Genomic DNA, 57,671 nt, shown 5'->3' on the forward strand with positions numbered 1-57,671 from the left:
CGCGGTGGCCACGATCGGCTTTGCGGCATCCTTCAAGGTAGAGCGCCTGATCCCGTGGCGCAGAGAGCTGGGTTGCCTGGTGCTGTCCATGGCGCTTTCAACCGCCTTCGTTACCCCGGTGAAAGTGGTGACGTCAGTGCAATGCCCCTGGAGCCTGAAGGAATTCGGTGGTCAGGAAACCTACAGCGAACTGCTGAGCCCACGCCCTGCGACCGATAAACCGGGACGCTGCTGGCCGGGCGGTCATGCGGCGACCGGCTTTACCCTGTTCGCGCTGTTCTTCGCCCTTCGCGACCGCCGTCCACGGATGGCGAAAATGGGCCTGGCTCTGGCGTTTGGCTTGGGAACGGTGTTCTCTGTCGGGCGGATGCTGCAAGGTGCGCACTTCTTTTCCCATAACATCTGGACGGCGGTGTTCTGCTGGCTGATCTGTCTGGGGGTTTATTATTTCGTGCTTTACCGCCCCGAACCCAAGGGTCTCGAGAACAGCAAGGTACAACCGACGCATTGATTGATCCGGCACACAAAGACCATAAAAAAACCCCGCACAAGGCGGGGTTCTTTATGGGTGTAACGCTGGGGGTAAAGCTGACTTACATCATGCCGCCCATACCACCCATGCCGCCCATGTCCGGCATGCCGCCGCCTGCTGGCTTGTCTTCAGGCACGTCAGCGATCATCGCTTCGGTGGTGATCATCAAGCTGGCGATGGAGGACGCCGCCTGCAGAGCAGAGCGCGTCACTTTGGCCGGGTCAAGGATACCCATTTCGATCATGTCGCCGTATTCGCCGGAAGCAGCGTTGTAACCGTAGTTACCCGAACCCTGCTTGACCTTGTCGACAACAACACTTGGCTCGTCACCGGAGTTGGCAACGATCTGGCGCAGAGGCGCTTCGACTGCACGACGCAGCAGAGCGATACCGACGTCCTGATCAGCGTTGTCGCCTTTCAGACCTTCGATAGCCTGCAGCGAGCGAACCAGTGCCACGCCACCGCCAGGTACCACGCCTTCTTCAACGGCTGCGCGGGTTGCGTGCAGGGCGTCTTCAACGCGGGCTTTCTTCTCTTTCATCTCGACTTCGGAACCGGCACCGACCTTGATCACTGCAACGCCGCCAGACAGCTTGGCCAGACGCTCTTGCAGTTTTTCCTTGTCGTAGTCCGAGCTGGTGTCACCGATTTGCTGGCGGATCTGGGAGATACGCGAGTCGATATCGGTTTTCACGCCAGCACCATCGATGATGGTGGTGTTTTCTTTGTTCAGGATGACGCGCTTGGCATTACCCAGGTGTTCCAGGGTAGTGGTTTCCAGGCTCAGGCCGATCTCTTCGGAGATAACGGTACCGCCAGTCAGAACAGCGATGTCCTGCAGCATGGCCTTGCGACGATCGCCGAAACCTGGAGCCTTGACGGCTGCAACTTTCACGATACCGCGCATGTTGTTGACTACCAGAGTCGCCAGCGCTTCGCCTTCAACGTCTTCGGCAACGATCAGCAGAGGACGGCCAGCCTTGGCGACTGCTTCCAGAACCGGCAGCATTTCGCGAATGTTGGAGATCTTCTTGTCGACCAGCAACAGCAGCGGGCTGTCCAGCTCGGCAACCATGGTGTCCGGCTTGTTGATGAAGTAAGGGGACAGGTAACCACGGTCAAACTGCATGCCTTCTACAACAGACAGCTCGTTTTCCAGGCCGGAACCTTCTTCAACGGTGATAACGCCGTCTTTGGTCACTTTTTCCATGGCTTCGGCAATGATGTCGCCGATGGAGTGATCAGAGTTGGCCGAGATGGTGCCGACCTGGGCGATTGCCTTGGTGTCGGTGCATGGCTTGGACAGCTTCTTCAGCTCGGCAACAATGGCGATGGTCGCCTTGTCGATGCCGCGCTTGAGGTCCATCGGGTTCATGCCGGCAGCGACAGCCTTCAGGCCTTCGTTGACGATGGCCTGAGCCAGAACGGTAGCGGTAGTGGTACCGTCGCCTGCATCATCGTTGGCACGGGACGCAACGTCTTTGACCAGCTGCGCGCCCATGTTTTCGAAACGGTCTTTAAGCTCGATTTCCTTGGCAACCGAAACACCGTCTTTGGTGATCAGCGGAGCGCCAAAGCTTTTCTCGATGATAACGTTGCGGCCTTTAGGGCCCAGGGTCGCTTTAACTGCGTCAGCCAGGACGTTCACACCGGCGAGCATTTTTTTGCGGCCAGAATCGCCGAATTTAACTTCTTTAGCAGCCATGATCATTATTCCTTGAATACTTAGTAGTAACGGAAGTCAGCGGGAGCACTCAGCCTTCGACGACAGCAAGAATCTCGTTCTCGCTCATCACCAGCAGGTCTTCGCCGTCTACTTTCACTGTGTTGCTGCCGGAATAAGGGCCGAACACAACCTTGTCACCCACTTTCACAGCCAGCGCACGTACTTCGCCGTTGTCCAGCACGCGGCCGGTACCCACAGCAACGATCTCGCCGCGGTTAGGCTTTTCAGCAGCCGAACCTGGCAGAACGATACCGCCGGCAGTTTTCGTTTCTTCTTCACTGCGACGGATGACGACGCGGTCATGCAGAGGACGAAGCTTCATTGTCGATCTCCTGATTATGTTTGTTTGATCGTCCGGTGAGTGCACCGGCCGGTTTAAATCCGGACTTGCCGGTTACGGTTCGACGCGCGAACCGCAGAATACGGTCTGGCCTTCAGGCCAGAAACCTTGCGGTGACCCATACATAAGGGCGAGCAAAGTGATTACAAGTCTTGGATAGAAATTTTTTACACCCGAACCGGCTGGTCAAAACGAACGCGGCACCCTGAGGTGCCGCGCTGCCGGGGGGTGTGGAAGATTACTTGTCGCGATGCTCGAACTCGCCTTCGATGACGTCGGGCTCGCGGGTAGGCTGGTGAATCGCCGTCGGGCGATGACTGGACGTTCCCTGATTGGCAGGCGTCTGCAAATCATCGGCGAAGGCCCGCTGACGCATGGCCTGATCCTCGGCGCGCTGGCGGACCTTGTTGATCAGCAGACGACGGGTGATCGGCAGCAGGCAGATCACACCCAGAATGTCGCTGATGAAACCGGGCAACAGCAGCAGGCCGCCGCCCACGGCAACCATCAGGCCTTCGAGCATTTCCTGCGCAGGCAGCTCGCCACGCGCCAGGCTTTCGCGTGCACGCAGCGCCGTCGCAAAACCGGCCACGCGCATCACGAACAAGCCGAGCATCGACGTCGCGACGACCAGCAGAAAAGTCCAGAGAAAGCCGATGGACATCCCGACACGAACCAGCAGAAACAGCTCAAGTACCGGGAACAATAGAAACAGCAGCAAAAAAACACGCATCAAATGAGTTCCTCAAGGGAAGAATGCCTTCCGAGTAGACCGTATGTGATGTCAGAAGGTCGTTAATTCAAGCTCCCTGCATCTGGCTTACTACTAAATTATGCGCACAAGTGAGCTGAACCAGGCCTTCACAAACGTGTATCGGTGTATTTCAGGGCTGGCGGCCCACCCGAGACGAACGCGCAAAAACAGCCTATAACGTGCTCTGGCTATGGCATAAGCACTCGCAACCCGCCAGTGATGCCATGGAAACGATCAACTGTGATTGGGCACGCATATGGAATTGAAAGACAAGCTGATAATCATCACCGGCGGCTGCCAGGGGTTGGGCAGAGCCATGGCCGAATACCTGGCCGGCAAAGGCGCCAACCTGGCGCTATTGGACCTCAATCAGGAGAAACTCGATCAGGCTGTCGCCGCCTGTGAGGCACTCGGGGTCAAGGCTCGCGCTTATCTGTGCAATGTCGCCAATGAAGAACAGGTCGTCGACACGGTCAGCAAGGTCGCCGAGGATTTCGGCGCCATTCATGGCCTGGTCAACAACGCTGGCATTCTGCGTGACGGCCTGCTGGTCAAGGTCAAGGATGGCGAGATGACCAAACTGAGCCTTGCGCAATGGCAGGCGGTGATTGACGTCAACCTGACCGGCGTATTCCTTTGCACTCGTGAAGTGGCGGCGAAAATGATCGAGCAGAAGAGTCAGGGCGCGATCATCAATATCTCGTCGATTTCACGTGCGGGCAATATCGGACAGACCAACTACTCGGCAGCCAAGGCCGGTGTGGCGGCTGCGACGGTTACCTGGGCAAGGGAACTGGCCCGCTACGGCATTCGTGTGGCAGGTGTGGCGCCGGGGTTTATTGAAACCGAAATGACCGGCAGCATGCGCCCCGAAGCCCTCGAGAAGATGACCTCGGCGATCCCGCTCAAGCGCATGGGCAGGCCGGACGAGATTGCACACTCGGTGGCCTATATTCTGGAGAATGATTATTTCAGCGGACGCATCCTTGAGCTGGATGGCGCGATGCGAATCTAGTCAGCCCGTAAAAGCAGCAGGCGACGCACAGGGTGTGCGTCGCCTGCCCTTCGCTTACCAGCTTACGCCGAAGCCAGCGGTATAGCGTGTCTTGTCGACATCGCCATTGCTCGAACCACTGATGACGTTCTTCTCGGCTTTCAGGTTAAGCGACGCCCAGTCGGTCACCTTGTAGCGCAGCCCCGCTTCGACATCCAGCGAGTAGTCGGCGACGGCGCTCAGCGGCTTGCCCAGCTCGCCGTTGGTGAAGAATTCGACCTTCTTGCCAATCAGGTAGCGGTTGTAATCCCAGGTGCCGGCAACGGAATAGAAGTTTTCCTTCTCGTCGTTGGAGAACTCGAAATCGGTACGGTTAAGCAGCGCACCAACCTTGAATGCACCCAGTTCGTCATCCCACAGCTGGTAACCCGGACCGGTACCGACTACGCGCTGACGAGACAGATCCTCGACCTTGTCGCGTTTGTAGCTGACGCGACCGTCCCAGAAGAATTTCTCGGTCAGGAAGCGGTCCAGCGAGTACTCGGCGCTCCAGTTGTCGGTGCCGACCACGTCGTCGGTGGTCTCGCGGTTGTAATCGCCCTTGGCGTTGTGACGCCAGTCGCCATGGCGAGCCGAGGTCTTGAAGGCGACGTTGTAATCATTGGTATCGTTTTCGGCCTGCTGGAAATCCAGCGCCGCATCGATGTTGCCTTTCCAGACAAGATCAGTGATAACCGGCTTGGGCTTGATGATCTGATGGATACTTGCCAGATCGACGGTCTTGGGTGCATCGCCATTGGCCAGCACGACCTTGCCGTCATCCGCAGCCTGCAGCGAATTGGAGACTTCGCCGCCATGCTCATCCTGCTTGACCAGCAATGGCTGATCGCTTTTCAGGGTCTTGACCTGCTTCCAGTCCAGCGCGATAGCGCCCCCGTATTCGGTCTGCAGCAGCAACTTGCCGCCGTCGAACACTTTGATTGTGCCGGTCAGGCGGTCGCCATTCTTCAACCAGACGGTATCGGCAAGCAATGGAGTGGAAACAGCGGTGATTGCAAGGCACAACAGGGTTCTGGACAACATAAGCGATAACTAGGCTCTGTAAGGCGGGAATCGGGCATTTTCCTGCGGGGAGGTGTCGGGGCGATCCATGTACCACCAAGCACGGTGGTAACAGACAGCCCGGACCATCGAAAGTTCAGCGAACGACAATCAATAGCGTTTTATACAGGATTATCGCGTGACAGATCCGGACTTAACATTACCTTACCCAGCGGGACAATCGCCAAACGAGGCGCGACGCACCGCCCTTTACCTGACGATGGCGCAGATACCCGAAGGCAAAGTGGTCGCCTACGGGCAACTTGCCGAACTAGCAGGCCTGGGCCGAGCGGCACGCTGGGTGGGGCGTACCTTGAGCCAGTTGCCGGACGGTTCTTCCCTGCCGTGGCACCGGGTTCTGGGGGCTGGCGGTCGGCTCAGTCTGCCGCCTGGCAGCGTTTCCGGTGACGAACAACGGGCACGTTTACGCGCCGAGGGCGTGACCATTGTGAATAATCGGGTTGATATGCAGCGCCATGGCTGGCGTCCCCTATAGCACAGCGGTTAGAGTGCGCCCTTTGTTTTCGTAACCTGAGGCAGATTCCAGCCCATGCCCCGTAAAACCTGGCGCGCCGCGCTCGCCGCATATGCCAGCCCGTCGACATTAGTATTACTGCTGCTCGGATTCGCTGCGGGCATGCCCTATATGCTGGTCTTTTCGACATTGTCCGTGTGGTTGCGCGAAGCCGGTGTCGCGCGCGAGACCATCGGCTATGCGAGCCTGATCGGCCTTGCCTATGCCTTTAAATGGGTCTGGTCGCCATTGCTCGACCAATGGCGTCTGCCTCTGCTCGGCAAGCTGGGACGTCGTCGCTCCTGGCTGGTGCTGTCCCAGAGCCTGGTGATTCTGGGCCTGATCGGCATGGGCTTCTGCGACCCGCAAAAGCATCTCTCGTGGCTGATCGCGATTGCCGTGGTGGTCGCCTTCTCGTCCGCCACGCAAGACATCGCCATTGATGCCTATCGCCTGGAAATTGCCCAGGACACCCAACAGGCTGCCCTGGCCGCCAGCTATATGTCCGGCTACCGGGTCGCTGCACTGCTGGCGACTGCGGGTGCGCTGTATTTCGCCGAGGGCTTCGGCTCTACAGGCTTTGCCTACAAGCATTCGGCGTGGACCGGCACTTATGTGCTGTTCGGACTGCTGATGCTGCCCGCCCTGGTCACCACACTGATCATGCGCGAGCCGCCGGTGCCGCTGCGCACCCAGCTGTCGGCAGCGCGCTATGGCTTTACGCACCAGCTGGCCTCGGTGTTCGTGCTGATTGTGCTGCTGGTCTCCGTACCGGCGATGTTTACCCAGCTTTACAATACCGACTTCGCCAGCGTGCTGTTCAACGGCACCAGCTGGATGGACCTGTTGCTGGAAGACCGGGCGTTTTTACGCGCGATTCTCTACACGCTCCTGACCATCGCCTGCCTGTCCTCAATGGGTCGTCGCGGACTGGCACCGGTTCTCACCCCGATCAACGATTTCATCATGCGCTACCGCTGGCAGGCGCTGCTGTTACTGGGCCTGATCGCGACCTACCGGATGTCCGACACGGTGATGGGGGTCATGGCCAACGTGTTCTACATCGACCAGGGCTTTACCAAGGACCAGATCGCCAGCGTCAGCAAAATCTTCGGCCTGATCATGACCCTGCTGGGGGCCGGTATCGGCGGGCTGCTGATTGTGCGCTTCGGCATCATGCCGATCCTGTTCATCGGCGGACTGGCCTCGGCTTCGACCAATATCCTGTTCCTGTTGCTGGCGGACATGGGCCCGAACGTGAAGATGCTGATCGTCACCATCTCGCTGGACAACCTCAGCTCCGGGCTGGCGACATCAGCGTTCGTCGCCTACCTGTCGAGCCTCACCAACCTGAAATTCTCTGCCACGCAATATGCCTTGCTCAGCTCCATCATGCTGCTGCTACCGCGCCTGCTGGGCGGCTATTCCGGTGTGGTGGTGGAAAAGTACGGCTACCACAACTTCTTCCTGATCACCGCGCTGCTGGGCATTCCGACGCTGGTGATGATCATCCTGCAATGGAACCGAGAGATACTCACGGCGAAGACCGAGCCGCCTCAAGAGGCTTCCGTTATCGACAAGCCCTGATCTCTGGCTACCTCATCAAGGAACAACATTGGACACCGAAAACAAAGCACGCGCTTTCAACCCCGTTCCCCTGATCCTTATCAGCCTGGGGATCTGGCTGCCGATCATCGGCACCCTGCTGAGCTCCTACCTGTCACAGGATCCCGCGACCCCTTCCGGGCCAATGGCCTTCGGTGGCGCGGTGGTTCTGCTCGCACAGGTGGAGATCTTCGCCATCATCTTTCTGCTGGTTTATGCGTTCGCCGTAAAACCGTGGAGACTCTCCACAACCCTACGTACGGTGTTCTCGATCAACGCAGTCGCCGCCGTCGTCGCGGCAATCGGCATTATCGTTACGCTGGCCAATATAAGCCTGCAGTAATCGCCGACTAAAAAAGCCCTGACGCTCAAGCGCCAGGGCTTTTTTCATATCGCGCACCCTCCCCTTAAAGTCTTTCCTCTTGGCGTCTCTCATTACGCCGTAAGAAACGCACTACAGCTTCTTGTGAATTGGCCGACGATATCGTTAGCCATTCCTCACTTTCTCACCGCGCCATCAATAGTAATGTCGCTCGGTGACGGACCCTTGCAATTTAAATGTGTGCCCCCGGAAAGAAGTCTATAGACTCACGCACCTCTCTATATCAGCACTCTCGCCCGGAACGAGCGGCTGGCGTTATATAACGGAGCAACAATGTTAAAGGATCTAACGGCGCTGTTTGCGCCACAAAACCGTCGCCTGATCAAGCTGACGACCGTTGCCCGTGACGAACAGGAACTCCTGCTGGAACGTTTTTCCGGCACTGAAAGCCTGTCCGAGCTGTTCAGTTTCGAGTTGTCGATGATCAGCCGCGATGCCGGCCTGGAGCTCAAATCGCAGATCGGCCAGCCTGCACAGCTGGCAATAGAGCTGGCCACCGGCGAGTCGCGCTTCATCAATGGCTATATCAGCACCTTCAGCCTGGAAGGCAGCGACGGCGGTCTGGCACGTTACAGCGCCACACTGAGCCCCTGGCTGTGGATGCTCTCGCGGCGCGTCGACTCGCGCATATTTCAGGAACAGACCATCGAAGCCGTTATCCGAACGGTATTTGCGGCCTATGGTGCGTTGCCCGATTTCGAGTTTCAACTCAGCCAGCCACTCAAGACGCACAGTTACATCACCCAGTACCGCGAAAGCGATCTGACCTTTGTATTGCGCTTGCTGGAACACGAAGGGCTATTCTTCTATTTCGATCACAATCAGGAAAAGCACACGCTGATCATTCTTGATCACTCGCGTGACCTCTCGCCCCTGCCGCAACAGCCGAGCATTCGTTATCACAGTGCATCCGTTACCGAGACAGCGGATTCGATTACCGAATGGCGCAGCCATCGACGCCTGCAGTCGGGGCGCATGTCCATTCAGACTTTCGATTACAAGCAGCCGCGCAATTCGCTGCCGGTGGGCATGCCGAGCCTCAATGAGCAGGGCAACGTCGATTCGTATGAAGTGTATGACGTGCTCGATCACTACAGCCATGGCACCTTCAATGACGGTGAACGCCTGGTACGTCAGCGTCTGGAGGCCATTGAGGTTCAGGGCAAGACATTCACCGGCAACAGTAACTGCCGCGCCATGTACCCTGGCCACACCTTTGAACTGACTCAGCATTTTGATCATGACCGCGGCTCTGCTGAAGATCGCAGTTTTCTGCTGATAACGGTCAAGCATGAGGGCAGCAACAATTACCTGTCGGACGAAGGCGCGGGCTACACAAACGAGTTCGTGTGCATTCGCCACAAGATTCCCTACCGTCATCCGATCACCGTCCCGCGCCCAAGCATTAACGGCCCGCTGAGCGCCATCGTGGTCGGGCCGGAAGGTGAGGAAGTGTTCACTGATGAGCTGGCGCGGATACAGGTCAGGTTCCATTGGCAGCGCGGCGACAGCCTGCCGCAAGGCACCACCTGGTTAAGGGTGGCGATGCCCAGTGCCGGTAGCGGCTTCGGGCATCAGTTCATGCCACGCATCGGCCAGGAAGTGTTGGTGACGTTTCTGGCAGGCGATATCGACCGGCCTCTGGTGACGTCGGTGCTCTATAACAACATTAATCTGCCGCCACGCTTCAGCAAGGCCTCGGGGCTGCCCGGCAACCGCACGCTGTCGGGGATCCGCACCCAGGAACACAAAGGCAGCGGCTTCAACGAACTGCTGTTCGATGACACGCCGGGCTCACTGCGCGCACGCATGGGCACGACCCATCAGGCAACCGCCCTCAACCTGGGCAAACTGACCGACCCGCGCACTGACGGCACCGCCCAGCCACGCGGCAACGGCGCAGAACTGCGCACCGATGCCGCCATCGCCCTGCGTGCCGCGCAAGGCATGTTGCTGACCACCTATGCGCGTACCGACGCAAAAGGCTCACAGCTGGATCGCGAAGAGCTGCTCAAACTGCTGGCCGAGTGCGGCGAGCTGTTCAAGTCCCTTGGCGAAACCGCAGCCGCGCGCGGCGGTCAGGCGGTGGATGTCAAAGGTATAGAAGCCTTGCGCCAGTCGCTCGATCAATGGCCCGCGCCGGACAATAACGGCCTGGGCGACCCGGTACTGGCCATGACCGCCGCTGCCGGCATCGCCAGCGCCACACCACGCTCGCAGGTTCACTACGCCGGTGAAAATCACGACACCACTGCGCAGGACAACCTGCAATTGACCAGCGGCGCGGCCATGCACCTGCAAGCGGGCAAAGGGCTGTCAGCTTTCGCCCAGGACGCAGGCATCAGCGCCATCGCCAACCGCGGCAAGGTGCTGGTGCAAGCGCAGGAAGACGACATCGCCCTCAATGCCCAGAAAAACCTGCACCTCTCGGCCGTCGAAGGCGAAGTGGTCATCACCGCGCCGACCATCCGCCTGGTCGCCGATGACGGCAGTTACATCAAGATTGGCGGCGGCGTCGAGATCGGCTCACAGGGCAAAGTCACCGTGCACGCCAGCGAACACGACTGGATCGGCCCCAAGACCGACAACGCTGCGATCCCCTCTTTCGGCCGCGACCCCGCCGCCCAGCAGGTCACCTTCCACTACCCCGGCCACAGCGAACAAAGCCCGCGGGCAGCAGCGGATCACTCGTATGAAATCAAACTGGAAGATGGCAGCCTGGTGAAAGGAATGACGAACGCAGACGGACTGACCGAGCGCGTGGAACGCGAAATGATGCATCAGGCGCAAGTATCGGCACTGCGCAGCGGCACACCGAAAGGAGGTGCACAATGAATGGCGCCGATGAATACGCCGTTGCCCAAGGCAACACACGCCTGATCCCCAACCTCAACACCACCTGCAAAATGGAAGTGCCCGGCGATTTGCCAGGCGTAGTGATTTTTCTGCACGGTGTGAATGACCCGGGGGCTTCTTATGAGCCGGTGGAGACCGGTTTGTGTCAGGGGGTGAATGAGCGGCTGGATCGGCCGGATCTGGTGGCGGGGCGGTATGGGGCTGAGTACGCGATGGTAAAAAAGCTCCCAGCTGAAGATGTGCAAGACGATCAGAAAGATATTCTGGACGATCCCGACACCTATCTTTATCAACGCGACACCAAGGATCCGAAAACCCGTAGCCTGATGATTCCCTTCTACTGGGGCTATCGTGCCGAGCCTGGAGAGGTGAAACGGGATAAAAACGACGACCCAACCAAGCTTCGCGACCAGTATCAGGACGTGCGCGGCAATCGTCTGGACAGGCACTTTGGCAAAGGTGGCGGTTTTTTTGCCAACGCCACCAACAACCTGTTGCAGATGTACGACAAGGGTTTGGATAAAAACCTGATTCACAAGGCGGTGCAGGCAAGGCTACCCAATACGCTGTACATGGGCGAAGGCCCGCATCGCCGTTATTTCGTTCTGGCGGCTACCCGGCTGGCCATGCTGGTACGAGAGATACGCCGTGTATCCCCGGACGAAACCATCACCATCATGGGCCACAGCCAAGGCACCTTGATCACGTTGCTGGCGCAAGCCTTGCTGGTGGATGAAGGGCAGCGATGCGCGGACACGCTGATCATGGTGGACTCGCCTTACAGCCTGTTTCCCAATGTCACGCCCAAAGGCCACGACACGCTGTCCACGCTGACGCGTATTGTCACTGAAGTCACTCATGCCCCTCATACCCAGCCGCCGCTGTCGGACCTGCGTAACACTGCAACCTATTGTGGACGAAGCGGCCCGCAATGGAGCCCGGCACAGGGCATACGCAAGGACAAGATCGGTAATCTGGCGATCTTTCCGGAGCGCGATAATCGCGGCAAGGTGTACTTGTATTTCTGCCCGGACGACACCACCGTTGCTCTGGATGACGTCAAGGGCATCGGCACGTATGGCGTTTGGGATACGCTGGGCAAGAAGAGCGGCCGGCAACCCATGAATGAATTGCAGCCATTGCGTTTCTACCAGCGCATGTGGACCAAGCGCCATCGTGACAACGCTCCGGTACTGGTCGGAAAACCGGCAGGCCATGAGCTGCTGCGTGCGGACAATGAGCCACGCTACCCTGGAGGCTGGACAGTGGCAGGTGTCATCTCGCAAGCCCCGGTAGAGATGGGCCAGTTGTGCCTGATAAATGCCGAACCCTTGAGCCCTCCACATGAGCCACAGATGTTTGGTGGTGAGTTTGAATCAGGCACTGCCACCAAAGCAGGCCTAGACAAGCCCGATGATGTGAGCATCAACGCCGCACTGGGCAATCCTAGCGCCAAGTTCAACTGGATTAATATCAGGACCTATTCAGGCCGGATAGATCTGGAGCAAGAGCGCGACCGCTGGAATAAAGGCAAAGCATCCGGTGATCAAACCAGTGCCATGCAAAGTCGGCGACTGACCGGAGAAGGCGCCCCCAAACCCTCGGACAGATACGCTCTGGAGCGAGAAGAGACCTCCAATGAAATTCGTGCAAGGCTGGCCGAGACTCCGGAGTTGGACCCGAACAGCTATCACTCGGCGGTGTTGCGCAGCCCGGAAAATCAGCGCTGGGTCACGGCGATGGACATTGCGATTGGGCAGGCGAAATGCCTGGACGATCCTGAGATGCGTGAGGTGTTGGTGGCGATTGCGAATTGGAGGATGGATGAAGAGCAGTTCACTAAAGTCACGGAGCTGGCAGGCTGGAATAAATTAAGTGATGAAGCTCAAGAGCTTGTTAGGGCCTGTTACCTTTACTACGACAAAGGTAAATTTCCATCTAAAAGCCTGATATCGCTGACCCCGCCTTCGCTCGTAATAGGCTCCTCGAAAAGGGAGCAACATAATGAGAGATAATCAGCCGAGCACGTCACTTCGACCGGGACTCAAACGTTATTTATGGATAACGACAACACTACTGGCATTCTGGATAGGCTTCGTCTTGCTTGTCTACGTCAAAGCACAGGAAAACAACATGGAAATTCGTGAAATAGGTTCAGTTACCCGCTGGGGTGTAGTAGCTATTCTAGGCACCATACTATTGACTTATAGCGGTCACTGGTGGGGCAAGGCTGTTGCTCATGAAAAAGCTGAACTGGCGGTTTATAAAACCAACGTGATAGCACAAGTCTCAGAGCAAAAGGCAACGCAAAAACGAACCTACGCATTGGAAATTCGAGGGGTGGGAATCGCAGTAGGTGGGTGGCATCAATCATCCGTATGGCGAAAAGTTCAAGAAAAGAAAAATAATTTTATTTCGATATACTCTCAGAACCCTAAGGACTATACCGACTCTTTGCTCTCCCGAGAGAATACCCAAAAAATTAACACCCGCGCTGCATTCAAACACTCTGCTGGGGAGTCAGTCGCGTATTGGCCAATACCCACTTTTGCGCTGGGACCTTCAAATCCATATGACAAACCCTACCGAGCCGCAGGCTTGATTAACTCTGGACGTAACAAAGCCACCTTGGGTGTTACTCAACTACTTTGGCAAGATGACGAAAGCACCACCCATGCACAAGCCATGATCGAAAGGCTTTATCAGTTTCTTGACGATAACCCGCAGGTTCCCGAAGCGTTAATTGCGAGTAGAGACGGTGATGTAACACGAGACGTTTATCGCAAACGCGGTACACCCGGCCTCCAAAACGCTCAAGTCGTACCGACTGTTTTCGAAAGCATGACTGGACTCTTGGTCACCCGTTCGGATCGCGTAGATCGCTTTATCAGACCCTACGCGGTCAATGAGGCAGAAGACAACCAAAACAAAAATACTGACTTGGGCAAGCTCTGGGCATTCTACTGGGATCGCGACAACGCGTTCATAGACTGGTACGAAAATGCCGAGAAAGCCAAAGGAGTCAAAGATCCATTAGCCCCCGGCACCATGTCCACCGCCTACTGGCAAGCTCAACTCCCCACCCTCTGGAAAACCATCAGCAACCGTGGCCCCGGCAACTTCGAGCCCTCCCCCTGGCTGCCTATCCGTTGGGGTCAGCATCAGGTCAAGGAGTTCGATGCTGCGCCGGTACTCGGCTATCTGCACCGCCCGATCAAGGCGCCCATGCAGGATGAAAACGGCAAGCGCCTGAAACCGGCCTTGCAAGCCAAAGCGCTGCAAGCCGCCTGGGTGCAGGCGCTGGATACCTTGCCAGATGGTCAGAAACCTGTGCGGGTGTTCTACGACAGCACCAACAACCCGGAAGCCGAAATTGCCCTGAACAACGCCCTGCACGACCTGAACAAGGACGGCCACGGTCTTGAACTGGGCAATGTCGAAGAGGGCTACGACATCGGTCGTCGTCTGGGCAATACCGGGGTCAGTGGTGCGCTGGTCGAGATCAATCTGGCGACCATCGCCAGTTACAAGGATGGCGGCGTCAGCGCCGTGGTCTACGCCGGCACAGATGGCAGCCTGACCGTACAAATGGTCCGTCCGCCCGATGACGCCCGTAAAGCGAAGAACAGCCAGAACCGCGGCGCAGATCCGTTCACCTTCGGCTCGCCAACCGGCGGGGCACCTGCAGAGTGAGTTATCCGGTCTGCCTGGGCGACTCCACCAGCAGTGGTGGCCGAGTGGTGTCCTGCCAACTGGCAGGCACCCACACCCTCAACGGCAAGCCTCCGGCCGTGCTGGGCGACAAAGCCACCTGCCCGCTTCACTCTGGTGAATTCGCTTTTATTGAAGGCCACCCCACCCGGAAGCTGAACGGTATCCCGGTGGTCCTGCACGGCCATCGACTGGCGTGCGGCTGTCAGGGTGTGGCCAGCCATGCCATGAATGTGCGAGTGGTTTAGGGGTTTTATTTGTGATCAGGCTATGCAATGGAAGCACAGGAAAACCATATGGGATTGCGTGACATACATTCGGTGACCCGCTGGGGCATTGCAGGGACTTTAAGTGCGGTTCTGCTTAGCTACAGCGGGCATTGGTGGGGCAAAGCTATTGCCAATGAAAAGCACGAACTGGCAGCTTATAGATCCGAGATTATTGCTAAAAATGCAGAACAACAGGCTGCGCAAGCACGAACATACTCGCTAGAAATACGAGGCGTAGGCCTTGCAGTAAATGACTGGCATCAATCTTCTGTCTGGCGAGAAATTGCTAAAAAAAGCAACAATTTCTCATCGATATTTCCGTCGGACTCTAAAGCCTATAACCCGTCCTTGAGCTCGCGAGAAACTACAGCGGATATTAATACTCGGGTGGCTTTTCAGCATTCCGCTGGAGAGTCAGTAGCCTATTGGCCAATTCCAGCCTTTGCTTTAGGCCCTCCGAACCCTTATGAAAAGCCCTACCGTGCAGCGAATCTGATCAACTCCGGCCGGAATGCAGCGACCTTAGGTGTCACCCAGCTTCTCTGGCAAAACGATGAGAGCACCAACTACGCACAAAGCATGATCGAGCGGCTGTTTCAGTTTTTTGAGGCTAATCCTAAAGTTCCGCAAGCACTGATCGCAAGCGAGGACGGGGACGTCACGCGAAACATATATCGCAAACGTGGCACTCCTGGCCTGCAGAAAAATACTCAAGTAGTACCAACGGTATTTGAAAGCATGACAGGCCTGCTGGTCACCCGTTCTGACAGGGTAGATCGCTATATTCGTCCCTATGCGACAAACGAGCCAGAGGACAACCAGAGCAAAGATACCGATCTAGGCAAGCTTTGGGCTTTCTACTGGGATCGGGACAAAGCATTTATGGACTGGTACGAAGCTGCCGAGAAAGCCAAGGGCATTGAAACACCCTACGCCCCGGGCACCATGTCAACCGCCTACTGGCAATCCCAACTCCCCACGCTCTGGAAAACCATCAGCAACCGTAGTCCCGGCAACTTCGAGCCTTCCCCTTGGCTGCCGATCCGCTAGAATCAGCATCAGGTCAAGGAGTTCGATGCTGCGCCGGTACTCGGTTATCTGCACCGCCCGATCAAGGCGCCCATGCAGGATGAAAACGGCAAGCGCCTGAAACCAGCCTTGCAAGCCAAAGCGCTGCAAGCCGCCTGGGTGCAGGCGCTGGATACCTTGCCAGATGGTCAGAAACCTGTGCGGGTGTTCTACGACAGCACCAATAACCCGGAGGCGGAAATCGCCCTGAACAACGCCCTGCACGACCTGAACAAGGACGGCCACGGTCTTGAGCTCGGCAATGTCGAAGAGGGCTACGACATCGGTCGTCGTCTGGGTAATACCGGGGTCAGTGGTGCGCTGGTCGAGATCAATCTGGCGACCATCGCCAGTTACAAGGATGGCGGCGTCAGCGCCGTTGTCTACGCCGGCACCGATGGCAGCCTGACCGTACAAATGGTCCGTCCGCCCGATGAAGCCCGTAAAGCGAAGAACAGCCAGAACCGCGGCGCAGATCCGTTTATCTTTGGTTCGCCTTAGCGGTCACTAAACACTCTCAATCGTAAACAAGGAAGAAAATATGTATGCGCATTTTTGTAGGGCCTTTGTAGGGATAAATTTAGTCGCGGCATTGATTTTAATGGGAGGCTGTACGCAGGACTCCGTATCCCCGTGTGACGAACTGATTGGCGACTACGCCGCGAAGCCTAAAAATAAACCGAAGTTTCGTATCGAGAAGAACGGCGAGAACTTCACGCTCACGCAAAGTGACGCAGGCACCCAGGTCAGTGAGCCGCTCACCCCCTTACCCAACGCCGAAATAGTGGAAATGTTTGAAGGCAAAATAGTGCCGCCTCGCTGCGTTCTCACCGCTGATGGTATGAAGATAATGAAGCTCCCCGCTGGCAGCGACGTTAATCCCACAGAGGATCCCGATCGGAAACTTTCGCATTATCCCGAGCCCACCCCATTCCTCATGGGCATATCTGCGGGAGTAGCGGCTGTACTGGGTCTTTACCCCGTACCTCACCAAGAAAAACTCAAAGATATCGACGAGGAAGATGAGGACGACGACGGTTACATTTACAGTAAATAACGTACTTTTTTTGCAGGAGAGGTGAAAGGCATGTTCGTATCAACAGACGGTAAAGCGCCTGGGCATCGCTGAAGGCAGACAATCATCAACCATGGAAATAGCCTTTTCCTGAGCCTGTAAATAAAGAAAAGCCCCGACTCTCACGAGCCAGGGCTTTGTCTTACGGCACAAACCACTATTCCTGAACCATCCGCACAATCCGCTGCGGCAGTGGGATCTCGATGCCTGCGTCCTTCAGGCGGTCGCGCGCTTCGATGTTGAACATCGACGTCACGTCGCCCATGTCGCCACTGCTGGTCCAGACACGCAGGGACAAGGTAATTGCGTTCTCCCCCAGCGCAGCCACCACAGCCTGGGGGGCCGGGTCCTTGAGGACGCGCGGGTCGTCGGCCATGTCCAGCAGGACCTGCAAGGCCTTCTTGAGATCGGCATCATGGCTGACGCCGATGTCGAAGGTGATCTTGCGGGTCGGTTGACGGTTGGTGTTGGTGATGATGCCGTTGGACAGGTTGCCGTTGGGAATGATCACGGTACGGTTGTCGCCGGTGCGCAGCACGGTGTGGAAGATCTGGATGTTGTCGACGGTTCCCGACACACCCTGGGCTTCGATCCAGTCACCGATACGGAACGGGCGGAACAACAGAATCAGCACGCCACCGGCGAAGTTCGCCAGGCTGCCTTGCAGGGCCAGACCGATCGCCAGACCGGCAGCACCGATCGCCGCCACGAACGAGGTGGTTTCCACGCCGATCATCGACGCGACGCTGACCACCAGCAGGATTTTCAGAATGACGTTGGCCAGGTTGCTGACGAAGCCCTGCAAGGCCAGATCGGCGTGTCGCAAGGCCAGCAAGGCGCCCAGTTTTCCGGTCAGCCGGTTGATCAGCCACCAGCCTACGCACAGCGTGACGACTGCCAGCAGCAAGCGGCTGCCGTACTCCATGATCATCGGAATCCAGGCCTGCGACGCTTGCCACAGATGACCGACTTCTGCGTTTAAATCCATCGTTATCTCCTTACTCGTCACGAACTGCGATCAAAACCACGGCGGCCTGCCGTCATTTCAATGCTCAGGGCGATTCGGACTGGCCGGGGAACGCAGGGTTCCCTGGCTTTCAATGCAACGATCAGTCGCGGAAGTTGTTGAATTGCAACGGCATGCCCGAATCGTAGGCACGCAACGCTGCGATGGCTTCTTGCAGGTCGTCGCGCTTCTTGCCGGTCACCCGCACCTGCTCGCCCTGAATGGCGGCCTGGACCTTGAGTTTGGCTTCCTTGATATGGGCGACGATTTTCTTCGCCAGCTCCTTGTCGATGCCTTCACGGAGGATGACTTCCTGCTTCATCAATTTGCCGGAGGCGTAGGCGTCCTTGATCTCGAGGCACTTCGCGTCGATCTTGCGTTTGACCAGCGCCAGCTTGAGGATTTCGATCATGGCCTCCAGCTGGAAGTCTGCTTCTGCGGTCAGCGTGACAGTCAGTTCCTTGAACTCGAACGTGCCTTTGCCTTTGAGGTCATAGCGACGGTCCAGCTCTTTGATAGCGTTGTCGACGGCATTCGTGACTTCGTGTTTATCCAATTCGGACACTACGTCGAACGAGGGCATGTATGTTCTCCAGATAAACGGCGTGCGCACAATTCGGGCACGCATGACTTGACGGTGTGAAAGAACGCTCATTATAACGAGACTTTTCCGGCGTTCACTGTGAGCCTTCCATGCACATCCTTGTTTTCACCTTCTGCAGACCGCTTCAGCGCCATAACGTGCCGCTGTGATGGCGGTGACATGGCATGTTCTCGGTGCGGGCAGCCTGGGCAGTCTCTGGGCGACGCGACTGGCACGCGCGAATCTGCCGGTGCGGTTGATCCTTCGCAACGCGGATCGGCTGGCCGCCTATCAAGCCAATGGCAGCTGCGTGACGCTGGTCGAGAACGATATTGCCCATGCGTACCCGGTCGAAGCACAGACCGCCGACCATCGACAGCCCATCGAACGGCTGCTGGTGGCCTGCAAGGCTTACGAGGCCGAGCAGGCTGTCGCTCAGCTGGCGCCGCGACTGACGGCGCAGGCCGACGTCATCCTGTTGCAGAACGGCCTGGGCAGCCAGGACGCAGTGGCTGCGCAAATCCCCCACGCGCGCTGCCTGTTCGCCTCCAGCACCGAAGGCGCGTTTCTGGAGTCGGACTGGCGCGTCAGGTTCGCTGGCCACGGTTTCAACTGGCTGGGTGATGCATCCAACCCGACAGCCCCCGCGCTTGTGCAGGATTTGCACGACAGTGACATTCCCCACGAATGGACGCCGGACATCCTGACCCGCCTGTGGCGCAAGCTGGCACTCAACTGTGCGATCAACCCGCTGACGGTCCTGCACGACTGCCGTAATGGTGGCCTGCTCGATCACGCCTGCGAGGTCGCCACGCTGTGCGCCGAGCTGAGCGACCTGCTGGGCCGCTGCGGCCAGCCAGCGGCTGCGCAGGAGTTGCACGCTGAAGTGCTGCGGGTCATCCAGGCGACCGCCGCCAACTACTCATCCATGTATCAGGATGTGCTTCACGGGCGACGCACCGAAATCAGCTACCTGCTGGGTTACGCGTGCGCAGCCGCAGTGCGTCATGGCTGCCCGGCACCGCACCTGCAGCATTTGCAGACGCGCCTGACCGCTCATCTGGCAAGCAAGGGTTTGCGTACCGACTAGCCCGCGCTACCCTGCTCGCATCACCCGTCACTGCGACTTGCCCAATGCCCTTGCGCCAACGCCTGGAAAACCTGCCCGTCGGCCAGAAACTGCTGGCTGCCCTGCTGGTCCTGATGACCACCGTACTGCTGGTCGCCAACCTGACCTTCATCAGCGCGGCCTATTACATCTCTCAGGAGGCGATGGCTCCGCAGGCCCTGCAGACCATCGGCCGACTGATCAGCAGCGCCAATCTCAACGAGCGGGCCTTGTACTCGCCTGATGAGGCGCGCGCGCTGCTCAAGGAGCTGAGAAGCTACGGGCCGTTGCGTGCCGCAGCCCTGTATGACAACAACGGCGAGCGGCTTGAACAGATGCATCAGGGCGAAAGCCTTGAGCTGCCCAGACGCTTTAAAGACCTGGATAGCTGGCGCCTCACCGAATTTCGCAGCACGCAAGTCATCACCGTACCCAAAGGTGACGAGCCGCCAGGGCATCTGCTGCTGGTGGCCAGCAGCGAGCTGCCACCGGCCTTCTACACCGGCACGCTGACCGCCAGCCTGGGCATTCTGGTGTTCAGCGTGTTGCTGTGGCTGGTGGTAGCGCGGCAGATTCGCCGACTGATCACCGAGCCCATTTACCAACTGGAAGAATTGTCCCGGCAGGTGACCCGCGAAGAGAACTACGCACTGCGCGCAGAACCCGGTAACGAAGATGAAATCGGCAGTCTGGCCGAGGCGTTCAACACCATGCTGTCGCGTATCGAAGCGCGTGAACAGCAACTCAAGCGCGCGCGCGACGACTCGCAGGAAGCCTACGATCAGGCCCAGGGGCTGGCCGAGGAAACCCGCCACACCAACCGCAAGCTGGAGCTGGAAGTCCAGGTGCGCAGCAAGATCGAGAAGAAGCTCACCGGCTTTCAGAATTACCTCAACAGCATCATCGACTCGATGCCCTCGGCGATGATTGCGCTGGATGAACAGTTGTACGTCACCCAGTGGAATCAGGAAGCCACAGCACTGTCCGGCACCACACTGGACGAAGCGCTGAACCAGCCGATCTTCCTGGCCTTCGAGCCGATGCGCTCGTTTCTGCCGCAGATCAAACACACCGTCGAGCGTCACAGCGTGACCAAGATCGAGCGCGTGACCTGGATCAAGAATGACGAGCCCCGCCACTACGCTCTGACGTTCTACCCGTTGACTGGCGATGCCGGGCGCGGCGTGGTGATCCGGATCGATGACATCACCCAGCGCATATCGCTGGAAGAAATGATGGTGCAGTCGGAAAAAATGCTGTCTGTCGGCGGTCTGGCAGCAGGCATGGCCCATGAGATCAACAACCCGCTGGGCGCCATACTGCACAACGTACAGAACATACGTCGGCGGCTGTCCCCGGAACTGCCGAAGAACATCGAGCAGGCTGAGGCCGACGGCATCGATCTGGCGCAGGTCAACCATTACCTGGAAAGCCGCGAAGTGCCGAAACTGCTCGACGGTATTCAACAGGCCGGTGCCAGGGCCGCAAAAATTGTCAGCCACATGCTCAATTTCAGCCGCCTGAGCAGTCGGCAGTTATCGCCCTGCGACTTGCCGGCCTTGATCGATCAGGCCGTGGAGATCGCCAGTAACGACTTCGATCTGACCATCGGCTTCGACTTCAAGGGTCAGCACATCATCCGTCAGTTCGACCCCGAACTGGGTCCGGTACCATGCATCGCCAACGAGCTGGAGCAGGTGCTGCTGAACCTGCTGAAGAACGCCGCGCAGGCCATTCACCAGCGGCCGGAGAGCGAAGAGCCAGGGCGCATTACCCTGCGCACGCGTCTCAATCCGCCGTGGGCCGAGATTCAGGTCGAGGACAACGGCATCGGCATGTCGGAGAGCATTCGCAAGCGTACGTTCGAGCCGTTTTTCACCACCAAGGAAATCGGCCAGGGCACCGGGCTGGGTCTGTCGGTGTCCTACTTCATTGTCACCAACAACCACAAAGGCCAGATGGAGGTACATTCCTCTCTCGGCACGGGCACCTGCTTTACGCTGCGTCTACCGCTGGTGGCCAACCCGGTGAGCGTTCAGCAGCAGGTCATTTCAAAATCCTGATCAGGAATCGCATCAATGGGCTTTCGTTTGTCGAAGATTTACACGCGTACCGGCGATGCCGGTGAAACCGGTCTGGGCGATGGCCGACGCGTCTCCAAGGATCATCCGCGCGTCGAGGCCATCGGTGAGGTCGATACGCTCAACAGCCAGCTGGGACTGTTGCTGGCGGGGCTGATCGATGAAGCTCAGCGCGTCCCGGCGCTCAACGAAGTGATCGAAGTACTTGCACCCTGCCAGCACCGACTGTTCGATCTGGGCGGGGAACTGGCCATGCCGACCTACAAGGCGCTGAACGAAGCCGAGGTCGAGCGGCTGGAAGCCGCCATTGATGTCTGGAATGAGGAACTGGGCCCGCTGGAGAATTTCATTTTGCCAGGCGGTTCATCGCTGATCGCCCAAGCGCACATCTGCCGTAGCCTGGCACGCAGTGCAGAACGTCGCTGTCAGCATCTGAATGCCGTCGAGCCGCTGGAAGGCGCAGGGCTGGCGTACATCAACAGGCTGTCGGACCTGCTGTTCGTCGCAGCCCGATTGATCGCCAGACGACAGGGCATTTCCGAGATCCTTTGGCAGCCCGCGCCCAAGCCGCTTTGATGGACATATCCATTAAACGGAGCATCACAGAAGACATCCTCACGCCAGCGTTCTGGCGTTAGGTATAGGTCTTGTGGGAGTGAGCGAGGCGGGCTCACGAAGACGTCGGCCCAGACGCCCCATTTTCAGGGGTTTTACTGGCCTCTTCGCGAGCAGTTGGCTCCCACGGCCTGCGGCCAGAATCAAGAGCAGACTTGTGTATAACGCTAGTTACTCTGCGTGGGCATGCCGTTCTGGACGCTCTGCGTCCTCTGCTGAGCGTCAGACGATCTCGTCAGGCCAGAACGCGCGAATCCCGGCCACGCCCTGTGCGCCGCTCTCCCAGGCCTGTTGACGCTCGGCAGGGCCCACGCCGCCCAACAGAAAGACCGGCTTGTTGAAGCCTGCGATCAGCTGCATTGCCTGCTGCCAGCCCAGCGGCTGTGCATCAGGGTGGGTCAAGGTTGGCTGAACGGGCGACAGGGTGACGAAATCCACGCCCATCTGCTCGGCCAGAGCCAGCTCTTCGGCGTTATGGCATGACGCCGCCAGCCAGCGGTTCTCCGGGAACGGACGGCCGCGACTGGCGTACTTGCGCAGTTGCTCCGCCGTCAGGTGCCAGCCGGCGGACGGAAAGTCGCCCAGCCACTCCAGAGGCCCTTTGAGCATGAGTTGCGCCTTGCCGGCACACAGGCCCGCCGCATCCACGGCCAGGTCGCGGTACTTCGGGTCGTAACCACCCGGCGCACGCAACTGGACCAGCTTGATGCCACCGGCGATGGCTTTCTGCATACCGCGCAACAGCTCGATAGTGTCCAGCCCGTCAGGCGTGATCAGATACTCGCCAGGCAAACGTGCCGCCGCGACGATCGGCTGATTGGCGGCTGGAAAGTCATAATTGGCCAGCTCGCGCGGGGTGGCCCAGACCAGCGGCTGCCCTTCGGCGCCATGCGCCTGGCCAGTGAAGGCCGAGACTTCCCAGACGTCCAGGAGCACCTGCTTGTCCGGATAGTCGTGGCAGACCTTGATCAGCGGACGCGCAGCCGTCACCAGGATACCCAGCTCTTCCTGCAGTTCACGTGCGAGCGCCGCCTGGACGGTCTCGCCCTCCTCGACCTTACCGCCGGGAAACTCCCAGAGGCCACCTTGATGCTGGGTATCGGCACGTCGGGCAATCAATACGCTGCCGTCAGCACCACGAATGACGGCGGCGGCCACATGCACTCGTTTCACGATCAGGACTCCTCCAGACCGGCCTGCTGCCAGCGTTTGAAGGCAGGCCATTGGTAGATGGTTTCGATGTAAGCCAGCGCTTCTGCGGGTAACTCGACACGATAGCTGCGCAGACGAATCGCCACCGGCGCGAAGAACGCATCGGCAATGCTCGGCTTGCCGAACAGAAACGGACCGCTTTCGGCCGCAGCAGCGCGGCATTCGGCCCACAGCTCGACGATACGGTCGATGTCGTTCTGGGTATCGACCGGAATCACTTCCAGTGCCTGATCCTGACGCAGGTCCATCGGCATGTTCGAACGCAGGCTGACAAAACCGCTGTGCATCTGCGCGCAGGCAGAACGCGCCTGGGCACGCGCGGCGGTGTCGCTCGGCCACAGGTCGGCGTCCGGAAAACGTTCGACCAGGTATTCGCAAATGGCCAGCGAATCGATGATCGTGCCGTGCTCGCACTGCAACGCAGGGACCTTGCCGGTCGGTGAATACTTGAGAATGTTCGCGCGGGTGTCAGGCTGGTTGAGGCGGATAACCTGATCGGTGAACGGAGCACCGGTCATTTCCAGCACCAGCCAGGGACGCAGCGACCAGGAGGAGTAGCGTTTGTCGCCGATAATCAGATGCAGGCTCATGGTTCAGCTCCATTGAGCCCGGCGCGAAGACAGGATGCCGGCGCGCCGGGCATTGAATCAGGTGCGGTATTCCGCATTGATCTTCACGTACTCGTGAGAAAGATCGGTGGTCCAGATCGTTTCGCTGCAATCGCCGCGGCCCAGCTCGATACGGATGGTGATTTCTTCTTCGGCCATGACCGCCGAGCCCTGCTCTTCGGTGTAGGTCGTGGCGCGGCAGCCCTGGCTGGCGATGCACACGCCCCCCAGGAATACGTCGATCTTGCTCACGTCCAGATCCGGCACACCGGCACGGCCGACCGCCGCCAGGATACGTCCCCAGTTCGGGTCGGAGGCGAACAACGCGGTCTTGATCAGCGGCGAGTGGGCCACGGCATAGCCAACGTCCAGGCATTCCTGGTGATTGCCGCCACCGTTGACTTCCACGGTCACGAACTTGGTCGCACCCTCACCGTCACGCACGATGGCCTGAGCGACCTCCATGCACACGTCGAACACGGCTTTCTTCAACGCTTCGAACAACGGGCCTTTGGCCTCGGTAATTTCCGGCAGGTCAGCCTGACCGGTGGCGATCAGCATGCAGCAATCGTTGGTCGAGGTGTCGCCATCGATGGTGATGCGGTTGAACGACTTGTTGGCGCCGTCACGAATCAGGTCCTGAAGCACGCTCTGCGCCACTTTGGCGTCGGTGGCGATGTAACCGAGCATGGTCGCCATGTTCGGGCGAATCATGCCTGCGCCCTTGCTGATGCCGGTCACAGTGACGGTCACGCCGTCATGGCTGAACTGACGGCTGGCGCCTTTGGGCAGGGTGTCGGTGGTCATGATCCCGGTCGCCGCAGCGGCCCAGTTATCCACAGACAGATCATCTATCGCGGCTTGCAGAGCGCCTTCGATCTTTTCCACCGGCAGCGGCTCGCCGATCACGCCCGTCGAGTAGGGCAGCACCGCCGAAGCATCGACGCCAGTCAGTTGCGCCAGCTTCTCGCAAGTACGACGCGCCGCAACCAGACCCGGCTCGCCGGTGCCCGCATTGGCATTGCCGGTGTTGGTCAACAGATAACGCACAGTGCCCTGGACGCGCTGTTTGGCCAGAATGACCGGCGCTGCGCAGAACGCATTCAAGGTGAATACACCGGCAACGATGGAGCCTTCGGCACAGCGCATGACCACAACATCCTTGCGCCCCGGGCGTTTGATGCCGGCAGAAGAAATGCCAAGTTCAAAACCGGGAACCGGGTGCAACGCAGGCAAAGGACCAAGACCAACAGCCATCGGGGTGCTCCTCATGGAGTGTGGCGCCGTCCGCATCGGTACGGCGCTCAATGAAAAAACGCCGCGACGGGCAAGCCGGTCGCGGCGCAGGTATTACACGGTCAAAGGCTTAGTTGATCTGGCCGTGACAGTGCTTGAATTTCTTGCCCGAACCACACCAGCACAGCTCGTTGCGACCCAGCTTCTGGTCGTTGCGAACCGGCTCGGATGCAACGGCAACAGGCGCTTCGCCACCCTCTTCGTCGAGCAGCGGTTGCTCGATGCCCGGGGCAGGCGCGTGTTCGAACTGCATGCGACTGGCCAGCTCTTCGGCGTCCTGACGCAGGCGTGCCTCTTCTTCCTCTGGATCTTCGCGACGAACCTGAACATGCGAGAGCACACGGATGGTGTCGCGCTTGATCGAGTCGAGCAGTTCCTGGAACAGCGTGAAGGACTCGCGCTTGTATTCCTGCTTCGGGTTCTTCTGAGCGTAGCCGCGCAGGTGGATACCGTGACGCAGGTGGTCCATGGTCGACAGGTGATCTTTCCACAGGTCGTCCAGCACGCGCAGGAGGATCTGCTTCTCGAAGGAGCGCAGCGCTTCGGCGCTGGCCTGGTCTTCCTTCTCGTTGTACGCCACCAGCAACTGCGCCATGATTTTTTCGCGCAGGCTGTCTTCGTGCAGCTTATCGTCTTCGTCGAGCCACTGCTGGATCGGCAGTTGAACCGCGAAGTCGGTATTGAGCGCCGATTCCAGGCCTGCAACATTCCACTGCTCCGGCAGGGACTGTGGCGGAATGTGCTGGCTGATCAGGTTGTTGAGCACTTCCTCGCGGAAGTCGGCAATGGTCTCGCCAATATTCTCGGCAGCCAGCAACGTGTTACGCATGTGATAAATCACTTTACGCTGCTCGTTGGCCACGTCATCGAATTCAAGCAACTGTTTGCGGATGTCGAAGTTGCGACCTTCCACCTTGCGCTGCGCTTTTTCGATGGCGTTGGTCACCATGCGATGCTCGATCGCTTCGCCGGACTGCATGCCCAGCGCCTTCATGAAGTTCTTCACCCGGTCAGAGGCAAAGATGCGCATCAGGCTGTCTTCGAGCGACAGGTAGAAACGGCTGGAGCCGGTGTCGCCCTGACGGCCGGCACGACCGCGCAGCTGGTTGTCGATACGACGCGATTCGTGACGCTCGGAGGCGATAACATGCAGGCCGCCCGCTTCGATCACCTGCTGATGGCGCTTCTGCCAGTCAGCCTTGATCTGCGCGATCTGCTCGGGAGTCGGGTCTTCGAGATTGGCGACCTCGACTTCCCAGTTGCCGCCCAGCAGGATGTCGGTACCACGACCGGCCATGTTGGTGGCGATGGTCAACGCACCCGGACGACCGGCCTGCGCAATGATTTCCGCTTCCTTTTCGTGGAACTTGGCGTTCAGAACCTTGTGCTCGATGCCTTCCTTGTTGAGCAGATTGGACATGTGCTCGGAAGTTTCGATGGTCGCCGTACCGACCAGTACCGGACGGTTTTCCGCGATGCAGGCCTTGATGTCGGTGACGATGGCGGCGTACTTCTCTTCCGCCGTCAGATAGACCAGGTCGTTGAAGTCCTTACGCGCCAAAGGCTTGTTCGGCGGGATGACCATGACGGCCAGGTTGTAGATCTGGTGGAATTCGAACGCTTCGGTGTCGGCGGTACCGGTCATGCCGGACAGCTTGTTGTACAGACGGAAGTAGTTCTGGAACGTGGTCGATGCCAGGGTCTGGCTTTCGGCCTGAATGTTCAGACCTTCCTTGGCTTCGATGGCCTGGTGCAGACCTTCGGACAGGCGACGGCCCGGCATGGTCCGGCCGGTGTGTTCGTCGACCAGCAGCACCTGACCGTCCGAAACGATGTATTCGACGTTGCGGTTGAACAGCTTGTGCGCACGCAGACCGGCATAGACGTGAGTCAGCAGGCCCAGGTTATGAGCCGAGTAGAGGCTCTCGCCTTCGGCCAGCAGGCCGACTTCGGTGAGCATTTCTTCGATGAACTGGTGACCGGCTTCGTTCAGTTCGACCTGACGGGTTTTCTCGTCAACGGTGAAATGCCCCGGCTTGGTGACTTCGCCTTCCACTTCCTCGATATGCTGCTCGAGCTTGGGGATCAGGCGGTTGATTTCGGTGTACAGCTTGGAGCTGTCTTCAGCCTGACCGGAGATGATCAGCGGCGTACGCGCTTCGTCGATCAGAATCGAGTCGACTTCGTCGATCACGGCAAAATTGAGTTCACGCTGGAACTTGTCGTCCATGCTGAACGCCATGTTGTCGCGCAGGTAATCGAAACCGTATTCGTTGTTGGTGCCGTACGTGATATCGGCAGCGTAGGCGGCGCGCTTCTCTTCCGGCGGCTGGAATGGCGTGACGATGCCTACGGTCAGACCGAGGAATTCGTACAGCGGACGCATCCAGTTAGCGTCGCGGCGAGCAAGGTAGTCGTTCACGGTAACCACGTGAACGCCCTTGCCGGACAATGCGTTGAGGTAGACAGCCAGCGTACCGACCAGGGTTTTACCTTCACCGGTACGCATTTCCGCGATCTGACCTTCGTGCAGGGTCATGCCGCCGATCAACTGGACGTCGAAGTGGCGCATGCCCATGACGCGCTTGCCCGCTTCACGAGCGACAGCAAAGGCTTCCGGGAGCAATTGATCGAGGGTCTCGCCTTTGGCTATGCGGGCCTTGAACTCTTCGGTCTTGGCGCGCAGTTGCTCGTCCGAAAGGGCCACCATTTGCTCTTCGAAGGCATTGACGATCTGTACCGTCTTGAGCATGCGTTTTACTTCACGCTCGTTCTTGCTTCCAAAAAGTTTTTTCAACAAAGGCGCAAACATATCGACAGGATCTTCCACACATAGGAATGGAGGGCGGCCCCGTGAGTCGCCCGTGCAGCCCAGATGGCCGCATGCGAACGAGCATTCTACCCGGAAACGATGGTGAGGAAAGTGGCGTTATTCCACGATGCTGGCACAGCGCTGTGACGGGGCAGGTTTACAATGGGGCCATTTTCAAGCACTTCAACCCGTTATCCGGGGAAGTTACTCATTGATTTGCATATGAAAGCACGGAAATGCCCTGAAAAGCAGCCGTCAGAACGCTTTCTGTTAAGATGTTCATCTTGTTACCCAGGCATCCCTCCATGGCCTTTCGTCCTCTGAACGCCCGCCCGCCCGCTGTTCTGCTGCGTGAAGCCAAGCCCCTGAAGGCTATATTTCGCCACGCCGAACGCCTCAGCCACCTGCAGCGCCTGCTCGAAAGCCAGCTGCAGCCTGCGGCTCGCGAGCATTGTCGCGTGGCCTCGTGGCGCGAGGGCACCTTGTTGCTGATCGTGACGGACGGTCACTGGGCCACGCGCCTGCGCTACCAGCAGAAACGCCTGCACCGGCAAATGATGGCCTTCGACGAATTCATCAACCTGACCCGCATTGTGTTCAAGGTGCAGCCGCCTGAAGCGCCACGCGGGGCGGCCACGCACACCATCGACCTGTCGGCAGTGGCTGCCGAAAACATTCAGGCCACCGCCGAAGGCATCACCGATCCGCGCCTGCGTGCCGCACTTGAACGGCTGGCCAGCCATGCAAAGGACAGGAAGTAACCCTGCCTGATCGCTGCAAGACCTCCACGAACACAGACTTCCCCCTGAGTAAACCCATAAAAAAAGGCCACCCGAGGGCAGCCTTTAAAGAACAAAAGGAAAGAGAGTAAAGCTTGCTTACACGGCCGCGACAGGGCGCATGTAAGAAATTGGTGCCGTACTGGCATCCTCGAAAGTCACCACTTCCCAAGCGTCTTTCTGCTCGATCAACGTGCGCAGCAGACGGTTGTTCAGTGCATGCCCCGATTTGAAACCCCGGAACTCACCTATCAGGCTGTTGCCCAGCAGGTAGAGGTCACCGATGGCGTCGAGGATTTTGTGTTTGACGAATTCGTCCTCGTAACGCAGGCCGTCTTCGTTCAGTACACCGTCCTTGTCGACCACGATGGCGTTTTCCACACTGCCGCCGAGTGCGAGGTTGTGCTTGCGCAGGTACTCGATATCACTCATGAACCCGAAGGTCCGGGCACGGCTGACTTCCTTCACGAAGGAGGTACTGGAAAAGTCCACGCTTGCACTCTGGGTGCGGTCACGGAAGACGGGGTGATCGAAATCGATCTCGAAACTGACCTTGAACCCTTCGAAAGGCACGAAGGTAGCGCGTTTACCGCCCTCCTCCACCGTGACTTCACGCAGGATACGGATGAATTTCTTCGGCGCGTCCTGTTCTTCCAGGCCTGCCGATTGAATCAGGAATACGAAAGGGCCTGCGCTGCCGTCCATGATAGGAACTTCGGAGGCAGAGAGCTCGACGTAGGCGTTATCGATGCCAAGGCCAGCCATGGCCGAGAGCAAGTGTTCTACCGTGTCGACTTTGACATCACCATTGACCAGAGTGGTCGACAGAGTGGTGTCACCGACGTTTTCCGCACGCGCAGGGATCTGCACGACGGGGTCAAGGTCAGCTCGGCAAAACACAATGCCGGTATTCACAGGTGCGGGCTTGAGGGTCAGGTAAACCTTCTCCCCGGAGTGCAGGCCTACACCTGTGGCACGGATAATATTTTTCAGGGTGCGTTGTTTAATCATGGCATGGGCCGCTTCAGCGCAAGTTGCGAACTGGTATCAACAAAGGCTGGCGATGATAGCAGACCATGCCTTTGCTGAACACCAATCACCCTAATACCCCTGATACATTTCATCAATCGGCCTGACGACGCAGGAAAGCCGGGATGTCCAGGTAATCAAGATCATCGTTAGGATTCATCTTCGCCGCGGCTGTAGCGCCTGCGTGTGCCTGATTGCGCATCACGGTAGGACGATCCAGGTCACGGTAGTTGACCGACGGTGCTTCCTGGCGGGACGCCTGCTGTGCAGGAGCCTGCTGGGTGGTCTGCAACGTGTTGTCGATGACCTTGATAGGTTTCTCGATTTTCGCGCCCAGGCCGGTGGCGACCACGGTCACGTGCAACTCGTCACGCATGTCCGGATCGATAACAGTACCGACCTTGACCATCGCGTGCTCGGAAGCGAACGCTTCGATGATGCTACCCACGTCCGAGTACTCACCCAGAGACAGGTCAGGACCGGCAGTGATGTTGACCAGGATGCCGCGAGCGCCCTGCAGGTTGACGTCTTCGAGCAACGGGTTGCGGATGGCCGCTTCAGTCGCTTCACGTGCACGGTTAGGACCGCTGGCGCAGCCAGTGCCCATCATCGCCATGCCCATTTCGCTCATCACGGTACGCACGTCGGCGAAGTCGACGTTGATCATGCCCGGACGCTTGATGATGTCGGAGATACCGCGAACGGCACCGGCCAGTACATCGTCAGCCTTGGCGAAAGCCGACAGCAGGCTGGCGTCTTTACCGAGGATGGTCAGCAGCTTCTCGTTGGGAATGGTGATCAACGAGTCGACGCTTTCGGACAGCATGCGGATGCCTTCATCGGCGATCTGCATACGCTTGCGACCTTCGAACGGGAACGGACGGGTCACGACTGCGACCGTCAGAATGCCCATTTCCTTGGCCACTTCAGCAATGATTGGTGCTGCACCGGTACCGGTACCGCCGCCCATGCCAGTGGTGATGAAAACCATGTTGGTGCCCTGCAGAACTTCTGCAATGCGCTCACGATCTTCAAGTGCGGCCTGACGACCGACTTCAGGGTTGGCGCCAGCGCCAAGGCCCTTGGTCACGCCGGTGCCCAGTTGCAGAATAGTCCGCGCGCCGATGTTTTTCAGCGCTTGAGCATCAGTGTTGGCGCAGATGAATTCCACGCCTTCGATGTTGCTCTTGACCATGTGATTGACAGCGTTGCCGCCACCACCGCCTACGCCGATAACCTTGATAACCGGGCTTTGCGGGACGTTGTCTACGAGTTCGAACATTTTCTCTCTCCTTCCGCTTTCTAGTTAGTTTTGCCTACTGCCTGCCGATACTGCTGGTGAAGCCCTGAATCTGAAGCTGTGAAACCGTTGAACGTTGAAACCTAGAAATTTCCCTGCACCCAACGCTTGATACGCTCAAGCACCGGTGCCTTGGTTTCGTCGCTGTAACTGCTGTTGCCGACAATCCCGGACAGCGAAATGCCATCCGATTGTTTTTGCAGCCCGTACATCAACAGGCCTACGCCGGTTGAGTAGATCGGGTTGCGCACGACATCAGCGAGCCCTTTGACGCTGTGCGGTACGCCCAGGCGGACCGGCATGTGGAAGATTTCCTCGGCCAGTTCGACCGCACCTTCCATTTTCGCTGTGCCCCCGGTCAGCACGATGCCGGCCGGGATCAGGTCTTCGTAGCCGCTGCGGCGCAGTTCGGCCTGGATCAGGGTGAACAGCTCGTCGTAACGAGGCTCTACCACTTCGGCCAGGGCCTGACGCGACAGCTCGCGAGGTGGACGGTCGCCCACGCTCGGCACTTTGATGGTTTCGCCTGCACCGGCCAGCTTGGCCAGCGCACAGGCATAACGAATCTTGATTTCTTCGGCGTACTGGGTCGGAGTGCGCAACGCCATGGCGATGTCGTTGGTCACCTGATCACCCGCAATCGGAATGACCGCCGTGTGGCGAATGGCGCCTTCGGTGAAGATCGCGATGTCGGTGGTGCCGCCACCGATGTCCACCAGGCAGACACCCAGTTCTTTCTCGTCATCGGTCAGCACGGAATACGCCGAGGCAAGCTGCTCGAGAATGATGTCGTCGACTTCCAGACCGCAGCGACGTACGCACTTCTCGATGTTCTGCGCCGCGTTCACTGCACAGGTCACCACGTGGACCTTGGCTTCCAGACGTACGCCGGACATGCCCAGGGGCTCACGCACGCCTTCCTGGTTATCGATCACGTAATCCTGAGGCAGGGTGTGCAACACGCGCTGGTCGGCAGGAATGGCCACCGCCTGAGCAGCATCGAGCACACGCTCCAGGTCCGCAGAGCTGACTTCGCGATCACGAATCGCCACGATGCCGTGCGAGTTCAGGCTGCGAATGTGGCTGCCTGCAACGCCCACGAATGCCGAGTGGATACGGCAGCCGGCCATCAGCTGAGCTTCTTCGATTGCGCGCTGGATCGACTGCACGGTCGATTCGATATTCACCACCACGCCCTTTTTCAGGCCGCGGGAGGGATGGGTACCGATACCCACGATTTCCAGCGAGCCATCGGCCGCGACTTCGCCTACCAGTGCCACCACCTTGGAGGTACCGATATCCAGCCCGACGATCATTTTGCCGCTTTGCACATTTGCCATGGTCCTGCCTCTTATCAATTCTTCGCGACGGCGGGTTTTTCCGTCGCCGGCGCTGCCTGTTCGCGCCAACCGACCGCAAGGCCGTTGGAGTAACGCAAGTCGACGCGCGCGATATTCGTTATTTGGTCTTTCAGCGTTTTGTCGTAAATCGCGATGAAGCGGCGCATTTTTTCGACAAGGTGGTCGCGTCCAAGCAACAATTCGATACCCGGGCCAGCACTACCGGCACCTGTTGTCAGGAACCAGCTGCCACGCTCGCGCAGTTCCAGGCGCACGATGGAGAAGCCCAGCGGGCGCAACATCTGACTCAACACCTGATACTGCTGCATCACCTGCTGCTGGGCCCGCTGCGGGCCGAACAACTGGGGAAGATGTTCGTAATTGGACAGTTCACGCGGTGTGAAAGCCTGCCCCTGGTTATTCAACAGCGCTTCATCGCCCCAACGGGCAACCGGCAATTGCTCTTCAAGACGAATCACTACCTGATCCGGCCATACACGACGGACCTCGGCGTGCGCGATCCATGGCATCTGCTCAAGCTCGGTGCGCATGGCCGCCAGATCGATCTTGAAAAAGCTCGACGCCACATAAGGCGCAATCCGCTGCTGCACAGCCTGCTGGCTGATGTAACTCAAATCGCCCTGCACGTTGATGCGGGTGATCGGGCGGTCGGCGTACGGCAGCAGACGCTGTGCTGCCTCATAAGTACCGAAGCCCAGAACCACCAACAGCACGGGCCAGAGCAGACGCTTCAGAAAACTGAAGTTGGCCTTGGGCAGGCGCGCCGACAAGGGCTCCTTGGCCACCATACGGCTGGCGCCGCGCGGCACCGGCTTGTTGCGGCCGGGTGCAGGTGGCTGAGGACGTGTCGACGGGCCGTACATGCCTTAACCCCTCGCCTGAACGCTGTCGGCCAGGATCGCCAACACCAGTTGTTGAAAATCCAGACCTGCCGCACGGGCCGCCATAGGCACCAGACTGTGATCGGTCATGCCCGGTACAGTATTGACTTCCAGTAACCAGAACTTGCCTTGTGCGTCCTGCATGACATCCGTGCGCGCCCACCCTGCAATGCCGATGGCTTCGCAAGCACGTGCTGCAAGTTGTTTGAGTTCCTGTTCCTGCGCATCGCCAAGTCCGCACGGAATCCGATACTGGGTATCGGACGCCAGGTACTTGGCATCGTAATCATAAAAACTGTGAGGAGTGCCCAGGCCGATGGGAGGCAACACCTGGCCACGCAGAGACGCCACAGTGAACTCAGGTCCCTGAATCCATTGTTCGACTAATACTTGCGAATCGTAGGTACTGGCGGCTTTCCAGGCGGCGATCAATTCATCGACGCTGTTCACCTTTGCCATACCGATACTTGAACCTTCATGGGCCGGTTTGACGATCAAAGGCAAGCCCAGTTCCGTCGCCGCGCAAATACAATCACTCTCGTTTTCAAGAACGGCATGCGCCGGTGTAGCAAGGCCGAGACTCTGCCAGACCTGCTTGGTGCGCAACTTGTCCATCGCCAGCGCAGAAGCCAGTACGCCACTGCCGGTATAAGGGATTTCCAGGCATTCCAGCAGGCCTTGCATGGTGCCGTCTTCACCGCCGCGTCCGTGCAGAACAATAAAGGCACGGTCGATTTTCTCGCTGACCAGTCGCTGCAGGAAGTCATCGCCCACATCGATGCCGAACGCATCCACACCAGCCTCGAGCAACGCGCCGAGCACGGCATTACCCGAGTTCAGCGAGACCGCACGCTCGGCACTCTTGCCACCGAAGAGCACGGCGACACGGCCGAAGCTTTTCGGCTCGAGTGTCGAGCGCAGGGACGACTGGGCAACGGCTGTCATTTCAGCTTCCCTTCGGTGGAGGCCACTTTGGCACCGGCGAACAGCGGGCTTTTGAGTAACTGCGGTGCGAGACCAGCGATGTCACCGGCGCCCTGACACAACAGGATGTCGCCGGCACGCAGCAACGGCTTGACCAACGGCGCCAGCTCGACACCGCGCTCGATGTAGATCGGGTCCAGTTGGCCGCGCTGACGAATGCTGTGGCACAGGTTGCGGCTGTCCGCACCGGGAACAGGCTCTTCACCGGCCGGGTAGACCTCCATCAACAACAGAACATTGGCTTCGGCCAGGACCTGCACGAAGTCGTCGTACAGGTCACGGGTGCGGCTGAAACGGTGTGGCTGGTAAACCATCACCAGACGACGATCAGGCCAGCCGCCGCGCACAGCGTTGATAACCGCAGCGACTTCGCGCGGGTGGTGACCGTAGTCATCGACCAGCATCACGTGACCACCATCGACCGGCAGCTCGCCGTAAACCTGGAAGCGCCGACCGACGCCCTGGAACCCGGAAAGGCCCTGAACGATGGCCTCGTCGCTGACGCCCTCATCGGTGGCAATGGCGATGGTCGCCAGCGAGTTGAGTACGTTGTGATTGCCGGGCATGTTCACCGACACATCCAGCGGCTCGCGGTCGCGGCGCAGTACGGTGAAGAAGGTCAGCATGCCGTCCTGACGCACATTGATTGCGCGTATATCGGCAGACTCGCTGAAGCCGTAGGTCAGAGTCGGACGCTTGACCAGCGGCAGAATTTCACGCACCACCGGATCGTCGATGCACATCACCGCCAGCCCGTAGAACGGCAGGTTGTGCAGGAACTCGACAAAGGTCTTCTTCAGTTTGTTGAAGTCGCCTTCGTAGGTCGCCATGTGATCGGCGTCGATATTGGTGACCACTGCGACCAGAGGCTGCAGGTGCAGGAAGCTGGCGTCGCTTTCATCAGCTTCGGCAATCAGGTAACGGCTGGTGCCCAGCTGCGCATTGGTGCCTGCGGCGTTGAGACGGCCGCCAATCACGAAGGTCGGGTCCAGGCCGCCAGCAGCGAACACCGAGGCGATCAGGCTGGTGGTGGTGGTCTTGCCGTGCGTACCGGCAACGGCGATGCCGTGGCGATAACGCATCAGCTCGGCGAGCATCTCGGCACGCGGTACGACCGGGATGCGACGCTCCAGGGCAGTGGCCACTTCCGGGTTGGAGGTGTTGACGGCGCTGGACACCACCAGCACGTCGGCACCGATGGTGTTCTCGGCACGATGGCCGACAAAAATCTGCGCGCCGAACGATTCCAGGCGTTCGGTCACGGCCGAGCCCTTCAGGTCGGAGCCCGAGACTTCGTAGCCCAGGTTCAACAACACCTCGGCGATCCCGCACATGCCTACGCCGCCGATACCGACGAAGTGGATACGACGGATACGGCGCATTTCAGGTTGTGGCATGGCGCGTTGATTCTCAACCATGGGCCACCTCCACGCAGACGTTGACGACGGTGCGGGTTGCATCAGGCTTGGCCAGGCTGCGTGCAGTGCGGGCCATGCTGTTCAATTGTTCGGGTTGCATCAAAACCTCTTTCAGGCGTGCTGCCATCTCGGCGGCGCCAGTTGTCGCTTGCGGCATGACGAAGGCTGCGCCTTCGCGAGCCAGATAGTCAGCGTTACGTGACTGATGGTCATCAATCGCGTGGGGCAGCGGTATCAGCAACGACGGCAGGCCGGCGGCGGCCAGTTCGCTGATGGTCAATGCGCCTGCGCGGCAGACCACCAGATCGGCCCAGCCATAGGCTTGGGCCATGTTCTGGATGAACGGCGCAACCTGCGCCTCGACGCCCACGTTGCGATAGCGCTCGGCGGTGACTGCGTCATGATTCTTGCCCGACTGATGAAAGACTTCGGGCTGGATGTCCTGAGGCAGCTGAGATAGCGCCTCGGGCAGTAATTTGTTCAACGGCTCCGCGCCCAGGCTGCCGCCCAGTACCAGCAGACGAGCCTTGCGTCCGGCCAGTGCCTGACGCGGTGTTTCCAGAAACAGCTCGACACGCACCGGGTTGCCGGTGGTGCGACGCTTGGACGAATCCGCAAAAGTGTTCGGGAACGCTTCGCACACCCGGCTGGCGAACGACGCCAGACTGCGGTTGGCGGTACCGGCCACGGCGTTCTGCTCGTGAATGATCAACGGTACGCCGGCCAGCTTCGCCGCCAGACCGCCGGGGCCGGTGACGTAGCCACCAAAGCCGACCACGCAGACCGGTTTCACCTGACGCACGACCTTGCGTGCCTGCATCAGGGCCTTGAGCAACATCAAAGGCGCCTTGAGCAGCGACAAGCGGCCCTTGCCACGCAGACCGGTGACGTTGATCAGGTGCAGCGTCAGACCGGCTTGCGGTACCAGTTCGTTTTCGATACCGCGCGGCGTGCCCAGCCAATGGACCTTGTAGCCGCGTGCCTGAAACTCGCGGGCACAGGCCAGCGCCGGGAATACATGCCCGCCGGTCCCGCCCGCCATGATCAGCACATTAGCGTCCATGGGGCGTCTCCTCGGCGAAGTCGCTTTCCTTGAACTCGGCTTCTTCACTGCCCATGTTGTTGCGCGATTCCCACTCGATGCGCAGCAGCAGCCCGAGGCTCGCGCAGCAGATCACCAGCGAGCTGCCGCCGTAGCTGAGGAACGGCAGGGTCAGGCCCTTGGTGGGCAGCAAGCCGACGTTCACACCGATGTTGATCAGGAACTGACCGATCCACAGGAACGACAGACCGTAGGCCACGTAGGCACCGAAGAACTGCTTGGCGCGCTCGGCCCACATGCCGATGTACATGCCGCGAATACTGACGAACAGAAACAGCGCGACGGTGATCAGCGAACCCACGACGCCCAGCTCTTCTGCAAGGACCGAGAACACGAAGTCGGTGTGCGCTTCCGGCAGGTAGAACTGCTTCTGCACGCTGTTGCCCAGCCCGACGCCGAACCACTCGCCGCGACCGAAGGCGATCAGCGCCTGGGTCAACTGATAGCCGGAACCGAACTGGTCGGCCCACGGGTCGGTAAAGTTGGTCAGACGCGCCATCCGGTAAGGTTGGGCCTGAACCAGCACCACCACAGAAGCGACCGCCAGTACCACCATCAGCGAGAAGCGGAACAGGCCGACCCCGCCAAGAAACAGCATGGCCGCCGCCGCGCCCATCATGACCACGGTGGCACCGAAGTCAGGCTCCATGAGCAGCAGACCGGCCATCGGCAGCAGCACGATGAACGGCTTGAAAAAGCCCATCCAGCTTTCGCGAACTTCCTGCTGCTGACGGATCAGGTAGCCGGCAAGGAAGATCACCACAAACACCTTGGCGATTTCCGACGGCTGCACGTTGAACGCGCCGAAGCCGATCCAGCGCATCGAACCGTTCACCTCGCGCCCGATTCCCGGCACCAGTACCAGCAGCAACAGGCCGAACGCACCGAGCAGCATCATCCAGCCCAGGCGCTGCCAGGTGGCTACCGGAATCATCATGGTCACGCCGCAGGCACCCAGGCCGATCAGCAGATAAACCAGGTGACGGGTCATCATGTACAGCGTGTTGCCCGACTGCACTGCGGCCACTTCCGAAGAAGCCGAGGTAATCATTACCAGGCCAAGGCCGAGCAGCGCCAGGCAGCCGACCAGCATCGGGAAATCGAGGTCGATGCCGCGCCCGCTGATCAGTGGCGATGGATAAGGCTTGATCACACCGAAGATCATGACAAGCACTCCACTGCCTGCGCGAACACACGTCCGCGCTCTTCATAATTCTTGAACATGTCCAGACTGGCGCATGCAGGAGAAAGCAATACGGCGTCGCCACGTTGCGCCAGTTTGGCGCTGTGCTCGACAGCCGCCTGGATGGTATCGACACGCAGCAGCGGAACGGCGTCGCCCAATGCCCGGGCAATCAGCTCGGCATCACGCCCAAGCAGTACCGCTGCGCGGCAATGCCTGGCGACTGGCGCACGCAAACCGCTGAAGTCAGCGCCTTTGCCATCGCCGCCGGCGATCAGCACCAGCTTGCCATCGATATCCGAGCCCAGCCCTTCGATGGCAGCCAGTGCGGCACCGACATTGGTGGCTTTGGAATCGTTGTAGTAATGAACGCCATCGTGCTCGCGCAGCCACTGGCAGCGATGCTCCAGGCCGGTGAATTCACGCAGGCTGGCGAGCATGGCGTCGAACGGCAGGCCGACCGCATGCCCCAGGGCCAGGGCGGCAAGCGCGTTGGACTGATTGTGCGCACCGCGCACTTTCAGCTCACGCACCGGCATGAGGTTTTCAAACTGGAACGCCAGGTACTTTTCGCCGTTCTCTTCACGCAGGCCGAAACCATGGAAGTCGGGCTTGTTGAGGCCGAATGTCCAGCACGGCAGGCCTTCGCCAATCAGCGGACGGGACAGCGCATCCTGACGATTGACCACCACTTGCCGCGCGCCACGGAAAATCCGGTGCTTGGCCAGGTGGTAGGCAGGCAGGCCGCTGTAGCGGTCCATGTGGTCTTCGCTGATATTCAGCACGGTCGCCACTTCAGCATTGAGCTGATCGGTGGTTTCGAGCTGAAAGCTGGAGAGCTCCATCACGTACAGCTCGACCTCATCGCTGAGCAGGTCCAGCGCCGGAGTGCCAAGATTGCCGCCCACTGCCACACGCTTTCCAGCGGCAGCGGCCATTTCGCCGACCAGCGTGGTCACGGTGCTTTTCGCATTCGAGCCGGTAATGGCAATCACCGGCGCCTTCGCGTAACGCGCGAACAGTTCGATGTCACCCGACAGTTTGACGCCGCGTGCGTGCGCCTGCTGCAGGGCCGGGGTGGCCAGGGCCAGACCGGGGCTGACATACAGCTCATCGGCACGGCAGAGGAAATCCACGTCCAGCTCGCCACAACGCACTTCCACCTGCGGATAGTCGCGACGCAAGGTCGCCAGCTCAGGAGGATTCTCCCGCGTGTCGGCCACGGCAAAGGACACGCCCTGGTTCGCCAGGAAGCGAACCAGGGACATGCCGCTTTTGCCTAGTCCCACGACAATGCGGAAGCGGTCGGAAACGATCAGGGACACTCGTTCTACCTCAGTTTCAGCGTGGCAAGGCCAATGAGCACCAGAATCACGGTGATGATCCAGAAACGGACGATCACACGTGGCTCGGGCCAGCCTTTGAGTTCAAAGTGGTGGTGGATCGGCGCCATGCGGAATACGCGGCGGCCGGTAAGTTTGAAAGACGCAACCTGAATGACCACTGAAAGGGTTTCCATCACGAACACGCCGCCCATGATGAACAGGACCATTTCCTGACGAACGATCACCGCCATGGTGCCCAGCGCCGCGCCGAGTGCCAGCGCACCGACGTCGCCCATGAACACCTGCGCCGGATACGTGTTGAACCAGAGGAACCCCAGCCCGGCGCCAATCAGCGCGCCAGAAAACACAATCAGCTCGCCCGCCCCCGGCACGTAGGGAATCAGCAGGTATTCAGCAAATTTAACGTTACCCGACAGGTAGCAGAAAATGCCCAAAGCACCGCCCACCATCACCGTTGGCATGATCGCCAGACCGTCCAGCCCGTCAGTCAGGTTGACTGCGTTGCTGGAGCCGACGATCACGAAATAGGTCAGTACGATGAAACCGATACCCAGCGGGATGCGCACATCCTTGAGCATCGGCACGATCAGCGTGGTTTCGGTTGCCGACGGCGCAGTCGTGTAAAGGAAGATCGCGGCACAGAGGCCGAATACCGACTGCCAGAAATACTTCCAGCGGCTCGGCAGGCCCCGCGAATTCTTTTCGATCACCTTGCGGTAGTCATCGACCCAACCGATCGCGCCGAACAGGAAGGTCACCAGCAACACGACCCACACGTAACGGTTGCTCAGGTCAGCCCACAGCAACGTACTGATACCAATGGACGACAGGATCAGCGCCCCGCCCATGGTCGGCGTGCCGGACTTGGACAGGTGCGACTGCGGACCGTCGTTACGCACCGACTGACCGATCTGACGCATCTGCAGGGTGCGGATCATCCACGGCCCCAGGCACAGCGACAGCGTCAGTGCAGTGAGCACGCCAAGAATCCCGCGCAATGACAGGTACTGAAAGACCGCGAAGCCTTTGTAGAACTGTTGTAAAAACTCGGCCAACAGCAGCAGCATTAATGTTTCTCCAGGCTAGAACCGCACAAGGCAGCCACGACGTGTTCCATCGCAGCGCTACGCGAGCCCTTGATCAGTAAAGTGGTATCGGGGTCCTGCTCGGCGCCCAGCGCCGCAATCAGTTCAGCCTGACTGGCAAAGTGGTAAGCGTGCTCGCCAAAGGCGCTGACGGCGTGAGTCATCAACGGGCCGACGGCATACAGCGCCGACACCTTGCCAGCGGCATAGGCACCGACTTCGCGATGGCCCTGCTCGGCCCAGTCGCCCAGCTCGCCGATATCGCCCAGCACCAGTACGGTACGACCGGTGAAGCCGGTGAGGATGTCGACGGCCGCGTTGATCGAGGCAGGGTTGGCGTTGTAGGTATCATCAATGACGCGCGTGCCATTGCTGGCGATTTGCGCCACGGCACGGCCCTTGACCGGCTGCACGTTGTTCAGCCCGGTAACGATCCCTTCCAGCGGCACACCCATTGCGCAGCCGGCAGCCGCAGCGGCCAGGGCGTTGGAAACGTTGTGCGTGCCGAGCAGGTTCAGCTGAACCCGGGCGGTGCCGAGCGGGCTGTTGATGGTGAAAGCCGGGCAGCCCCGAGCATCACGACTGAGCTCGCTGGCGTACACATCCGCTGCAGAGTCGGTCAGTGCGAAGGTCAGGACATTGCGATTGCCGGCGCGCTTGCGCCAGATCGGGAACGCTTTGTCTTCCAGATTCAAGACTGCAGTGCCACCCGCGTCGAGACCTTCCAGAATCTCGCCCTTGGCTTCGACAATCCTGTCCGGGCCGCCAAACTCGCCAACATGGGCGGTGCCGGCGTTGGTAATCATCGCAACGTGCGGCTTGGCAAGGCTCACGGTGTAGGCAATCTCGCCAACCCGCGATGCACCCAGTTCGATCACAGCGGACGTGAATTCGGGAGCCAGTTCCAGCAGCGTCAGTGGAACGCCCAATTCGTTGTTCAGGTTGCCTCGGGTCGCCAGCACAGGGCCGCGCGTGCGCAGGATGCTCGCGAGCATCTCCTTGACCGTGGTTTTGCCACTCGACCCGGTGACGGCAGCAACCGGCCGGTCGACGAACGCATTGCGATTCATGGCACCCAGCTGGGCAAGTGCCTTGCGGGTATCCAGCACGAGCAGTTGCGGCAAGGCGGTGCCCTGCACTTCGCGCTCGACCAGAGCCCCGACCGCACCTTTGGCAGCCACTTGGTCGAGGTATTCATGACCGTCGAAACGCGGGCCGGTCAGGGCCACGAACAGTTGCCCAGGCTGGATGCCACGACTGTCGGTGCTCACGCCGGCAAAGCTGCAGTCGCCGCCGACCAGACGGGCGTCGAGTGGTACAACCAGTTCGCGGAAGGTCATTGGCTTAAGCATTCGCAGGCTCCCATACGGCAAGCGCACTGGCGGCTTCTTGCAAATCGGAGAACGGCTGCCGCTGACCGTTGATTTCCTGGTAGTCCTCGTGGCCCTTGCCAGCAAGCACCACCACGTCATCAGCATTGGCGCTGGCAATCAGCTCGGCAATGGCCTGACCGCGACCTTCGATGAAACGCACCTTGTCCGCAGCAACGAAGCCAGGGCGTATATCGTCAAAAATACTGACAGGCGATTCGGAGCGCGGATTGTCATCAGTGACCCATACGCCGTCGGCCAGACGCTCGACCACTCCAGCCATCAACGGACGCTTGCCACGGTCACGATCACCGCCGCAGCCGAACAGGCACAACAAGCGGCCCTTGGCGTGCGGGCGCAGTGCTTCAAGTACTTTTTCCAGCGCGTCCGGGGTGTGCGCGTAATCCACGACCACCAGAGGCTTGTCGGCACCACCCAGACGCTGCATGCGTCCGACCGGGCCTTCGAGTTTCGGCAGCGCCTTGAGAATTTCATCCAGCGCGTAATCCAGGCCCAGCAGCGCGCCGACCGCAGCCAGCACATTGCTCAGGTTGAAACGACCCAGCAGGCTGCTGCGCAGGAAATGCTCGCCCTGCGGCGTGACCAGCGTGGCACGCACGCCATCGTCATCGAACTTCGCATCGCGGCAATACAGGTAGGCCGAACTGTCCAGCTGGCTGTAGGTGATCAACCGCGACTCTTGTTTGACCGCGGCCAGTTCACGACCGAAGTCGTCATCCAGGTTGATCACCCGGCATTTCAGATCGGACCATGCGAACAGCTTCGCCTTGGCGGCAGCGTAGGCCTCCATGGTGCCGTGATAATCCAGATGGTCACGGGACAGATTGGTCAGCACCGCCACATCAAAGGCCAGCGCCGTAGCGCGTCCCTGATCAAGACCGTGGGACGAGACTTCCATCGCCACTGCGCGCGCACCGGCCTTTCTCAGGTCGGTCAGCGTCGCCTGCACGGCAATCGGGTCGGGCGTGGTGTGGCGACCGCTTTGCAGCGAGCCGTAGAAACCGGTGCCCAAGGTACCGACGATCCCGCAACGCTGGCCGAGGACATCAAGCGCCTGGGCCACCAGTTGGGTCACGCTGGTCTTGCCGTTGGTGCCGGTAACACCGACCAGATTCAGACTGCGGCTCGGATCGCCATAGAAGCGACCGGCGATGGCGGACAACTGCCCGGCGAGCCCCTTGACCGGGATCAGCGGCACGTCGGTGATCGGCAGCACGGTCGACCCTTCGACTTCATAGGCTACGGCAGCTGCGCCACGCTTGAGCGCGTCGGCGATATGCGCGCGGCCATCGACCTTGATGCCCGGCACTGCCAGAAACAGGTCGCCCGGGCGCACATTGCGGCTGTCGAGGGTCAACTCGCGAATCAGCGCATCGCGGTCGGTGTGAGCGAAAATCTTGCTCAGATTAAAGGCCATCAACCACGCCCTCCTTTGGCTGCCGGTGCGGCGTTGACTTGTTCAGGTGGCGCAAGGTTGTCCGGCGTCACGTTCATCAGACGCAACGTGCCGGACATGACCTTGCTGAATACCGGGGCCGAAACCAGACCACCGTAGTAACCACCCTTGCTCGGCTCGTCGATGACAACCACGATGGCGTAACGCGGGTTACTCATCGGGCCGAAACCGGCGAACAGCGAGCGATAGGAATTTTCCGCATAGCCCTTGGTGCCAATGGACGTCTTGCGCGCCGTACCACTCTTGCCGCCAACGTGGTAGGACGGCACACGGGCGCGATAGACGCCGCGTGGGTCCTCGATAACCTGCTGCAACATGCCTTGCAGGGTCTTCGCGGTTTTCTCAGGAATGGCCTGGGTCGACTCCGGCTCTTTATCTGTTTTCAGGATGGTCAACGGCACGATGCGGCCATTGTTGGCCAGCGCGCCGTAGGCATGCACCAGCTGCAAGGCCGTGACCGACAGACCGTAGCCATAGGACAGCGTGGCGGTTTCGGCCTTGCGCCATTCGCGGTAGTTGGGCAGGTTGCCGACGCGCTCGCCAGGGAAGCCGAGGCCGGTGTACTGACCGAAACCGACGCGCTGCATGGCACGGAAGATCGCCTCACCGCCCACATCAAACGCAACCTTGCTCATGCCGACGTTACTGGAGTTGATCAGAATGCCGGTCAGATCGAGGATCGGGCCTTCGGTCTTGGTCACGTCACGAATCGTGTATTTGCCGATCTGCAGGGTGCCCGGATAAACCTCGACCTTGTCGGTCGGCTTCCAGCGGCCACTGTCCAGCGCTGCGGTCATGGAGATCGGCTTCATGGTCGAACCGGGTTCGAACACGTCGATGATGGCCCGGTTGCGCATGGCGGCAGGCACCATGGTGCGACGGTTGTTCGGGTTATAGGTGGGCTGGTTGACCATCGCCAGAACCTCACCGGTCTTGACGTCCATGATCACCATGCTGCCGGCCTTGGCCTCGTTCTCGACGATGGCATTGCGCAGTTCACGGGTCGCCAGGTACTGCAGGCGCAGGTCAATAGACAAAGCCAAGGTCTTTCCGGCCTTGGCATTCTTGGTGACCTGAACATCCTTGATCAGTCGACCGCGCCGGTCCTTGATGACCTGACGCTTGCCGGGCACACCAGCGAGCCAGTCGTCATACGCCAGCTCGACGCCTTCCCGGCCATGGTCGTCAAGGTCGGTAAAGCCGACCATGTGTGCAGTGACATCGCCGGCCGGATAAAAGCGGCGGAACTCTTCGATGCCGTAAACGCCGGGCACTTTCAGATCGATGACCGACTGGCCCTGTTCCGGCGTGAGGCCACGGACCAGGTAGATGAATTCCTTGTTCGCCTGCGAGTCCAGACGCTCGGTCAATGCCTTGAGATCCTGGCCCAGCGCTGCGGCCAGCATCGGCCACTTGGACTTGTCCTGCTGCATTTCACGCGGGTTGGCCCACAGCGTGGTCACCGGCGTACTGACCGCCAGCGGCTCGCCGTTACGGTCGGTGATCAGACCACGGTGCGCCGGAATAGGGATATGCCGAAGGCTGCGTGCATCGCCCTGCTCCTTGAGAAAGGTATGGTCGATGACCTGCAGGTCGACAATGCGCCAGCAAATGGCGAGCACGAGGGACACCAGCAGCCCCACGACTACGCGAAAACGCCACGGATAAAGAGCGCCATCAAGTTTCATCATGGCGCCACCATCCGCACTTCGGCAGCGCTCGGGATGCGCATCTTCAGCTGTTCGGTGGCCAGAGTTTCGATACGGCTATGCGCAGTCCAGGTGCTCTGCTCAAGAATCAGCCGGCCCCACTCTGCCTGCGCCTTGTCGCGCACGCTCATTTCCGAATACAGCGAGTTGAGCAGTTGACGATTCCAATGTGCACTATAGGAAACGCCAATCGCCGAAATCAGGACAGCAATGAACAGCAGCAGCATAATGAAACTGCCGCCGGGCAGAGGCTTCAGAAACAGACGGCTCACCTGAGCTTCTCCGCTACACGCATGACAGCACTGCGCGAGCGCGGGTTGGCTTTGGTTTCGGCATCCGAGGCGAATTGAGCCTTGCCGTGAATTTTGATTTTCGGTTCGAACGGTTTGAACTGGATCGGCAGATTGCGCGGCATGTTGTCGGCTTCGCCCTTGGCGAGCTTGCGCATGAACAGCTTGACGATGCGGTCTTCCAGCGAGTGAAAGCTGATGACGACCAGGCGGCCACCCACTTCCAGCGCATCCAGTGCCGCTTCAAGGCCGGCTTCCAGATCGCCCAGTTCATTGTTTACGTGAATACGCAGGCCCTGAAAGGCACGCGTTGCCGGATTCTTGCCCTTTTCCCAGGCAGGGTTGGCGACCTTGAGCACTTCTGCCAGATCGGCTGTGCGCTCGAAAGGCTGGACTTCGCGACGCGCAACGACCGCATTGGCCATCCGCTTGGCAAACCGCTCTTCGCCGTACTCCTTGAAGACGCGGGCAATTTCTTCAGCCGGTGCAGTCGCGATGAACTCGGCGGCGCTTACGCCACGGGCGGGGTCCATGCGCATGTCCAGAGGACCGTCGTTCATGAAGCTGAAACCGCGCTCGGGATCATCCAGCTGCGGGGACGACACACCCAGATCCAGCAGGATGCCACTGACCTTGCCGGCCAAACCGCGTTCCTGAGTTTCGGATCCCAATTCGGCAAAGCTGCGCTGCACAATGACAAAGCGGCCGTCTTCGGCCGCTAGCGCTTGCCCGGTGGCAATCGCTTGAGGGTCCTTGTCGAATCCCAGAAGCCGACCATCGGGGCCCAGCTGGCTGAGTATCAGACGACTATGCCCGCCACGTCCGAACGTGCCGTCCAGATAGCAGCCATCGGCGCGCACCGCGAGAGCCTCCACGGCTTCTTCAAGCAGCACGGTGATGTGGGTAAAGCCGCTATTCATAGTCACAGGATCAAATCACGTAATTCGTCGGGCATCGCGCCAGGTTTTTGAATGGCAGCCAGGTCAGCATCAGCAAGAGCGTTCCAGGCGTCCTCGTCCCACAGTTGAAACTTGTTGAGCTGGCCCACCAACATCACGCGCTTGTCGAGCTTCGCGTATTCGCGAAGACGTGGCGGCACCAGAAAACGCCCGCTGCCATCGAGCTCCAGATCGACAGCATTACCAATCAGAAGCCTTTGCAGACGACGGTTCTCTTCACGAAACGTCGCCAGATCACGAAGTTTCGCCTCTATCAGCTCCCATTCGGAAAGCGGGTAAAGGCAAAGGCATGGATCAACGGCATCAATGGTCACGATAAGTTGGCCGGCGCTACGCGAATCCAACTCGTCACGGTACCGGCTCGGCATAGCGAGACGACCCTTGGCATCGAGATTGATCGCATTGGCACCACGGAACACAGGCGCATTCTCCGAATATTAGCTTTTTGCGCTAAAAAAACCCACTTCGTGCCACTTTCTGCCACTTGCGCACACTATAGGAACGCGCCCACCACACCGTCAAGGCACGGTCTTAAGGAAAACCCTTACATTTCGGAGATTTAGGAGAGGTATTGGGGATAAAAGGGTAATTCTGCGAAGGATCCGACAGATAAATCCCACGCAACTCAAATCGTTGCGATTCGAAGTTAATGTAATTTATGAGCTGTAAGATTTTTTTGGTATTACGGAGGGGTTTTGCTGCTTGAAACGAAGGGGAAGAAAAAAGGTGGAGAGTCGATCTGTAAGCCGGGTTCTGTCGAGAACAGTCATTCCTCTACGACGGCCATCACTGGACGTCTTTAGCAACCTACCCGGTTCCAGCGCGGGCCACGCCTAGGAACCCTATTTGGTCTTGCTCCGAGTGGGGTTTACCTTGCCACGAACTGTTACCAGACGTGCGGTGCGCTCTTACCGCACCTTTTCACCCTTACCGGCACCGAAGTGCTTAGGCGGTTATTTTCTGTGGCACTTTCCGTAGGCTCACGCCTCCCAGGCGTTACCTGGCACTCCGCCCTATGGAGCCCGGACTTTCCTCCCCCCCTTGTTGCGGAACAACAAGAGGCAGCGACTGTCCAATCGACTCTCCGCCGACAAGGTTAGCGGCACACGCCATCAAGAACAAGCTTTAATAGCATGCGTGTCCCGGTTGCCCCTTTCAAACGCAGCGTGTTACTCCTTCTGTTTCTCCAGCGCCACCTGATACAGCAGGTTCTTGCGCACGCCGGTTATTTCGGCAGCCAGCGCTGCGGCGCGCTTGAGCGGCATCTCGGCAAGCAGCAAATCCAGCACCCTGCGGGCCTCATCACCGATGACGTCCTCGTCATCCGGCGGCGTCCAGCCAGCCACCAGCACGACGCACTCGCCACGCTGCTGATTACTGTCGGATTCGACGAACGCCCGCAGCTCACCCAAAGGCAGACCCTTGAGGGTTTCGAAAGTTTTGGTTATTTCACGCGCCAGCAATGCCTGACGGTCAGCACCGAAGACCAGTTCCATATCCTGCAGACACTCCAGGATGCGGTGCGGCGCCTCATAATAGATCAGCGTGCGCGGCTCTTCCCTGACACGCTCAAGCCTGGCCTTGCGACCGGCAGACTTGGCCGGAAGAAAGCCTTCGAAAATGAATCGATCCGACGGCAGCCCGGCCGCAGACAGCGCTGCGATCAAGGCGCACGCGCCCGGCACCGGTACGACCGGCACACCCGCGGCGCGCGCCTGGCGCACCAGGTGGTAACCGGGATCGGAGATCAGTGGCGTGCCCGCATCGGAAATCAGTGCGACGTCATCACCGGCCAGCAGACGCGTGATGAACCGACTACCCTCATCACGTTCATTATGTTCGTGACAGGCCGCCAATGGCGTAGAGATGCCGAAATGCTGCATCAGCCGTGCGGAATGACGCGTGTCTTCAGCCGCAATCAGCGCGACCTCACGCAACACCTTCAGGGCTCGCACGCTCATGTCGTCCAGATTGCCGATAGGAGTCGCCACTACATAAAGCGAACCCGAAGTGGAATTCGAAACAACCGGAACAGTCAAAACGCAAACCTCGCAGGTTAAAACAGGCACTTGGAAAAAATGCATTGTACAGACTGCGGCCCGGCGGAACGGTTCGCGCGTCAGGATGCCGACAAAAAAGGAATGAAAACATGTTCAGACCCGAGCAAGAAGCGCGGCGCACCTCTCGAATTGAACGATTTGGCCGCCAGATGACCTTAACGCGACTGATATCACGGCTTTAAATACCTTCGACATCGCACCCCGGCCAGCGCTTGGGTACAATCCCCCGTTAATTCGCTCGAGTTTCAGGAACATACCAATGATCGCTTGTCTGCGGCTGCTCTCTGCCCTCTGCCTCGCTGCCCTCCTCGCAGCCTGTGCCAGCTCGCCCTCGTCCAGCCTTGGCGAGCTGCCTCGAACCCCTGATGCCAGTATCGAGCAATTGCTCGAGCAGGCCGCCAGCGCCAAAACACCCGAGCAGGCCGCAACGCTGCGCTTGAGTGCTGCCGATCTGGCCAGCCGCCAGAATGACGCGGGGCGCGCCGCGCAAATCCTCGGACAGGTGCAAATCGATCAACTCAAGCCCGGCTTGCAGGTTTTCGCCAGCACACTGTCCGCTGAGCTGGCGATGGGCCGCAATCAACCCAAGGCAGCGCTGACCGCCCTGAATCATCCAAGCATGCAGCGCCTTGGCGAACTGTCGGTCGAGCAGCAGATTCGCACTCACATGGTCAAGGCACGCGCTCTGGAAGCCGATGGTCAGGCTCTGGCAGCCGCCAACGAGCGGGTTTACGCCGGCCCGCTGCTGCAAGGCACAGACGCCAGCGCCAACAATGACGCGATCTGGACCCTGGTCTCCGCCCTGCCTGCCGAGCAACTGCAGAGCACAGCCACCGACGATATGGGCGGCTGGCTGAACCTGGCTCGTTCGATCAAGGGCGCAGGCACGCTTGAGCAGCAACAGGCTGCCATCGACAACTGGAAAGCGCAGAATCCGAAACACCCTGCTGCACTGCAATTGCCTACTGCCCTCGCGCAGCTGCGTGCACTGACCAGCGAACCGATTACCAAAATCGCCCTGCTGCTGCCGCAGGACGGTCAGTTGGCCGCAGTTGCCAAGGCATTGCGCGAAGGCTTCATGGCCGCGCACTTCCAGGCTCAGCAAGCAGGCGAGAATCCGCCGGCCATTCAGGTCTTCGACAGCTCGCGAATCACCTCGATGGACGAGTTTTACCGTCAGGCTCAAGCCGCTGGCGTGCAACTGGTCGTCGGTCCGCTGGAAAAGAACCTCGTCAAACAGCTGAACAGCCGTCAGCAGCTGCCTATCACCACCCTGGCGCTGAACTACAGCGATACCAGCAATGAAGGCCCTGCCCAGCTGTATCAGTTCGGCCTGGCCGCCGAAGACGAAGCCCGCGAGGTCGCACGTCGCGCCTGGGCGGACGGCAAGCGCAGCGCCGTAGCGATGGTTCCGAAAGGCGAATGGGGCGACCGCGTGCTGGATGCCTTCCGCAAGAGCTGGCAGGCCAAGGGCGGCACGCTGATCGCTGCAGAGCACGTTGATCAGCCCGTAGAACTGGCACAGCAGGTCGCCGACCTGTTCCAGCTGCGCAACAGCGAAGGCCGCGCGCAACGCCTGCAAAGCACGGCCGGCACTCAGATCGCCGCTCAGCCAAGCCGTCGCCAGGACATCGACTTCATGTTTCTCGCCGCAACCCCGCAACAAGCGCAGCAGATCAAACCCACCATGGTCTTTCAGTACGCAGGTGACGTTCCGGTCTACGCCACTTCGCACCTGTTCACCAACAGCAACGATCACGCGCAATACATGGACCTGAATGGCGTGCGCTTCTGCGAAACGCCATGGCTGCTGAACGCCGAAGACCCGCTGCGCCAGCAAGTGACCGCGCAATGGCCACAGGCTGCAGGCAGCCTGGGTCGTCTGTATGCGATGGGTATCGACGCCTATCGCCTGGCACCGCGCCTCGCCCAGCTCAAGGCAATGCCTGACAGCCGCATTGACGGGCTGTCCGGCAGCCTCAGCCTGAACCCTGGCCGTCGCGTCGAACGCCAGCTGCCATGGGCTGAATTCGTCGACGGCAAGGTCCAGCGCCTGCCGGACACGGCTCCTTGATGCAACGCAGCACCCGCCAGCAAGCAGGGCGCGAGGCTGAAGCCTTCGCCCTGCAGTTTTTGCAACGACAGGGGCTGCGCCTTATTGAACAAAACTGGTTATGCAAACGCGGCGAGCTTGATCTAGTCATGCTTGACGGCGATACAGTAGTATTCGTCGAAGTTCGCTACCGGCGCCATTCAGGCTGGGGCGGCGCCATGGAAAGCGTCGATTTTCGCAAGCAGGAGAAACTCGTCACGGCCGCACAGCTTTTTCTGCAGCACGCAACGGCCTGGGCCAATCACCCGTGCCGTTTCGACGTGATCGCCATTGAAGGCGAGCCTGGCAATGCCGCACCGCTGAACTGGATCAAGAGCGCTTTTGACAGCTGAGCTGGCGCAGCGGCCCAGCCTGAGCCAGGAATGCAATACGCTACAGCCCTCACCGATTTCGCTATTTGTTTTGCCGGCTGCACACCTTGTGTGCCGGATAGCTTCCGGGAGAACCCGGCGCATCCGCCTCGCCGCCGTACGCTCTAATTAAGGTCACATTGATGGACATGCAATCCCGAATTCGCCGGCTGTTCCAGGCCAGCATCGAAACCAAGCAACAGGCGATGGAAGTCCTAGCACCCTTTATCGAGCAAGCCAGTCAGGTCATGGTCAATGCCCTGCTCAACGAGGGCAAGATGCTCGCGTGCGGCAACGGCGGATCAGCAGGCGATGCACAGCACTTTTCCTCGGAACTGCTCAACCGCTTCGAGCGTGAGCGGCCGAGCCTGCCGGCGATTGCACTGACCACCGACAGCTCGACGATCACCTCGATCGCCAACGATTACAGCTACAACGAAATCTTCTCCAAACAGATCCGCGCGCTGGGGCAGCCAGGCGATGTGTTGCTGGCCATTTCCACCAGCGGCAACTCGGCGAATATTATTCAGGCCATCCAGGCCGCACATGATCGCGAAATGATTGTCGTAGCATTGACGGGACGCGACGGTGGCGGCATGGCCTCGCTGCTATTGCCCGAGGATGTGGAGATCCGCGTACCCGCCAATGTCACGGCACGCATACAAGAAGTCCATCTGCTGGCGATCCATTGCCTTTGCGATTTGATCGACAGCCAACTGTTCGGGAGTGAAGAATGACCCCTAATCGTCTCAGCCTACTGGTTCTGACACTGTGCCTCAGCGTCACCGGATGCAGTTCGGTGATCACGGCCACTCGCGAAAAACCGATCGAAGATGATCGCGGCACGCGCACCTTCGGCAGCAAGATCGATGACTCGCTGATCGAGACCAAGGCAGCCGTCAACATCTCCAAGGCCAGCCCTGACCTCGCAGACGGTTCCCACATCGTTGTGACCAGCTTCAACGGCATCGTGCTGCTGGCGGGCCAGACACCGCGTGCCGACCTCAAGGCCATGGCCGAACAGGCCGCCAGCGCGGTTCAGCGCGTCAAGAAGGTCAACAACGAACTGCAGGTGATGGCACCCTCCTCGCTGCTGGCGCGCAACAACGACGCCTGGCTGACGACCAAGATCAAAAGCCAGATGATCGCTGACGCGTCCATCCCCGGCTCGCGCATCAAGGTAGTGACCGAGAACGGCATCGTGTTCCTGCTGGGCCTGGTGACCCAGGACGAAGCCAATCGCGCCACCAACCTGGTACAGGGCGTCTCCGGTGTGCAGAAGATCGTCAAACTCTTCGAGTACATCGACTGACGGGTGACCGACAGGCATGAAAAAGGCGATCCGAAGATCGCCTTTTTTATTGCCCGTTTTTACTTCACGACCTTCAGACTCGGCCTGCCACTCGGACGTGGCGGTTCGCTGTCTGGCGGAGGCGTATCGTCTTCGATCTCGATCTCGATTTCTTCACCCTCTTCCATGGAAGGCTCCAGATCGAAAACCATGCCCTGGCCGTTCTCGCGGGCATAAATACCCAGGATGGCAGCGACAGGTACATAAAGCGTGTGCGGCACACCGCCGAAGCGGCCTTCGAAACTGACCGCTTCGTTATCCATATGCAGATGACGCACGGCACTGGGCGAAACATTCAGGACAATCTGCCCGTCATTGGCAAACCCTTGCGGGACCTGCACCGACGGGTAATCCGCATTGACCAGCACATGCGGGGTGCAATCGTTATCGACGATCCACTCATAGAGAGCACGAACAAGATAAGGGCGACTGGAGTTCATCAACGGCTCCTTAAGCCTTAGCGCATTTCACGTTCGGCAGCAGACAGACTCGTCTGAAAAGCCTCACGCGCAAATTGGCGCTCCATGTAATCAAGCAACGGCTTGGCAGGCCGCGGCAATTCAATACCCAAAATTGGCAAACGCCAGAGTATGGGGAGTAGACAGCAGTCAACGAGACTTAGCTCGTCGCTCATGAAAAAAGCTTTTTCCGCGAACAACGGGGAAACCCCGGCCAGACTCTCGCGAAGCTCCTTGCGCGCCTGAACACGAGCAGGCTCTTTGCTGCGCGTGTCCAGAATCAGGTCGACAAGGCCGCACCAGTCTCTCTGGATACGATGGATCAGCAAACGGCTATTGGCACGGGCAACCGGATAGACGGGCAGCAGAGGCGGATGTGGATAGCGCTCATCCAGATACTCCATCACCACGGTCGACTCGTACAACGCCAGGTCACGATCGACGAGGGTCGGCACGCTGCCGTACGGATTTACTTCAATCAGTTGCGGCGGATGACGACCTGCCACCACTTCAATGATTTCGGCGCTGACACCCTTCTCGGCGAGCACAATGCGTACGCGATGAGAATAGTGGTCGGCGGGGTCGGAGTAGCAGGCCAACCGGTTGGTCACGCCCATGGCGATCCTCCTCGCTTGTTAAAATTTATCGGACAGACGAACGAACGCGCTTCAAGGGCGCATCCGATAATGAACGCAACAGGACAGGTGTTCGTCGCGGGCCACAAGATAGCTCATTTACGCGATGTAAATTCCGTAATCTTCGTCGACAGGCGGATAAATTTCACAATATCGACGTAAAACGAGCAGCCCAAAAACACCTTAACCGTAAAACACACGCCCATAAAAAAACGCCCAGCCCCGCGAGGGGATGGACGTTCTTTCTTTGAACGAAGAGCGTATTAACGCTTCGAGTACTGCGGACGCTTACGCGCTTTACGCAGACCGACTTTCTTACGTTCAACTTCACGAGCATCGCGAGTCACGAAGCCTGCTTTACGCAGAGCGCCACGCAGTGTCTCGTCGTACTGCATCAGAGCGCGAGTGATACCGTGGCGGATTGCGCCAGCCTGACCACTTACACCGCCACCGATAACGGTGACGTAGATGTCGAACTTTTCAACTGTCTCGGTCAGTTCCAGCGGCTGACGAACTACCATGCGGGCAGTTTCGCGACCGAAGAAATTGTCCAGGGAGCGGTTGTTGATCGAGATGTTACCAGTACCCGGACGCAGGAAAACGCGAGCGGTTGCGGTCTTGCGACGGCCAGTGCCGTAATTTTGAGTCGCCGACATAATGAACTATTCCGTTAAAACTTCAGTTCTTGGGGCTGCTGAGCAGTATGAGGGTGTACAGCGCCCGCATAGACTTTCAGCTTACGATACATGTCGCGACCCAGCGGGTTCTTAGGCAGCATGCCTTTGACCGCGGTCTCGATCACGCGCTCAGGAGCTTTGGCGATCAGCTTTTCGAAGTTGATCGACTTGATCCCGCCCGGAAAACCGGAGTGTGAGTAGTAGATCTTGTCGGTGGTCTTGGCACCAGTAACGCGGATCTGCTCGGCATTGATCACGACGATGTAGTCGCCGGTATCAACGTGCGGAGTGTATTCCGGTTTGTGCTTGCCACGCAGACGGCTCGCGATTTCGGTGGCCAGACGACCCAGGGTCTGACCAGCAGCGTCGACGACGAACCAGTCGCGCTTAACTGTTTCCGGTTTAGCAGTAAAAGTTTTCATTCTTTATAGCCTCAGGGGCCGCCCTGAAAATTAGACGGCGGATCTTACTGAATAGTGCGTACTTTGACAAGTCAAAGGCAGCCGGAAACAGACGCTATCGGGGGCTCGGGTCAGCGCGTCCGTTATACGGCAAGATTCTTCGGCAGACGGCGCATCACTTCCACTGCAAAGAGCTGGCGGATTATACAGACTGTAAAAATAACCTCAACCGGATTTTTTGTTCACATTCTGTTTATTGCCTGCGGGGCGTGGATTGGCGGATATTTACCCCCCTTAGCACAAAGCCATCATGGGTACCCTGCCAAGGAGCCCCACGTAACGAGGCTGGACAGTTTTGGCAAAAAATAAGACGATCCAGCCGTTGCTTGACCATTTACCCATATAAGAATAACGACTATGCCGATCCGACACGCCACTCTTCTGCGCCGCGTAAGCATCCTGACCACGGACAAGATGTTTGCCTCGACCGTCATGCAGGCCAAGGACTTCTTCCATCTGGCGAGCCTGCGCTACAGCAAGCAATTGGGCCACGGCCTGGTGCCCGCCTTCGAAACGCGCCTGGTCAGCCCGGACGGGCTTTCGGTCAGCAGCTTCAGCGACGTCACCCTGCCGGTCGACGGCGCGCTGTGCCAGAGCGACATCATCGTCATCCCGGCCTTTTGGGACGATTTTGAAACCCTCTGCCAGCGTTACCCACAGATCCTGCCGTGGTTGCGCGAGCAGCACGCCAACGGTGCCGTACTCTGCGCCGAAGCCACCGGTGTCTACTGGCTTGCCGAAGCCGGCTTGCTGGACGGCAAGGAAGCGACGACCTACTGGCGCTTTTTCAGCGCATTCGCCGAGCGCTATCCCAAGGTCCTGCTCAATCAGGAAAAGCACCTGACCGACGCCGACAACGTGTATTGCGCGGGCGGCACGACCTCAGCCTGCGATCTGTACATTTATCTGATCGAGCGCTTCTGCGGCGCCAATGTCGCCCAGGCCGTCGCCCGCGACATCCTCTATGAAGTGCGGCGCACGTACTCGCCGGGGCGAATCGGCTTTGGCGGTCAGAAGCTTCATCAGGACGTGGTCATTCTGCAGATTCAGCACTGGCTGGAAGAGCACTTTGCCGACAAGTTCCGTTTTGAAGACGTGGCCCGCGAGCACGGCATGAGCATTCGCAATTTCATGCGCCGCTTTCAGACCGCCACAGGCGACAAGCCGCTGCATTACCTGCAACGGCTGCGGATCGAAACGGCAAAGGGATTGCTCTCGGGGACGCGCAAGAGCATCAAGACCATCAGCTACGAAGTGGGCTACGACGACGCCAGCTTCTTTGCCCGACTGTTCCGCCAGCACACCGAGCTGTCACCCAATCAGTACCGGCAACAGTTCGAGAGTCAGAGGGAGAAGCTATAAGCTGCAAGCTGCAAGCTGCAAGCTGCAAGCTGCAAGCTGCAAGCTGCAAGCTGCAAGCTGCAAGAGCCTGGGCTTTTAGCTTGCGGCTTGCAGCTTGAAACTTGCCGCAGCGACTAGGCCCTGTGCGCCCGCGAGAGGAACTCGTGGGACTGCATTTCCAGCAGACGGCTCAAGGTGCGCTGGAACTCGAACATCAAGCGGCCACCGGTGTACAGGTCCTTCAATTCAACCTCGGCCGAGATGATCAGCTTGACGTTGCGATCGTAGAACTCGTCGACCATATTGATAAAGCGTCGGGCGATGTCGTCAGTGGCAACGTCCATCTGCTCGACACCGCTGATCAGCACGGCATGGAAGATCTTGCCCAGCTCGATGTAGTCGTTCTGACTGCGCGGGCCGTCGCACAACTCACGGAAGTCGAACCATGCCACATCGTCACATGTGCGCAGCGCACGGATCTCGCGGTTTTCGATCATCAACACATCGTTTTCGATGGTTTCTGCGCAATCCGGCGTCAGTGCCTTGAAGCTTTTACGCAGACTTTCCTGTGCAACTTCGTTGAGCGGGAAGTGGAACAGTTCGGCCTGCTCCAGATGCCGCAGACGGTAATCGACGCCACTGTCGACGTTGACGATGTCGGTGTTCTGCTTGATCAGCGCGATGGCCGGCAGGAAACGCGCCCGCTGCAGGCCGTCCTTGTACAGACCGTCCGGAACGATGTTGGAAGTCGCCACCAGCGTCACGCCGTTCTTGAACAGCTCTTCCATCAGCGTGCCGAGGATCATGGCATCAGTGATATCGGAGACGAAAAATTCGTCGAAACAGATGACCCGCGCCTCGTCGGAAAAACGCCTGGCGATGATCGTCAGCGGGTTTTTCTCGCCCTTGAGGGTCTTCATCTCTTCGTGCACGCGCTTCATGAAGCGGTGGAAGTGCGTACGGACCTTGTCCTGGAACGGCAGCGCGTCGAAGAACGTATCGACCAGATACGTCTTGCCGCGGCCTACGCCACCCCAGAAGTACAGCCCCTTGACCAGCGTCTGCTCTTTCTTGCCGAACAGTTTGCCGAACAGGCCGGGCTTGCTGTCGTGAGCGGCGATCAGATCGTCGTACAGGCGCTGCAAATGACGCACAGCGTTTTCCTGAGCGGCATCGTGAAAGAAGTCCGGGCGTTTCAGATCAGCTTGATATCGTTCTAGGGGCGTCATAATTCGTTAGCAAGGCAACAAAAACGGGTCGTCACTGTAGCGACGACCCCGGGGATTGGCAATCAGTCCTGTTGGGGAGCGAGCGCCAGCTTGAGCGTTTCGATGGCACTGTCGCGCGTGGCAGCGTCGGCGAATACCGGACTGTCCGCCACACAGGCGCCGTTCAGCCACAGCGTGAAGCGATCGTCTTCGCTGCGCAGGTCCAGTTCACCGCCCTGCTGCAACTGCTTGCTGACCACGCCAGCCGCCTTGCCATCGGCAAAATTGCGCGACAACAGCAACTGCTCGCCATCGGCTGCCAGCAGACGGAAACGGAAGCTGCCGTCGTCTTCACGGAAGCTGACGAAACGGGCGCCTTTAGTGGCCTTCTTCTTGCCGGTGTCGGCGTTCTGCACCACGGTACGGAACGACCGCAGGCCCACCGCCTCGCGCAACTCCTCGAGGAAAGGGGTGGCGACACGTCGGGCTTTCTGTG

Annotated in this window: 52 protein-coding genes, 1 other RNA gene and 1 pseudogene (2 of these 54 cut by a window edge); 20 read left to right on the forward strand and 34 right to left on the reverse strand. The window is 59.1% G+C overall.

All coding sequences use genetic code 11. The annotated features are described in order from the left end of the window. Positions 1-511 carry the 3' portion of a phosphatase PAP2 family protein gene (locus AC54XV_RS21420; RefSeq protein ID WP_057458315.1) on the forward strand. 230 nt of this gene lie to the left of the window's left edge, so only the last 511 of its 741 coding nucleotides appear in the window; the start codon falls outside the window, past its left edge; it ends in the stop codon at positions 509-511. Between the two features lie 82 nt (positions 512-593). On the opposite strand, the gene groL is transcribed toward AC54XV_RS21420, so the two are convergent. The 3 genes from groL to AC54XV_RS21435 all read right to left on the reverse strand — a co-directional run bounded on the left by groL (position 594) and on the right by AC54XV_RS21435 (position 3,331). Continuing rightward, on the reverse strand, positions 594-2,237 hold the full coding sequence (gene groL, locus AC54XV_RS21425; protein WP_010439729.1) for a chaperonin GroEL: 1,644 nt from the start codon (positions 2,235-2,237) through the stop codon (positions 594-596). Positions 2,238-2,286: 49 nt separating this feature from the next. Continuing rightward, positions 2,287-2,580: a co-chaperone GroES gene (locus tag AC54XV_RS21430; protein ID WP_003304675.1), complete on the reverse strand. Its 294-nt coding sequence runs from the start codon at positions 2,578-2,580 to the stop codon at positions 2,287-2,289. 256 nt (positions 2,581-2,836) lie between these two features. Further along, the gene (locus tag AC54XV_RS21435) at positions 2,837-3,331 is read right to left on the reverse strand and encodes an FxsA family protein (RefSeq protein ID WP_003405962.1); all 495 of its coding nucleotides are present in this window, start codon (positions 3,329-3,331) and stop codon (positions 2,837-2,839) included. A 277-nt stretch (positions 3,332-3,608) separates the two neighbouring features. On the opposite strand from AC54XV_RS21435, the gene AC54XV_RS21440 reads away from it, so the two are divergent. Beyond that, positions 3,609-4,367: an SDR family oxidoreductase gene (locus AC54XV_RS21440; RefSeq protein ID WP_003413327.1), complete on the forward strand. Its 759-nt coding sequence runs from the start codon at positions 3,609-3,611 to the stop codon at positions 4,365-4,367. A 54-nt stretch (positions 4,368-4,421) separates the two neighbouring features. Here AC54XV_RS21440 and AC54XV_RS21445 read toward each other — a convergent pair whose 3' ends face one another. Then, entirely contained in the window at positions 4,422-5,429 is a 1,008-nt protein-coding gene (locus AC54XV_RS21445) for a DUF481 domain-containing protein (protein WP_003424454.1), read from the reverse strand. Between the two features lie 157 nt (positions 5,430-5,586). On the opposite strand from AC54XV_RS21445, the gene AC54XV_RS21450 reads away from it, so the two are divergent. The 9 genes and pseudogenes from AC54XV_RS21450 (at position 5,587) to AC54XV_RS21490 (ending at position 16,909) form a co-directional block, all read left to right on the forward strand. Further along, entirely contained in the window at positions 5,587-5,943 is a 357-nt protein-coding gene (locus AC54XV_RS21450; RefSeq protein ID WP_011268830.1) for an MGMT family protein, read from the forward strand. Positions 5,944-5,997: 54 nt separating this feature from the next. Next, positions 5,998-7,548: an AmpG family muropeptide MFS transporter gene (locus AC54XV_RS21455; RefSeq protein WP_058398634.1), complete on the forward strand. Its 1,551-nt coding sequence runs from the start codon at positions 5,998-6,000 to the stop codon at positions 7,546-7,548. Between the two features lie 28 nt (positions 7,549-7,576). Further along, entirely contained in the window at positions 7,577-7,909 is a 333-nt protein-coding gene (locus AC54XV_RS21460; RefSeq protein ID WP_004416217.1) for a hypothetical protein, read from the forward strand. 312 nt (positions 7,910-8,221) lie between these two features. Continuing rightward, positions 8,222-10,783, forward strand: coding sequence for a type VI secretion system Vgr family protein (locus AC54XV_RS21465; RefSeq protein ID WP_058398633.1), 2,562 nt, complete (start codon positions 8,222-8,224; stop codon positions 10,781-10,783). Next, positions 10,780-12,819, forward strand: coding sequence for a T6SS effector phospholipase Tle3 domain-containing protein (locus AC54XV_RS21470; RefSeq protein ID WP_058398632.1), 2,040 nt, complete (start codon positions 10,780-10,782; stop codon positions 12,817-12,819). The genes AC54XV_RS21465 and AC54XV_RS21470 overlap by 4 nt, the downstream gene beginning before the upstream one ends. Beyond that, a complete protein-coding gene (locus AC54XV_RS21475) occupies positions 12,809-14,497 on the forward strand; it encodes a type VI lipase adapter Tla3 domain-containing protein (RefSeq protein ID WP_496717216.1) in 1,689 nt (562 codons plus the stop codon). The genes AC54XV_RS21470 and AC54XV_RS21475 overlap by 11 nt, the downstream gene beginning before the upstream one ends. After that, complete coding sequence (locus AC54XV_RS21480; RefSeq protein WP_024638340.1) at positions 14,494-14,763, forward strand: PAAR domain-containing protein; 270 nt, start codon at positions 14,494-14,496, stop codon at positions 14,761-14,763. The genes AC54XV_RS21475 and AC54XV_RS21480 overlap by 4 nt, the downstream gene beginning before the upstream one ends. Positions 14,764-14,793: 30 nt before the next feature. Continuing rightward, positions 14,794-16,353 (forward strand): annotated as a pseudogene (locus AC54XV_RS21485) (type VI lipase adapter Tla3 domain-containing protein); the annotation flags it as partial. Positions 16,354-16,393: 40 nt separating this feature from the next. Then, complete coding sequence (locus tag AC54XV_RS21490) at positions 16,394-16,909, forward strand: hypothetical protein (RefSeq protein ID WP_024638342.1); 516 nt, start codon at positions 16,394-16,396, stop codon at positions 16,907-16,909. Between the two features lie 175 nt (positions 16,910-17,084). Here the strand turns inward: AC54XV_RS21490 and AC54XV_RS21495 are convergent, their stop codons facing one another. Together AC54XV_RS21495 and AC54XV_RS21500 are read right to left on the reverse strand one after the other, a co-directional pair. Next, positions 17,085-17,915 carry a mechanosensitive ion channel family protein gene (locus tag AC54XV_RS21495; RefSeq protein ID WP_003413348.1) on the reverse strand — a complete coding sequence of 277 codons (831 nt, stop codon included), beginning with the start codon at positions 17,913-17,915 and terminating at the stop codon, positions 17,085-17,087. A 121-nt stretch (positions 17,916-18,036) separates the two neighbouring features. Further along, positions 18,037-18,516, reverse strand: coding sequence for a YajQ family cyclic di-GMP-binding protein (locus AC54XV_RS21500; RefSeq protein WP_003304827.1), 480 nt, complete (start codon positions 18,514-18,516; stop codon positions 18,037-18,039). A 169-nt stretch (positions 18,517-18,685) separates the two neighbouring features. On the opposite strand from AC54XV_RS21500, the gene AC54XV_RS21505 reads away from it, so the two are divergent. Genes AC54XV_RS21505 through AC54XV_RS21515 form a run of 3 tightly spaced genes read left to right on the forward strand, consistent with a single transcriptional unit; the run spans position 18,686 to position 22,281 of the window. After that, on the forward strand, positions 18,686-19,606 hold the full coding sequence (locus AC54XV_RS21505; protein WP_058398865.1) for a putative 2-dehydropantoate 2-reductase: 921 nt from the start codon (positions 18,686-18,688) through the stop codon (positions 19,604-19,606). 44 nt (positions 19,607-19,650) lie between these two features. Continuing rightward, positions 19,651-21,687 carry a sensor histidine kinase gene (locus tag AC54XV_RS21510; RefSeq protein WP_024651842.1) on the forward strand — a complete coding sequence of 679 codons (2,037 nt, stop codon included), beginning with the start codon at positions 19,651-19,653 and terminating at the stop codon, positions 21,685-21,687. A gap of 15 nt (positions 21,688-21,702) precedes the next feature. Further along, entirely contained in the window at positions 21,703-22,281 is a 579-nt protein-coding gene (locus AC54XV_RS21515; RefSeq protein WP_011268839.1) for a cob(I)yrinic acid a,c-diamide adenosyltransferase, read from the forward strand. Between the two features lie 261 nt (positions 22,282-22,542). Here the strand turns inward: AC54XV_RS21515 and AC54XV_RS21520 are convergent, their stop codons facing one another. The 4 genes from AC54XV_RS21520 to secA form a co-directional block, all read right to left on the reverse strand. After that, positions 22,543-23,493 carry a Nudix family hydrolase gene (locus AC54XV_RS21520; protein ID WP_011268840.1) on the reverse strand — a complete coding sequence of 317 codons (951 nt, stop codon included), beginning with the start codon at positions 23,491-23,493 and terminating at the stop codon, positions 22,543-22,545. Between the two features lie 2 nt (positions 23,494-23,495). Further along, on the reverse strand, positions 23,496-24,122 hold the full coding sequence (locus tag AC54XV_RS21525; RefSeq protein ID WP_058398864.1) for a glutathione S-transferase family protein: 627 nt from the start codon (positions 24,120-24,122) through the stop codon (positions 23,496-23,498). Positions 24,123-24,179: 57 nt separating this feature from the next. Further along, on the reverse strand, positions 24,180-25,397 hold the full coding sequence (argJ, locus tag AC54XV_RS21530; protein ID WP_058398863.1) for a bifunctional glutamate N-acetyltransferase/amino-acid acetyltransferase ArgJ: 1,218 nt from the start codon (positions 25,395-25,397) through the stop codon (positions 24,180-24,182). Positions 25,398-25,506: 109 nt separating this feature from the next. After that, on the reverse strand, positions 25,507-28,248 hold the full coding sequence (gene secA, locus AC54XV_RS21535) for a preprotein translocase subunit SecA (RefSeq protein WP_053275758.1): 2,742 nt from the start codon (positions 28,246-28,248) through the stop codon (positions 25,507-25,509). A gap of 305 nt (positions 28,249-28,553) precedes the next feature. Between secA and AC54XV_RS21540 the strand changes: the two genes are divergently transcribed. After that, entirely contained in the window at positions 28,554-29,009 is a 456-nt protein-coding gene (locus AC54XV_RS21540; RefSeq protein ID WP_003313540.1) for a DUF721 domain-containing protein, read from the forward strand. 117 nt (positions 29,010-29,126) lie between these two features. Here AC54XV_RS21540 and lpxC read toward each other — a convergent pair whose 3' ends face one another. The 18 genes from lpxC to rsmI all read right to left on the reverse strand — a co-directional run bounded on the left by lpxC (position 29,127) and on the right by rsmI (position 48,560). After that, on the reverse strand, positions 29,127-30,038 hold the full coding sequence (gene lpxC, locus AC54XV_RS21545; protein ID WP_002555040.1) for a UDP-3-O-acyl-N-acetylglucosamine deacetylase: 912 nt from the start codon (positions 30,036-30,038) through the stop codon (positions 29,127-29,129). Positions 30,039-30,150: 112 nt separating this feature from the next. Next, entirely contained in the window at positions 30,151-31,338 is a 1,188-nt protein-coding gene (gene ftsZ / locus AC54XV_RS21550) for a cell division protein FtsZ (protein ID WP_058398862.1), read from the reverse strand. Positions 31,339-31,439: 101 nt separating this feature from the next. Continuing rightward, the gene (gene ftsA / locus AC54XV_RS21555; RefSeq protein ID WP_003364017.1) at positions 31,440-32,696 is read right to left on the reverse strand and encodes a cell division protein FtsA; all 1,257 of its coding nucleotides are present in this window, start codon (positions 32,694-32,696) and stop codon (positions 31,440-31,442) included. A 14-nt stretch (positions 32,697-32,710) separates the two neighbouring features. Beyond that, positions 32,711-33,580 (reverse strand): cell division protein FtsQ/DivIB, encoded by an 870-nt coding sequence (locus tag AC54XV_RS21560; protein WP_003395370.1) that lies wholly within the window; start codon positions 33,578-33,580, stop codon positions 32,711-32,713. A gap of 3 nt (positions 33,581-33,583) precedes the next feature. Continuing rightward, complete coding sequence (locus tag AC54XV_RS21565) at positions 33,584-34,543, reverse strand: D-alanine--D-alanine ligase (RefSeq protein ID WP_003406011.1); 960 nt, start codon at positions 34,541-34,543, stop codon at positions 33,584-33,586. Next, positions 34,540-36,000: a UDP-N-acetylmuramate--L-alanine ligase gene (gene murC / locus AC54XV_RS21570; protein WP_003406013.1), complete on the reverse strand. Its 1,461-nt coding sequence runs from the start codon at positions 35,998-36,000 to the stop codon at positions 34,540-34,542. The genes AC54XV_RS21565 and murC overlap by 4 nt, the downstream gene beginning before the upstream one ends. After that, a complete protein-coding gene (gene murG, locus AC54XV_RS21575; RefSeq protein WP_003406015.1) occupies positions 35,993-37,063 on the reverse strand; it encodes an undecaprenyldiphospho-muramoylpentapeptide beta-N-acetylglucosaminyltransferase in 1,071 nt (356 codons plus the stop codon). The genes murC and murG overlap by 8 nt, the downstream gene beginning before the upstream one ends. Then, positions 37,053-38,267 carry a putative lipid II flippase FtsW gene (gene ftsW, locus AC54XV_RS21580; protein WP_003406017.1) on the reverse strand — a complete coding sequence of 405 codons (1,215 nt, stop codon included), beginning with the start codon at positions 38,265-38,267 and terminating at the stop codon, positions 37,053-37,055. Before ftsW ends, murG begins: the two co-directional genes overlap by 11 nt. Then, entirely contained in the window at positions 38,264-39,610 is a 1,347-nt protein-coding gene (gene murD / locus AC54XV_RS21585; RefSeq protein WP_058398860.1) for a UDP-N-acetylmuramoyl-L-alanine--D-glutamate ligase, read from the reverse strand. Before murD ends, ftsW begins: the two co-directional genes overlap by 4 nt. Before the next feature lie 5 nt (positions 39,611-39,615). Further along, positions 39,616-40,698 carry a phospho-N-acetylmuramoyl-pentapeptide-transferase gene (mraY, locus tag AC54XV_RS21590; protein WP_003313553.1) on the reverse strand — a complete coding sequence of 361 codons (1,083 nt, stop codon included), beginning with the start codon at positions 40,696-40,698 and terminating at the stop codon, positions 39,616-39,618. Further along, on the reverse strand, positions 40,698-42,068 hold the full coding sequence (locus AC54XV_RS21595; RefSeq protein WP_058398859.1) for a UDP-N-acetylmuramoyl-tripeptide--D-alanyl-D-alanine ligase: 1,371 nt from the start codon (positions 42,066-42,068) through the stop codon (positions 40,698-40,700). Before AC54XV_RS21595 ends, mraY begins: the two co-directional genes overlap by 1 nt. After that, positions 42,061-43,524 carry a UDP-N-acetylmuramoyl-L-alanyl-D-glutamate--2,6-diaminopimelate ligase gene (locus AC54XV_RS21600; protein WP_024638353.1) on the reverse strand — a complete coding sequence of 488 codons (1,464 nt, stop codon included), beginning with the start codon at positions 43,522-43,524 and terminating at the stop codon, positions 42,061-42,063. Before AC54XV_RS21600 ends, AC54XV_RS21595 begins: the two co-directional genes overlap by 8 nt. After that, entirely contained in the window at positions 43,524-45,251 is a 1,728-nt protein-coding gene (locus tag AC54XV_RS21605; protein WP_010427469.1) for a peptidoglycan D,D-transpeptidase FtsI family protein, read from the reverse strand. The genes AC54XV_RS21600 and AC54XV_RS21605 overlap by 1 nt, the downstream gene beginning before the upstream one ends. After that, on the reverse strand, positions 45,251-45,544 hold the full coding sequence (ftsL, locus tag AC54XV_RS21610; RefSeq protein ID WP_003340690.1) for a cell division protein FtsL: 294 nt from the start codon (positions 45,542-45,544) through the stop codon (positions 45,251-45,253). The genes AC54XV_RS21605 and ftsL overlap by 1 nt, the downstream gene beginning before the upstream one ends. Then, entirely contained in the window at positions 45,541-46,482 is a 942-nt protein-coding gene (gene rsmH / locus AC54XV_RS21615) for a 16S rRNA (cytosine(1402)-N(4))-methyltransferase RsmH (RefSeq protein ID WP_003406031.1), read from the reverse strand. Before rsmH ends, ftsL begins: the two co-directional genes overlap by 4 nt. A gap of 2 nt (positions 46,483-46,484) precedes the next feature. Then, a complete protein-coding gene (gene mraZ / locus AC54XV_RS21620; protein ID WP_003406034.1) occupies positions 46,485-46,940 on the reverse strand; it encodes a division/cell wall cluster transcriptional repressor MraZ in 456 nt (151 codons plus the stop codon). Between the two features lie 307 nt (positions 46,941-47,247). Continuing rightward, an RNA gene (gene rnpB, locus AC54XV_RS21625) (RNase P RNA component class A) lies at positions 47,248-47,605 on the reverse strand. A gap of 85 nt (positions 47,606-47,690) precedes the next feature. Further along, a complete protein-coding gene (rsmI, locus tag AC54XV_RS21630) occupies positions 47,691-48,560 on the reverse strand; it encodes a 16S rRNA (cytidine(1402)-2'-O)-methyltransferase (protein WP_024641908.1) in 870 nt (289 codons plus the stop codon). 280 nt (positions 48,561-48,840) lie between these two features. On the opposite strand from rsmI, the gene AC54XV_RS21635 reads away from it, so the two are divergent. From AC54XV_RS21635 to AC54XV_RS21650, 4 genes are all read left to right on the forward strand, one after another. Next, positions 48,841-50,655, forward strand: a complete 1,815-nt coding sequence (locus AC54XV_RS21635; protein ID WP_011268851.1) for a penicillin-binding protein activator — start codon at positions 48,841-48,843, stop codon at positions 50,653-50,655. Continuing rightward, positions 50,652-51,026, forward strand: a complete 375-nt coding sequence (locus tag AC54XV_RS21640) for a YraN family protein (protein ID WP_024638357.1) — start codon at positions 50,652-50,654, stop codon at positions 51,024-51,026. Before AC54XV_RS21635 ends, AC54XV_RS21640 begins: the two co-directional genes overlap by 4 nt. A gap of 161 nt (positions 51,027-51,187) precedes the next feature. Continuing rightward, positions 51,188-51,781: a phosphoheptose isomerase gene (locus AC54XV_RS21645; protein WP_003418801.1), complete on the forward strand. Its 594-nt coding sequence runs from the start codon at positions 51,188-51,190 to the stop codon at positions 51,779-51,781. After that, on the forward strand, positions 51,778-52,356 hold the full coding sequence (locus AC54XV_RS21650) for a BON domain-containing protein (protein ID WP_003406039.1): 579 nt from the start codon (positions 51,778-51,780) through the stop codon (positions 52,354-52,356). Before AC54XV_RS21645 ends, AC54XV_RS21650 begins: the two co-directional genes overlap by 4 nt. A 59-nt stretch (positions 52,357-52,415) precedes the next feature. On the opposite strand, the gene AC54XV_RS21655 is transcribed toward AC54XV_RS21650, so the two are convergent. The 4 genes from AC54XV_RS21655 to rplM all read right to left on the reverse strand — a co-directional run bounded on the left by AC54XV_RS21655 (position 52,416) and on the right by rplM (position 54,587). Beyond that, a complete protein-coding gene (locus tag AC54XV_RS21655; RefSeq protein ID WP_003313571.1) occupies positions 52,416-52,835 on the reverse strand; it encodes a ClpXP protease specificity-enhancing factor in 420 nt (139 codons plus the stop codon). 17 nt (positions 52,836-52,852) lie between these two features. Further along, positions 52,853-53,470 carry a glutathione S-transferase N-terminal domain-containing protein gene (locus tag AC54XV_RS21660; protein ID WP_003406040.1) on the reverse strand — a complete coding sequence of 206 codons (618 nt, stop codon included), beginning with the start codon at positions 53,468-53,470 and terminating at the stop codon, positions 52,853-52,855. 281 nt (positions 53,471-53,751) lie between these two features. After that, a complete protein-coding gene (rpsI, locus tag AC54XV_RS21665) occupies positions 53,752-54,144 on the reverse strand; it encodes a 30S ribosomal protein S9 (protein WP_002555064.1) in 393 nt (130 codons plus the stop codon). A 14-nt stretch (positions 54,145-54,158) separates the two neighbouring features. After that, the gene (gene rplM, locus AC54XV_RS21670) at positions 54,159-54,587 is read right to left on the reverse strand and encodes a 50S ribosomal protein L13 (protein ID WP_002555065.1); all 429 of its coding nucleotides are present in this window, start codon (positions 54,585-54,587) and stop codon (positions 54,159-54,161) included. A gap of 495 nt (positions 54,588-55,082) precedes the next feature. Between rplM and AC54XV_RS21675 the strand changes: the two genes are divergently transcribed. Beyond that, positions 55,083-55,988 carry a GlxA family transcriptional regulator gene (locus AC54XV_RS21675; protein WP_161632426.1) on the forward strand — a complete coding sequence of 302 codons (906 nt, stop codon included), beginning with the start codon at positions 55,083-55,085 and terminating at the stop codon, positions 55,986-55,988. A gap of 113 nt (positions 55,989-56,101) precedes the next feature. Here the strand turns inward: AC54XV_RS21675 and zapE are convergent, their stop codons facing one another. Together zapE and AC54XV_RS21685 are read right to left on the reverse strand one after the other, a co-directional pair. Further along, entirely contained in the window at positions 56,102-57,196 is a 1,095-nt protein-coding gene (gene zapE / locus AC54XV_RS21680) for a cell division protein ZapE (RefSeq protein ID WP_003406046.1), read from the reverse strand. Positions 57,197-57,258: 62 nt separating this feature from the next. Further along, positions 57,259-57,671: the 3' portion of a tryptophan--tRNA ligase gene (locus tag AC54XV_RS21685; protein ID WP_011268853.1), read on the reverse strand. Its footprint extends 937 nt past the window's final position; 413 of the gene's 1,350 nt are visible here — the last part of the coding sequence; its start codon lies off the right edge, out of view; the stop codon is at positions 57,259-57,261.

Source organism: Pseudomonas fragariae (ex Marin et al. 2024), from assembly GCF_059621105.1.

Coding starts and splice junctions, on each gene's coding strand:
- zapE (WP_003406046.1), bottom strand. CDS start 57,196: ATGACGCCCCTAGAACGATATCAAGCTGATCTGAAACGCCCGGACTTC.
- AC54XV_RS21455 (WP_058398634.1), top strand. CDS start 5,998: ATGCCCCGTAAAACCTGGCGCGCCGCGCTCGCCGCATATGCCAGCCCG.
- AC54XV_RS21475 (WP_496717216.1), top strand. CDS start 12,809: ATGAGAGATAATCAGCCGAGCACGTCACTTCGACCGGGACTCAAACGT.
- AC54XV_RS21660 (WP_003406040.1), bottom strand. CDS start 53,470: ATGGGCGTGACCAACCGGTTGGCCTGCTACTCCGACCCCGCCGACCAC.
- AC54XV_RS21655 (WP_003313571.1), bottom strand. CDS start 52,835: ATGAACTCCAGTCGCCCTTATCTTGTTCGTGCTCTCTATGAGTGGATC.
- ftsA (WP_003364017.1), bottom strand. CDS start 32,696: ATGGCAAATGTGCAAAGCGGCAAAATGATCGTCGGGCTGGATATCGGT.
- AC54XV_RS21490 (WP_024638342.1), top strand. CDS start 16,394: ATGTATGCGCATTTTTGTAGGGCCTTTGTAGGGATAAATTTAGTCGCG.
- AC54XV_RS21500 (WP_003304827.1), bottom strand. CDS start 18,516: ATGCCCTCGTTCGACGTAGTGTCCGAATTGGATAAACACGAAGTCACG.
- argJ (WP_058398863.1), bottom strand. CDS start 25,397: ATGGCTGTTGGTCTTGGTCCTTTGCCTGCGTTGCACCCGGTTCCCGGT.
- AC54XV_RS21565 (WP_003406011.1), bottom strand. CDS start 34,543: ATGACAGCCGTTGCCCAGTCGTCCCTGCGCTCGACACTCGAGCCGAAA.
- rplM (WP_002555065.1), bottom strand. CDS start 54,587: ATGAAAACTTTTACTGCTAAACCGGAAACAGTTAAGCGCGACTGGTTC.
- AC54XV_RS21515 (WP_011268839.1), top strand. CDS start 21,703: ATGGGCTTTCGTTTGTCGAAGATTTACACGCGTACCGGCGATGCCGGT.
- secA (WP_053275758.1), bottom strand. CDS start 28,248: ATGTTTGCGCCTTTGTTGAAAAAACTTTTTGGAAGCAAGAACGAGCGT.
- AC54XV_RS21435 (WP_003405962.1), bottom strand. CDS start 3,331: ATGCGTGTTTTTTTGCTGCTGTTTCTATTGTTCCCGGTACTTGAGCTG.
- mraY (WP_003313553.1), bottom strand. CDS start 40,698: ATGCTGCTGCTGTTGGCCGAGTTTTTACAACAGTTCTACAAAGGCTTC.
- AC54XV_RS21470 (WP_058398632.1), top strand. CDS start 10,780: ATGAATGGCGCCGATGAATACGCCGTTGCCCAAGGCAACACACGCCTG.
- AC54XV_RS21430 (WP_003304675.1), bottom strand. CDS start 2,580: ATGAAGCTTCGTCCTCTGCATGACCGCGTCGTCATCCGTCGCAGTGAA.
- AC54XV_RS21510 (WP_024651842.1), top strand. CDS start 19,651: ATGCCCTTGCGCCAACGCCTGGAAAACCTGCCCGTCGGCCAGAAACTG.
- AC54XV_RS21445 (WP_003424454.1), bottom strand. CDS start 5,429: ATGTTGTCCAGAACCCTGTTGTGCCTTGCAATCACCGCTGTTTCCACT.
- AC54XV_RS21635 (WP_011268851.1), top strand. CDS start 48,841: ATGATCGCTTGTCTGCGGCTGCTCTCTGCCCTCTGCCTCGCTGCCCTC.
- AC54XV_RS21600 (WP_024638353.1), bottom strand. CDS start 43,524: ATGGCCTTTAATCTGAGCAAGATTTTCGCTCACACCGACCGCGATGCG.
- AC54XV_RS21440 (WP_003413327.1), top strand. CDS start 3,609: ATGGAATTGAAAGACAAGCTGATAATCATCACCGGCGGCTGCCAGGGG.
- rsmH (WP_003406031.1), bottom strand. CDS start 46,482: ATGAATAGCGGCTTTACCCACATCACCGTGCTGCTTGAAGAAGCCGTG.
- AC54XV_RS21540 (WP_003313540.1), top strand. CDS start 28,554: ATGGCCTTTCGTCCTCTGAACGCCCGCCCGCCCGCTGTTCTGCTGCGT.
- rpsI (WP_002555064.1), bottom strand. CDS start 54,144: ATGTCGGCGACTCAAAATTACGGCACTGGCCGTCGCAAGACCGCAACC.
- AC54XV_RS21495 (WP_003413348.1), bottom strand. CDS start 17,915: ATGGATTTAAACGCAGAAGTCGGTCATCTGTGGCAAGCGTCGCAGGCC.
- AC54XV_RS21605 (WP_010427469.1), bottom strand. CDS start 45,251: ATGAAACTTGATGGCGCTCTTTATCCGTGGCGTTTTCGCGTAGTCGTG.
- murC (WP_003406013.1), bottom strand. CDS start 36,000: ATGGTTGAGAATCAACGCGCCATGCCACAACCTGAAATGCGCCGTATC.
- AC54XV_RS21650 (WP_003406039.1), top strand. CDS start 51,778: ATGACCCCTAATCGTCTCAGCCTACTGGTTCTGACACTGTGCCTCAGC.
- AC54XV_RS21465 (WP_058398633.1), top strand. CDS start 8,222: ATGTTAAAGGATCTAACGGCGCTGTTTGCGCCACAAAACCGTCGCCTG.
- lpxC (WP_002555040.1), bottom strand. CDS start 30,038: ATGATTAAACAACGCACCCTGAAAAATATTATCCGTGCCACAGGTGTA.
- AC54XV_RS21595 (WP_058398859.1), bottom strand. CDS start 42,068: ATGCTTAAGCCAATGACCTTCCGCGAACTGGTTGTACCACTCGACGCC.
- AC54XV_RS21645 (WP_003418801.1), top strand. CDS start 51,188: ATGGACATGCAATCCCGAATTCGCCGGCTGTTCCAGGCCAGCATCGAA.
- AC54XV_RS21525 (WP_058398864.1), bottom strand. CDS start 24,122: ATGAGCCTGCATCTGATTATCGGCGACAAACGCTACTCCTCCTGGTCG.
- groL (WP_010439729.1), bottom strand. CDS start 2,237: ATGGCTGCTAAAGAAGTTAAATTCGGCGATTCTGGCCGCAAAAAAATG.
- AC54XV_RS21505 (WP_058398865.1), top strand. CDS start 18,686: ATGGCGGTGACATGGCATGTTCTCGGTGCGGGCAGCCTGGGCAGTCTC.
- AC54XV_RS21560 (WP_003395370.1), bottom strand. CDS start 33,580: ATGTACGGCCCGTCGACACGTCCTCAGCCACCTGCACCCGGCCGCAAC.
- murG (WP_003406015.1), bottom strand. CDS start 37,063: ATGGACGCTAATGTGCTGATCATGGCGGGCGGGACCGGCGGGCATGTA.
- ftsZ (WP_058398862.1), bottom strand. CDS start 31,338: ATGTTCGAACTCGTAGACAACGTCCCGCAAAGCCCGGTTATCAAGGTT.
- ftsW (WP_003406017.1), bottom strand. CDS start 38,267: ATGATCTTCGGTGTGATCAAGCCTTATCCATCGCCACTGATCAGCGGG.